At 69.3% G+C, this 53,948-nt stretch carries 57 protein-coding genes and 1 tRNA gene (1 of these 58 running past the window's edge); 29 read left to right on the top strand and 29 right to left on the bottom strand.

Going from position 1 to position 53,948, the window contains the following annotated elements:
• The 5 genes in view from AC2SGK_RS06235 to AC2SGK_RS06215 are tightly spaced (at most 57 nt apart) and all read left to right on the top strand, a layout consistent with a single transcriptional unit that may run on beyond the window.
• Window positions 1-134, top strand: partial view of a sulfatase-like hydrolase/transferase gene (locus tag AC2SGK_RS06235; RefSeq protein WP_488322723.1) — the final stretch only. 1,465 nt of this gene lie to the left of the window's left edge; 134 of the gene's 1,599 nt are visible here — the last part of the coding sequence; its start codon lies beyond the left edge, outside the window; the stop codon is at window positions 132-134.
• Window positions 134-1,093 carry a lysylphosphatidylglycerol synthase transmembrane domain-containing protein gene (locus tag AC2SGK_RS06230; protein WP_488322722.1) on the top strand — a complete coding sequence of 320 codons (960 nt, stop codon included), beginning with the start codon at window positions 134-136 and terminating at the stop codon, window positions 1,091-1,093. The genes AC2SGK_RS06235 and AC2SGK_RS06230 overlap by 1 nt, the downstream gene beginning before the upstream one ends.
• Window positions 1,093-2,145 (top strand): glycosyltransferase family 4 protein, encoded by a 1,053-nt coding sequence (locus AC2SGK_RS06225; protein WP_488322857.1) that lies wholly within the window; start codon window positions 1,093-1,095, stop codon window positions 2,143-2,145. The genes AC2SGK_RS06230 and AC2SGK_RS06225 overlap by 1 nt, the downstream gene beginning before the upstream one ends.
• A 57-nt stretch (window positions 2,146-2,202) precedes the next feature.
• On the top strand, window positions 2,203-2,616 hold the full coding sequence (locus AC2SGK_RS06220; RefSeq protein ID WP_488322721.1) for a VOC family protein: 414 nt from the start codon (window positions 2,203-2,205) through the stop codon (window positions 2,614-2,616).
• Entirely contained in the window at window positions 2,613-3,296 is a 684-nt protein-coding gene (locus AC2SGK_RS06215) for a fumarylacetoacetate hydrolase family protein (protein ID WP_488322720.1), read from the top strand. Before AC2SGK_RS06220 ends, AC2SGK_RS06215 begins: the two co-directional genes overlap by 4 nt.
• 7 nt (window positions 3,297-3,303) lie before the next feature.
• On the opposite strand, the gene AC2SGK_RS06210 is transcribed toward AC2SGK_RS06215, so the two are convergent.
• From AC2SGK_RS06210 to AC2SGK_RS06200, 3 genes are read right to left on the bottom strand one after another with little or no spacing between them, the layout of a single operon-like run.
• Window positions 3,304-4,671, bottom strand: a complete 1,368-nt coding sequence (locus AC2SGK_RS06210; RefSeq protein WP_488322719.1) for a sensor histidine kinase — start codon at window positions 4,669-4,671, stop codon at window positions 3,304-3,306.
• A complete protein-coding gene (locus AC2SGK_RS06205) occupies window positions 4,668-5,330 on the bottom strand; it encodes a response regulator (protein WP_488322718.1) in 663 nt (220 codons plus the stop codon). The genes AC2SGK_RS06210 and AC2SGK_RS06205 overlap by 4 nt, the downstream gene beginning before the upstream one ends.
• A complete protein-coding gene (locus tag AC2SGK_RS06200) occupies window positions 5,330-5,653 on the bottom strand; it encodes a PepSY domain-containing protein (protein ID WP_488322717.1) in 324 nt (107 codons plus the stop codon). The genes AC2SGK_RS06205 and AC2SGK_RS06200 overlap by 1 nt, the downstream gene beginning before the upstream one ends.
• 135 nt (window positions 5,654-5,788) lie before the next feature.
• On the opposite strand from AC2SGK_RS06200, the gene AC2SGK_RS06195 reads away from it, so the two are divergent.
• Complete coding sequence (locus AC2SGK_RS06195; RefSeq protein ID WP_488322716.1) at window positions 5,789-6,505, top strand: calcium-binding protein; 717 nt, start codon at window positions 5,789-5,791, stop codon at window positions 6,503-6,505.
• Between the two features lie 60 nt (window positions 6,506-6,565).
• On the opposite strand, the gene thyX is transcribed toward AC2SGK_RS06195, so the two are convergent.
• Entirely contained in the window at window positions 6,566-7,471 is a 906-nt protein-coding gene (gene thyX / locus AC2SGK_RS06190) for an FAD-dependent thymidylate synthase (protein WP_488322715.1), read from the bottom strand.
• Between the two features lie 139 nt (window positions 7,472-7,610).
• Between thyX and AC2SGK_RS06185 the strand changes: the two genes are divergently transcribed.
• Window positions 7,611-8,039 (top strand): VOC family protein, encoded by a 429-nt coding sequence (locus AC2SGK_RS06185; RefSeq protein ID WP_488322714.1) that lies wholly within the window; start codon window positions 7,611-7,613, stop codon window positions 8,037-8,039.
• A 66-nt stretch (window positions 8,040-8,105) separates the two neighbouring features.
• On the opposite strand, the gene AC2SGK_RS06180 is transcribed toward AC2SGK_RS06185, so the two are convergent.
• The 3 genes from AC2SGK_RS06180 to AC2SGK_RS06170 all read right to left on the bottom strand — a co-directional run bounded on the left by AC2SGK_RS06180 (window position 8,106) and on the right by AC2SGK_RS06170 (window position 9,429).
• Window positions 8,106-8,519: a MarR family winged helix-turn-helix transcriptional regulator gene (locus tag AC2SGK_RS06180; protein WP_488322856.1), complete on the bottom strand. Its 414-nt coding sequence runs from the start codon at window positions 8,517-8,519 to the stop codon at window positions 8,106-8,108.
• Between the two features lie 219 nt (window positions 8,520-8,738).
• Window positions 8,739-9,038 (bottom strand): FAD assembly factor SdhE, encoded by a 300-nt coding sequence (locus AC2SGK_RS06175; protein WP_488322855.1) that lies wholly within the window; start codon window positions 9,036-9,038, stop codon window positions 8,739-8,741.
• A 1-nt stretch (window position 9,039) separates the two neighbouring features.
• Window positions 9,040-9,429 (bottom strand): helix-turn-helix domain-containing protein, encoded by a 390-nt coding sequence (locus AC2SGK_RS06170; RefSeq protein ID WP_488322713.1) that lies wholly within the window; start codon window positions 9,427-9,429, stop codon window positions 9,040-9,042.
• A 39-nt stretch (window positions 9,430-9,468) separates the two neighbouring features.
• Here AC2SGK_RS06170 and AC2SGK_RS06165 point away from each other — a divergent pair, with 39 nt between their 5' ends.
• On the top strand, window positions 9,469-10,671 hold the full coding sequence (locus tag AC2SGK_RS06165) for a pyridoxal phosphate-dependent aminotransferase (protein WP_488322712.1): 1,203 nt from the start codon (window positions 9,469-9,471) through the stop codon (window positions 10,669-10,671).
• Between the two features lie 54 nt (window positions 10,672-10,725).
• Window positions 10,726-11,103 carry a baeRF12 domain-containing protein gene (locus tag AC2SGK_RS06160; RefSeq protein ID WP_488322711.1) on the top strand — a complete coding sequence of 126 codons (378 nt, stop codon included), beginning with the start codon at window positions 10,726-10,728 and terminating at the stop codon, window positions 11,101-11,103.
• A 65-nt stretch (window positions 11,104-11,168) separates the two neighbouring features.
• Here AC2SGK_RS06160 and AC2SGK_RS06155 read toward each other — a convergent pair whose 3' ends face one another.
• Window positions 11,169-11,297, bottom strand: a complete 129-nt coding sequence (locus AC2SGK_RS06155; RefSeq protein ID WP_488322710.1) for a hypothetical protein — start codon at window positions 11,295-11,297, stop codon at window positions 11,169-11,171.
• Window positions 11,275-12,057 (bottom strand): 3-hydroxybutyrate dehydrogenase, encoded by a 783-nt coding sequence (locus AC2SGK_RS06150; protein WP_488322709.1) that lies wholly within the window; start codon window positions 12,055-12,057, stop codon window positions 11,275-11,277. Before AC2SGK_RS06150 ends, AC2SGK_RS06155 begins: the two co-directional genes overlap by 23 nt.
• Before the next feature lie 266 nt (window positions 12,058-12,323).
• Between AC2SGK_RS06150 and AC2SGK_RS06145 the strand changes: the two genes are divergently transcribed.
• Genes AC2SGK_RS06145 through AC2SGK_RS06135 form a run of 3 tightly spaced genes read left to right on the top strand, consistent with a single transcriptional unit; the run spans window position 12,324 to window position 14,643 of the window.
• Window positions 12,324-14,180, top strand: a complete 1,857-nt coding sequence (locus tag AC2SGK_RS06145; protein WP_488322708.1) for an extracellular solute-binding protein — start codon at window positions 12,324-12,326, stop codon at window positions 14,178-14,180.
• Window positions 14,180-14,311, top strand: a complete 132-nt coding sequence (locus tag AC2SGK_RS06140) for a hypothetical protein (RefSeq protein WP_488322707.1) — start codon at window positions 14,180-14,182, stop codon at window positions 14,309-14,311. The genes AC2SGK_RS06145 and AC2SGK_RS06140 overlap by 1 nt, the downstream gene beginning before the upstream one ends.
• Window positions 14,311-14,643, top strand: a complete 333-nt coding sequence (locus AC2SGK_RS06135; RefSeq protein ID WP_488322706.1) for a hypothetical protein — start codon at window positions 14,311-14,313, stop codon at window positions 14,641-14,643. The genes AC2SGK_RS06140 and AC2SGK_RS06135 overlap by 1 nt, the downstream gene beginning before the upstream one ends.
• Window positions 14,644-14,661: 18 nt before the next feature.
• Here AC2SGK_RS06135 and AC2SGK_RS06130 read toward each other — a convergent pair whose 3' ends face one another.
• Window positions 14,662-15,819 carry a BCCT family transporter gene (locus tag AC2SGK_RS06130; protein ID WP_488322705.1) on the bottom strand — a complete coding sequence of 386 codons (1,158 nt, stop codon included), beginning with the start codon at window positions 15,817-15,819 and terminating at the stop codon, window positions 14,662-14,664.
• A gap of 279 nt (window positions 15,820-16,098) precedes the next feature.
• On the opposite strand from AC2SGK_RS06130, the gene AC2SGK_RS06125 reads away from it, so the two are divergent.
• The gene (locus tag AC2SGK_RS06125; protein ID WP_488322704.1) at window positions 16,099-16,986 is read left to right on the top strand and encodes a cation diffusion facilitator family transporter; all 888 of its coding nucleotides are present in this window, start codon (window positions 16,099-16,101) and stop codon (window positions 16,984-16,986) included.
• Window positions 16,987-16,992: 6 nt separating this feature from the next.
• Here AC2SGK_RS06125 and xth read toward each other — a convergent pair whose 3' ends face one another.
• Window positions 16,993-17,778 (bottom strand): exodeoxyribonuclease III, encoded by a 786-nt coding sequence (gene xth / locus AC2SGK_RS06120; protein WP_488322703.1) that lies wholly within the window; start codon window positions 17,776-17,778, stop codon window positions 16,993-16,995.
• An 84-nt stretch (window positions 17,779-17,862) separates the two neighbouring features.
• Here xth and AC2SGK_RS06115 point away from each other — a divergent pair, with 84 nt between their 5' ends.
• Complete coding sequence (locus tag AC2SGK_RS06115) at window positions 17,863-18,396, top strand: hypothetical protein (RefSeq protein ID WP_488322702.1); 534 nt, start codon at window positions 17,863-17,865, stop codon at window positions 18,394-18,396.
• Here the strand turns inward: AC2SGK_RS06115 and AC2SGK_RS06110 are convergent.
• On the bottom strand, window positions 18,393-18,716 hold the full coding sequence (locus AC2SGK_RS06110) for a HesB/IscA family protein (protein ID WP_488322701.1): 324 nt from the start codon (window positions 18,714-18,716) through the stop codon (window positions 18,393-18,395). The two genes, AC2SGK_RS06115 and AC2SGK_RS06110, sit on opposite strands and share 4 nt — an antisense overlap.
• Window positions 18,717-18,787: 71 nt before the next feature.
• Between AC2SGK_RS06110 and AC2SGK_RS06105 the strand changes: the two genes are divergently transcribed.
• The 3 genes from AC2SGK_RS06105 (at window position 18,788) to AC2SGK_RS06095 (ending at window position 21,296) form a co-directional block, all read left to right on the top strand.
• Window positions 18,788-19,948, top strand: a complete 1,161-nt coding sequence (locus AC2SGK_RS06105; protein ID WP_488322700.1) for a deoxyguanosinetriphosphate triphosphohydrolase — start codon at window positions 18,788-18,790, stop codon at window positions 19,946-19,948.
• 65 nt (window positions 19,949-20,013) lie between these two features.
• A complete protein-coding gene (locus tag AC2SGK_RS06100) occupies window positions 20,014-20,436 on the top strand; it encodes an OsmC family protein (protein ID WP_488322699.1) in 423 nt (140 codons plus the stop codon).
• The gene (locus AC2SGK_RS06095; RefSeq protein ID WP_488322698.1) at window positions 20,433-21,296 is read left to right on the top strand and encodes a transglutaminase-like domain-containing protein; all 864 of its coding nucleotides are present in this window, start codon (window positions 20,433-20,435) and stop codon (window positions 21,294-21,296) included. The genes AC2SGK_RS06100 and AC2SGK_RS06095 overlap by 4 nt, the downstream gene beginning before the upstream one ends.
• A 12-nt stretch (window positions 21,297-21,308) precedes the next feature.
• Here AC2SGK_RS06095 and AC2SGK_RS06090 read toward each other — a convergent pair whose 3' ends face one another.
• Window positions 21,309-21,803 carry a hypothetical protein gene (locus tag AC2SGK_RS06090; protein ID WP_488322697.1) on the bottom strand — a complete coding sequence of 165 codons (495 nt, stop codon included), beginning with the start codon at window positions 21,801-21,803 and terminating at the stop codon, window positions 21,309-21,311.
• Window positions 21,804-21,979: 176 nt separating this feature from the next.
• Window positions 21,980-23,575, bottom strand: coding sequence for a peptide chain release factor 3 (locus tag AC2SGK_RS06085; protein ID WP_488322696.1), 1,596 nt, complete (start codon window positions 23,573-23,575; stop codon window positions 21,980-21,982).
• Between the two features lie 134 nt (window positions 23,576-23,709).
• Between AC2SGK_RS06085 and AC2SGK_RS06080 the strand changes: the two genes are divergently transcribed.
• Window positions 23,710-25,125 carry a hypothetical protein gene (locus tag AC2SGK_RS06080; RefSeq protein ID WP_488322695.1) on the top strand — a complete coding sequence of 472 codons (1,416 nt, stop codon included), beginning with the start codon at window positions 23,710-23,712 and terminating at the stop codon, window positions 25,123-25,125.
• Here AC2SGK_RS06080 and AC2SGK_RS06075 read toward each other — a convergent pair.
• A complete protein-coding gene (locus tag AC2SGK_RS06075; protein WP_488322694.1) occupies window positions 25,122-26,786 on the bottom strand; it encodes a formate--tetrahydrofolate ligase in 1,665 nt (554 codons plus the stop codon). The genes AC2SGK_RS06080 and AC2SGK_RS06075 overlap by 4 nt on opposite strands.
• A gap of 99 nt (window positions 26,787-26,885) precedes the next feature.
• Window positions 26,886-27,491, bottom strand: a complete 606-nt coding sequence (locus AC2SGK_RS06070; protein ID WP_488322693.1) for a uracil-DNA glycosylase family protein — start codon at window positions 27,489-27,491, stop codon at window positions 26,886-26,888.
• Between the two features lie 173 nt (window positions 27,492-27,664).
• Between AC2SGK_RS06070 and AC2SGK_RS06065 the strand changes: the two genes are divergently transcribed.
• The 4 genes from AC2SGK_RS06065 to AC2SGK_RS06050 are packed head-to-tail and all read left to right on the top strand — an operon-like array spanning window position 27,665 to window position 32,211.
• Window positions 27,665-28,318, top strand: coding sequence for an ABC transporter ATP-binding protein (locus tag AC2SGK_RS06065; protein WP_411837018.1), 654 nt, complete (start codon window positions 27,665-27,667; stop codon window positions 28,316-28,318).
• Window positions 28,302-30,071, top strand: coding sequence for a KpsE/RkpR family capsule polysaccharide export protein (locus AC2SGK_RS06060; protein ID WP_488322692.1), 1,770 nt, complete (start codon window positions 28,302-28,304; stop codon window positions 30,069-30,071). Before AC2SGK_RS06065 ends, AC2SGK_RS06060 begins: the two co-directional genes overlap by 17 nt.
• Window positions 30,068-30,910 carry a 3-deoxy-8-phosphooctulonate synthase gene (gene kdsA / locus AC2SGK_RS06055; RefSeq protein ID WP_488322691.1) on the top strand — a complete coding sequence of 281 codons (843 nt, stop codon included), beginning with the start codon at window positions 30,068-30,070 and terminating at the stop codon, window positions 30,908-30,910. The genes AC2SGK_RS06060 and kdsA overlap by 4 nt, the downstream gene beginning before the upstream one ends.
• Window positions 30,907-32,211: a mechanosensitive ion channel domain-containing protein gene (locus tag AC2SGK_RS06050; protein ID WP_488322690.1), complete on the top strand. Its 1,305-nt coding sequence runs from the start codon at window positions 30,907-30,909 to the stop codon at window positions 32,209-32,211. Before kdsA ends, AC2SGK_RS06050 begins: the two co-directional genes overlap by 4 nt.
• A gap of 2 nt (window positions 32,212-32,213) precedes the next feature.
• On the opposite strand, the gene AC2SGK_RS06045 is transcribed toward AC2SGK_RS06050, so the two are convergent.
• Window positions 32,214-33,389 carry a BaiN/RdsA family NAD(P)/FAD-dependent oxidoreductase gene (locus tag AC2SGK_RS06045; protein ID WP_488322689.1) on the bottom strand — a complete coding sequence of 392 codons (1,176 nt, stop codon included), beginning with the start codon at window positions 33,387-33,389 and terminating at the stop codon, window positions 32,214-32,216.
• Between the two features lie 95 nt (window positions 33,390-33,484).
• On the opposite strand from AC2SGK_RS06045, the gene AC2SGK_RS06040 reads away from it, so the two are divergent.
• Window positions 33,485-33,559, top strand: a tRNA-Gln gene (locus AC2SGK_RS06040).
• Window positions 33,560-33,665: 106 nt separating this feature from the next.
• Here the strand turns inward: AC2SGK_RS06040 and AC2SGK_RS06035 are convergent.
• Window positions 33,666-33,980, bottom strand: a complete 315-nt coding sequence (locus AC2SGK_RS06035; protein WP_488322688.1) for an ArsR/SmtB family transcription factor — start codon at window positions 33,978-33,980, stop codon at window positions 33,666-33,668.
• An 86-nt stretch (window positions 33,981-34,066) separates the two neighbouring features.
• On the opposite strand from AC2SGK_RS06035, the gene AC2SGK_RS06030 reads away from it, so the two are divergent.
• From AC2SGK_RS06030 to AC2SGK_RS06020, 3 genes are read left to right on the top strand one after another with little or no spacing between them, the layout of a single operon-like run.
• Complete coding sequence (locus AC2SGK_RS06030; RefSeq protein ID WP_488322687.1) at window positions 34,067-34,522, top strand: YeeE/YedE family protein; 456 nt, start codon at window positions 34,067-34,069, stop codon at window positions 34,520-34,522.
• A gap of 3 nt (window positions 34,523-34,525) precedes the next feature.
• Window positions 34,526-34,966, top strand: coding sequence for a DUF6691 family protein (locus AC2SGK_RS06025; protein ID WP_488322686.1), 441 nt, complete (start codon window positions 34,526-34,528; stop codon window positions 34,964-34,966).
• On the top strand, window positions 34,963-35,880 hold the full coding sequence (locus tag AC2SGK_RS06020; protein WP_488322685.1) for an MBL fold metallo-hydrolase: 918 nt from the start codon (window positions 34,963-34,965) through the stop codon (window positions 35,878-35,880). Before AC2SGK_RS06025 ends, AC2SGK_RS06020 begins: the two co-directional genes overlap by 4 nt.
• Window positions 35,881-35,886: 6 nt before the next feature.
• Here AC2SGK_RS06020 and AC2SGK_RS06015 read toward each other — a convergent pair whose 3' ends face one another.
• Entirely contained in the window at window positions 35,887-36,867 is a 981-nt protein-coding gene (locus AC2SGK_RS06015; protein WP_488322684.1) for a GlxA family transcriptional regulator, read from the bottom strand.
• A 150-nt stretch (window positions 36,868-37,017) separates the two neighbouring features.
• Between AC2SGK_RS06015 and AC2SGK_RS06010 the strand changes: the two genes are divergently transcribed.
• Window positions 37,018-38,424 (top strand): class II 3-deoxy-7-phosphoheptulonate synthase, encoded by a 1,407-nt coding sequence (locus AC2SGK_RS06010; protein ID WP_411837043.1) that lies wholly within the window; start codon window positions 37,018-37,020, stop codon window positions 38,422-38,424.
• Window positions 38,425-38,484: 60 nt separating this feature from the next.
• On the opposite strand, the gene AC2SGK_RS06005 is transcribed toward AC2SGK_RS06010, so the two are convergent.
• The 9 genes from AC2SGK_RS06005 to AC2SGK_RS05965 all read right to left on the bottom strand — a co-directional run bounded on the left by AC2SGK_RS06005 (window position 38,485) and on the right by AC2SGK_RS05965 (window position 50,689).
• On the bottom strand, window positions 38,485-41,691 hold the full coding sequence (locus AC2SGK_RS06005) for an error-prone DNA polymerase (protein ID WP_488322683.1): 3,207 nt from the start codon (window positions 41,689-41,691) through the stop codon (window positions 38,485-38,487).
• Window positions 41,688-43,196 carry a Y-family DNA polymerase gene (locus AC2SGK_RS06000; protein WP_488322682.1) on the bottom strand — a complete coding sequence of 503 codons (1,509 nt, stop codon included), beginning with the start codon at window positions 43,194-43,196 and terminating at the stop codon, window positions 41,688-41,690. Before AC2SGK_RS06000 ends, AC2SGK_RS06005 begins: the two co-directional genes overlap by 4 nt.
• Complete coding sequence (locus tag AC2SGK_RS05995; protein WP_488322681.1) at window positions 43,117-43,860, bottom strand: ImuA family protein; 744 nt, start codon at window positions 43,858-43,860, stop codon at window positions 43,117-43,119. The genes AC2SGK_RS06000 and AC2SGK_RS05995 overlap by 80 nt, the downstream gene beginning before the upstream one ends.
• Before the next feature lie 93 nt (window positions 43,861-43,953).
• A complete protein-coding gene (gene ftsY / locus AC2SGK_RS05990; protein WP_488322680.1) occupies window positions 43,954-45,027 on the bottom strand; it encodes a signal recognition particle-docking protein FtsY in 1,074 nt (357 codons plus the stop codon).
• A gap of 105 nt (window positions 45,028-45,132) precedes the next feature.
• A complete protein-coding gene (gene pgi, locus AC2SGK_RS05985; protein ID WP_488322679.1) occupies window positions 45,133-46,731 on the bottom strand; it encodes a glucose-6-phosphate isomerase in 1,599 nt (532 codons plus the stop codon).
• 9 nt (window positions 46,732-46,740) lie between these two features.
• Window positions 46,741-47,412 carry a 6-phosphogluconolactonase gene (gene pgl, locus AC2SGK_RS05980; RefSeq protein WP_488322854.1) on the bottom strand — a complete coding sequence of 224 codons (672 nt, stop codon included), beginning with the start codon at window positions 47,410-47,412 and terminating at the stop codon, window positions 46,741-46,743.
• Between the two features lie 2 nt (window positions 47,413-47,414).
• On the bottom strand, window positions 47,415-48,860 hold the full coding sequence (gene zwf / locus AC2SGK_RS05975; protein WP_488322678.1) for a glucose-6-phosphate dehydrogenase: 1,446 nt from the start codon (window positions 48,858-48,860) through the stop codon (window positions 47,415-47,417).
• A gap of 60 nt (window positions 48,861-48,920) precedes the next feature.
• Window positions 48,921-49,460, bottom strand: a complete 540-nt coding sequence (locus AC2SGK_RS05970) for an RSP_2648 family PIN domain-containing protein (protein WP_488322677.1) — start codon at window positions 49,458-49,460, stop codon at window positions 48,921-48,923.
• Window positions 49,460-50,689 (bottom strand): RSP_2647 family RNA methyltransferase, encoded by a 1,230-nt coding sequence (locus AC2SGK_RS05965; protein WP_488322676.1) that lies wholly within the window; start codon window positions 50,687-50,689, stop codon window positions 49,460-49,462. Before AC2SGK_RS05965 ends, AC2SGK_RS05970 begins: the two co-directional genes overlap by 1 nt.
• A gap of 122 nt (window positions 50,690-50,811) precedes the next feature.
• Between AC2SGK_RS05965 and edd the strand changes: the two genes are divergently transcribed.
• The gene (gene edd / locus AC2SGK_RS05960; RefSeq protein WP_488322675.1) at window positions 50,812-52,614 is read left to right on the top strand and encodes a phosphogluconate dehydratase; all 1,803 of its coding nucleotides are present in this window, start codon (window positions 50,812-50,814) and stop codon (window positions 52,612-52,614) included.
• Between the two features lie 4 nt (window positions 52,615-52,618).
• Here edd and AC2SGK_RS05955 read toward each other — a convergent pair whose 3' ends face one another.
• Window positions 52,619-53,482: a LysR family transcriptional regulator gene (locus AC2SGK_RS05955; protein WP_488322674.1), complete on the bottom strand. Its 864-nt coding sequence runs from the start codon at window positions 53,480-53,482 to the stop codon at window positions 52,619-52,621.
• A 137-nt stretch (window positions 53,483-53,619) separates the two neighbouring features.
• Here AC2SGK_RS05955 and AC2SGK_RS05950 point away from each other — a divergent pair, with 137 nt between their 5' ends.
• Complete coding sequence (locus AC2SGK_RS05950) at window positions 53,620-53,862, top strand: DUF1127 domain-containing protein (protein ID WP_488322673.1); 243 nt, start codon at window positions 53,620-53,622, stop codon at window positions 53,860-53,862.
• The last annotated feature ends 86 nt before the right edge of the window (window positions 53,863-53,948 follow it).

Raw genomic sequence — 53,948 nt, 5'->3', positions numbered from 1 at the left:
TCGCCCGGACGCTGGACTGGGGCCTCAGGCCGGGGCTGATCCCGCCCGCGGGACTGCCCGCGATTCCGATGGATCGAATTCGTGATGATTTTCTGCGAAACTTTTCCGGGGTCTCGGACGTGCCTCCTGCATGATGACCGTGACACGACCCTTGCAGATTCTGGTGGCCCTCGGGGTGATGGCGCTCTTGTGGTTCGGGCTGGACGGCCCGCAGGCGCTGCGCCTGCTGGCGCAGGCCGATCCCGGCTGGCTGGGCGCGGCGATGCTGGCGCTGACCGCGCAGACGGTCCTCTCGGCGCTGCGCTGGCGGGTCACGGCACGGCAGCTGGACCAGAGCATCCCGATGACGCGGGCCGTCGGCGAATATTATCTGGCACAGGTGGTGAACCAGTCGCTGCCGGGCGGCGTGCTGGGCGATGCGGGACGCGCGGTGCGCGCCCGTCATCAGGCCGGGCTGCGCCGGGCCGGAGCGGCGGTCGCGATCGAGCGGCTGGCTGGACAGGTCTCGCTGTTCCTGGTGCTGGCGGTGGGGGCGCTGACCGTCACGGTGATGCCCGGCGGGCTGACGCTGCCCTCCTGGGTCATGGGTCTCATCGGCACGCTGATGGCGGGTGCGGTCGCGCTGGTCGTGGTGCTGGCCGGGGTCGGGCAGTTGGGCGGGCGCGCGGGCGGCATGGCGCGCGACCTGCGCCGCGCGCTGCGGGTGACGTTGCTGGCGCCGGGCGCGCTGCCGCGCCAGCTGGCGCTGAACTTGTCGATCACGGTCGTGAACCTGGCGGCCTTCGCCTTCTGCGCGCGGGCCACCGGTACCGTCCTCTCCCCCTCCGAGGCCGCGGTCCTGGTGCCATTGATCCTGCTGACCATGATCCTGCCGCTGAGCGTCAGCGGTTGGGGCCTGCGCGAAGGCGCGGCCGCCGCTCTGTTCCCGCTGGTGGGCGCCTCGGCCCAGGCCGGGCTGGCGGCCAGCCTGGCCTTCGGCCTGGTCTTCCTGGCCAGCAGCCTGCCGGGCGTGCTGGTGCTTCTGGCGCAGCGCCGCGGTGCCGCCCCCCTGCCTACCCCCGCCCCCGCAGCAACCATCCAGGCCGAACCGTGATCCAGACCCGAACGCTGACCTTCGCCCTGCCCGGCGACATCACCACGCTGACCGGCGGCTATGTCTATGACCGCCGTCTGGTCGAGGGCCTTCGTGCCCAAGGCCGCGATGTCGGGGTCCTGTCGCTGTCCGACGCCTTTCCGACCCCCGATGCGGGCCAGATGGCCGATGCCGTCGCCCGGCTGCAGGCGCTGCCCGCCGACCGGCCGGTGATCATCGACGGGCTTGCCTTCGGCGCGCTGGACCCCGATGGCGTGGCCGGGATCATGGCGCCCATCGTCGCGATGATCCACCACCCGCTGGCGCAGGAGAGCGCCCTGCCCGCCGATCTGGCCGACCACCTGTGGCAGACCGAGCGTGCCAACCTGGCCCATGCCCGGCACATCCTGGTGCCCAGCCCGCATACCTGCCAGATGCTGATCGACCGCTACGACGTGCCGGCCGAGCGCATCACCGTCGCACGCCCCGGCACCGACCTGGTGCCGCAGGCGGAGGGCTCCCACCCCGTGGACCCGCCGCTGATCCTGTCGGTGGGCATCCTGCATCCGCGCAAGGGGCATGACGTGCTGATCGACGCGCTGGCCGCGCTGCGCGACCTGGACTGGCAGGCGGTGATCGTGGGCAACCCCTGGGACGCGGAGCACGTCGCGGCCCTGCAGGCGCGGATCGCGCGGAGGGGACTGGGCGACCGCCTGACGTTGGCGGGACGGGTCGATGACGACCGGCTGTGCGCCCTCTATCGACAGGCGTCGGTCTTTGCGCTGGCGACGCGCTACGAGGGCTATGGCATCGTCTTCGACGAGGCGCTGTCCCACGGCCTGCCCATCGTCAGCACCCGCACCGGCGCGGTGCCCGACACGGTGCCGGGCGATGCGGGCCTGCTGGTCGAACCCGACGACGCCACCGCGCTGGCCGACGCGCTGCGCGCGCTGCTGGCCGATCCGGACCGCCGCGCGGCCTGCGCGGGGGCCGCGGCGCGGGCCGGGGCGGCGCTGCCGGGATGGGACGACACCGCGCGGCAGGTGGGCCGGGTGCTGGACGCGCTGCGCTGATCTTGCGCCGCGATTGCAGGACGTGCATCACTGACGCCTGACCTGTCGGAGGCCGCGATGAGATCCCTGTTCCACCTTGCCATCCATGTGACCGATCTGGACGCCGCCCGCGCCTTCTACGGCGGCGTGCTGGGCTGCGCCGAGGGACGCTCGACCGACAGCTGGGTGGATTTCGACTTCTTCGGCCATCAGCTGTCGCTGCATCTGGGCACTCCCTTCCCGACCACCCGCACGGGCCGGGTCGGCGATCACATGGTGATGATGCCGCATCTGGGCGTGGTGCTGCCGCTGGCGGACTGGCTGGATCTGGCCGCGCGGCTGGAGGAGGCGGGCATCGCCTTCGACATCCCCCCGCAGATCCGGTTCGAGGGGCGGCCCGGCGAACAGCGCACGATGTTCCTCTTCGACCCCTCGGACAACCCGATCGAGGTCAAGGGATTCGCCGATTTCGACGGGCTGTTCGCGGCATGAGCGGCTTCGTCCTGCCCCCCGCCCCGACCCCCTCGGTCCCCGTGGCCGGGGAGGCGGCGCGCTTTCCGGTACGCCGCATCTTCTGCGTGGGGCGCAACTATGCCGACCACGCGCGCGAGATGGGCCATGATCCCGACCGCGAGCCGCCCTTCTTCTTCACCAAGCCCGCCGATGCGCTGCTGACCGGGGATGCCGACCTGCCCTATCCCGCCGCCACGGCGGATCTGCATTTCGAAGGCGAGCTGGTCGTGGCCCTGGGCGCGGGCGGGTCCGACCTGTCGCCCGATCAGGCCGCGGGCCTGGTCTGGGGCCATGCGGCGGGCAACGACCTGACGCGTCGCGACCTTCAGGCGCAGGCCAAGGCGGCGGGCCGGCCATGGGACATGGCCAAGGGCTTCGACCGATCGGCCGTCTGCGGCCCGATCCGCCGCGCCGATGGGCCGATGCAGCGCGGGCGGCTGACGCTCAGCGTCAACGGGCAGGTCCGGCAAGACAGCGACCTGTCGGCGATGATCTGGCCCGTCGCGGACATCATCGCGCATCTGTCGCGGCTGGTGACGCTGGCGCCGGGGGACCTGATCTATACCGGCACGCCCGCGGGGGTCGGCGCCCTGCGGCGCGGCGATGTCGCGACGGTCGCCATCGAAGGGCTGGACCCGGTCACCACCCGCATCGTCTGAGACCGCCTCAGCCGTCCTTCGCGCCGCCATGCCGGGGCAGCAGCAGCCCGACCGCCAGCCCCGGACGGGCATTGGACAGGGTCAGCCTGCCGCCCGCGGCCTCGGCGATGTCGGCGGCGATGGCCAGACCGATCCCCTGCCCGTCGCCCCCCTCGTCCAGCCGGACACCGCGCTTGGTCAGCCGGGCCAGCGCGGGCTCGGGCACGCCCGGCCCGTCGTCGCGCACGACGATCGCGGTCAGCGCGCCCTCGGCGCGGGCGGTGACGGTGACGCGGTCGCGGGCGTGGCGGGCGGCGTTCTCCATGACGGCGCCCAGGGCCTCGGTCAGGTCGTCGGGCTGGATGCGCAGCGCCAGCCCGTCCGGCAGTTCGATCCGCCAGTCGATGCCCGCGCCCTGCGGCGTCCGGCGCAGCACCTGCACCAGCCGCGCGACGACGGTGGCGGGTTCGGCCCGCGCCCCGGCGGCGTCGGTGCGGATGCGCGCGCGCGCCAGTTCGCGGTCCACATGGCGGCGCATGACGGTCACCACATGCTCGATGCTGTCGGCGGCCTGATCGCGGCCCTGATCGCGCAGGCGCCGCGCCTCTCCCAGAAGGGCCTGCAGCGGCGTCTTGAAACCGTGGGCCAGATCGCCCGCCCGGTGGCGCGCGCGGTCCAGCTCGCGGTCGCGGTCGTCCAGCAGGCGGTCCAGCTGCGCGGCCAGGGGCGCCACCTCGCGCGGCAGGTCCGCCCCAAGCCGCAGCCGCCGCCCATCGGTCAGCGCGCGCAGCAGGTCGCCGATCTGGGCCAGCGGTCGCAGGCCCACCGTCACCTGCAGGAAGGACGCCGCCAGCAGGACCGCCGCCAGCCCGCCCAGCCACGGCATCAGGTCGCGCAGGAAGGCGCCGCGGGCCTGGGTCGCGTCGTCCATGTCCTCGGCCACCAGCACCCGGACGGGGGCGGTGCGGTCCGCGCTTCCGACCATCACCTGCTGATCGACTGCCAGAAGCCGCTGCCCGGAGGGGCCGTCCAGCTCCAGGATGCGCGCGGTCCCCACGGGCGGCGGCACCTCCGGCACCGGCAGCGTCACGTCCCAGAGCGAGCGCGACCGCAGCAGGTCGTCCTCCAACCAGACCTGCCAGTAATGCCCCGAGAAGGGCCGCTGCCACGAGGGGTTGCGGGGCTGATCGCTCATCACCGGCGCGCCGCCGGGTGCCGAGGGCGGCTCGATCACCGACAGCAGCAACAGGGCGCGGTCGCGCAGGTCCGACACGCCCACCCGCTGGACATGGCGGTCGAACAGCACCGCCAGCATGGTCAGCGACAGCGCCAGCACCAGAAGGATCGTCCCGCCACCGATCAGCATCAGCCGCCAGCGCAGCGACAGCGGCCTCAATCGGCAGCGTCCAGCAGATAGCCGAAGCCGCGCCGCGTCGCCACGATCCCGGGTCCCAGCTTGCGGCGCAGCCGCGTCACGACCGCCTCCAGCGCATTGGCCTCGCGCGCGTCGTCATCGCCGTAGAGATGCTCCAGCAGTTCCGTCGGGGCGACGACGCGGTCGCGGTGCAGGGCCAGATAGGCGATGAGGCGGAACTCCAGCGGCGTCAGCGCGGCCGGTACCCCGTCGACCAGCGCGGTCATGCGGTTCAGGTCGACGCTGAGGCGGCCGGCCTCGATGCGCGGATCGGCCCGCCCCCCCGCACGGCGCACCAGCGCGCGGGCGCGGGCGACCAGCTCCTCCATGCGGAAGGGTTTGGGCAGATAGTCGTCGGCCCCCGCCTCGATCCCCTCGACCCGCTCGGTCCAGGCGCCGCGCGCGGTCAGGATCAGCACCGGCGCATCGCAGCCCTCGGACCGCCAGCGCTTCAGCAAGGTCAGGCCGTCCAGGTCGGGCAGGCCCAGATCCAGCACGATCAGGTCGAAACTCTCGGTGCCGCCGCGGAACCATGCATCGCGCCCCGATGCGGTGGCCTCGACCCGGAAACCCGCTGCCGACAGCGCCCGGTCCAGATCGGCGGCGATCCGGGCATCATCCTCGACCACAAGCGCGCGCATCAGTCCTCGTCTTCCCCAAATCCCAGGATGGCGCCGGTCTCGGCGTCCAGCTCGATCTCGATCAGGCGGCCGTCGGGCGTCAGGATCTCGACCTCATAGAGCCACACTCCACGCTCCTCTTCCAGTTCAACCTCGACGACCTGGCCCGGATGACGCGCCTCGACCCCCGCCAGGATCGTCTCCAGCGGCAGCATGTCGCCACGCCCGACGGCGATGCGCGCGGTCTCGTAGTCGGAGGCGTCGGGCGACTGCGCGGGCATCGGGCTGGGCCACGGGATCAGCAGGGCCAGCGCGGCCGGAAGGATCGGGGAACGGGTGCTCATGGCTGCATCTATAGCGGCACGGTCCTGACAGTCCGCTGACGGATGGCGTCAGGCTGCTGTCAGGACCGCCCTGCTAGATCGATTCGCACAGGGGCCGCGATATGGTCGGCCCGAGACACGCGAAAGGATCATCTCATGGCACGCTACAATGGAACCTCGGGCGCGGATCGCATCACCGGCAGCCCGGTCGCCGACCTGATCTATGCGGGCGCTGGCAACGACACGGCCTTCGGCCTGAACGGCGCGGACCGGATCTGGGGCGAGGCGGGCGCCGACCGCCTCTATGGCGGGACGGGCAACGATTCGATCTGGGGCGGCAGCGGCAATGACCTGCTGCAGGGCGGCGACGGGTTCGACGACCTCTATGGCGGCGACGGAGACGACCGGCTGTTCGGCAACAAGGGCAACGACGAGCTGGAGGGCGGTCGCGGCAACGACACGCTGAACGGCCAGCTGGGCGACGATGAGCTGGAGGGCGACGACGGCGACGACCTGCTGTCGGGTCAGGAAGGCCGCGACGATCTGGACGGCGAGAACGGCAACGACCGCCTGTTCGGGGGCTTGGGCAACGACACGCTGGACGGCGGGCGCGGCAACGACATCCTGTCGGGGGGCCTCGGCGCCGACGAGTTCGAGTTCGAGCGCGGCGACGGACGCGACCGCGTCCTGGACTTCCAGAACGGCGTGGACCGGCTGGACATCGACGACCTGGACCGCGCCTCGGTCCAGCGCGCGATCAACGGGGCGACCCAGAACGGCGACGACACGATCCTGCGCATCGACGCCGCGACCGTGATCGTGCTGGAGGATTTTGCGCGGTCGAACCTCGACATCAACGACTTCACGTTCTGAGGCCCTGACGATCACGGATCGGGGCGCGGCATCGGTCGCGCCCCTTTGGCATGGCGGGGCTCAGCCCCAGTCCTGCACAAATTCGCGCCATTCGCGCGCGCCCATGCCCGACTGTTCCTGGGTCACGACCTCTCCGGCCAGACGCCGGCGCAGCACCGCGGCCGCCTGCGCGGACAGGTTGACCGCATTCATGCGATAGTCGCGGAAGGCCGCAAAGGCCGCAGGAACCCAGTCCTGCGTGATGCCGCACATCAGGTCGGCATAGGCGCGGATCTCGTACTGCGCATGGGCATCCGCGCGCAGGCGCAGGAAATGCAGCAGGTTGTGCAGGTCCACCTTCCAGTACCACTGGGTATAGATGTTGGCGGGCAGGTTCATCCGCGCCAGCTCGCGCGCCAGGCCCTGCTGGCCATCGGTGCCTAGCATCGCCTCGTAATGGTCATAGCTGCGCATCGCGTCCTCGCGCAGCAGGTCCAGCACGCGCTGCGCCTCCTCGCCCTGCAGGACCTCGCCGCGGCCCTGGTTGTTCTGCGCCGATTGCGCGGCCAGATGCTCGGGCGCGGGGATGTAGAATTCGCGGTCCAGGATGGAGTAGCGGGCCGAATACTCGTTCACGTTGGCGGTGCGGTGCCGAATCCACTGGCGCGCGACGAAGACCGGCAGCTTGACGTGGAACTTGACCTCGCACATCTCGAACGGCGTCGAATGCCAGTGGCGCATCAGATAGCGGATCAGCCCCTCGTCGTTCTGGACCGACTTGGTGCCCTTGCCATAGCTGACGCGCGCGGCCTGACAGATCGCCGCGTCGTCGCCCATGTAGTCGATGACCCGGACCAGCCCGTGATCCAGCACCGGATGCGCGACATAGAGATGCCGCTCCATCCCCTCGGACACGGCGCGCAGGGTCTGGCGGGGGGCCGCGCGGAGGCTGTCGATCTCGGCCTGCTGGTCTGGCGTTACGGGCATGGCGGACGGTCCTCTCAGGCGGTGCGGTGGCCTCCGTCCTATGTCAAGACGACGGTCCGGGCAACCGGGCGCAGGGACATGCGTTGCACTCGCGGCGCTGCCGTGACAGCCTGCATCCCCACCCCCGAAAGGACACCCCATGAGCATCCGCTATCTGCACACCATGGTCCGCGTGAAGGACCTCGACAAAACCATGGCCTTCTTCCGCCTGCTGGGCCTGGAGGAGACGCGCCGCATCGACAATGACAAGGGCCGCTTCAGCCTGGTCTTCATGGCCCCCCCGGGCCAGCCCGAATGCCCGGTCGAGCTGACCTACAACTGGGGCGGCGACGACGGTCTGCCCTCCGACAGCCGCCATTTTGGCCATCTCGCCTATCGCGTCGGCAACATTTACGAGATGTGCCAGAGACTGCAGGATGCCGGCGTGACGATCAACCGCCCGCCGCGGGACGGGCACATGGCTTTCGTGCGCAGCCCCGACAACATCTCGATCGAACTGCTGCAGGAGGGCGACGCCCTGCCCCCGCAGGAACCCTGGGCCAGCATGGAGAACACGGGCCACTGGTAAGGCCGCCCGCCCTGCGGCGGCTCGGCAGGAACAGGCACGCCCGGCCCCCGCGGGGCCGGGTTCAATTCAGTAGATGTAGCGGATCTGCTCTGTCCAGAAGCGTTCGATCCGGCGGCTCTGCAGGTTGACGCTGTCCAGCGGCGGGTCCTCCAGCACGCCGGACATGGCCAGCCCCTCGGCATGGCGCATGAACAGCCGCCGGACCATGTCGCGCACGGCCTGGCCCTCGGCGGTCAGGCGCACGCGGACCGACCTGCGGTCCATGTCGCAGCGCTCGTGATGGACATAGCCCATCGCCACCAGCTTCTTGAGATTGTAGCTGACGTTCGACCCCTGATACATCCCGCGCGAGCGCAGCTCTCCCGCCGAGACCTCGGCCTCGCCCAGGTTGTAGAGGATCATGGCCTGCACCGGGGTCAGATCGCCCCGGTGCAGGCGTTCGAATTCGTCCTTGACCAGATCCAGCATCAGCCGGTGCATCCGCTCCAGCAGCTGAAGCGATTCCAGATAGGCGTCTGTCAGCTCCGACAGGGCGACGTCCAGGGATTGCGGCTCGGCCGTCGGGCGCTGATCGCGGGGTGCAGGGGCAAGCATGGGTTCGGGTTGTCCTGTCCTGTTCGTCATGCCCCTATTGATGACAGGAAAAAGACAATCTTCGGTTAATCGCAGCCCGTTCCCGCGCCAGGAATGCCGAAAATTTTAGCGATCCGCCCGGAAACGGTCCGCAGCATGGGCGGCGATTCGATCTAGGATCGGCTCCAGCAGCGCGGGCCCGCCCCGGCCTTCCGGCACACCCTCGCCGATGCGGCCGGTCACCCACAGGTACAGGTCCTGGTCGTTCTCGCCGAGGAGCCGCTCATAGAGGTCCAGCTCGGCCGCGCTCAGCCCGGCCAGGCGGTCATCGGCGAAATGCCCCAGGATCAGGTCCATCTCCTTCATGCCGCGCCGCCAGCTGCGCATGTGCAGCCGCTTCAGGCGGTGCTCGGGGGTTTCGGTCATCTCAGCCATGCGACAATGCCTCCTCAAGACGCGCGACGCGGTCGGCGGCCTCGCGCAGCAACCGGCCCAGATCGGCCAGCTCGGCGCGGAGGGCATCCTCCGCGCCTGCGTCTTTCGGCCCCGGACCATGCCCCGTCAACAGCCAGATCGGCGAAACCCCGGTCAGCGTGGCAATGCGTCCCATCAGGCTGGCCGACGGCTCGGCCTGATCGGCCTCCCACCCGGCCAGGGTCTCGGGGCGCAGGCCCAGGGCCTCGGCCAGGGTCCCGACCTCCAGGCCCGCAGCTTCGCGGGCGGCGGTCAGGCGGTCGCCCAGTGTCGCCACCGGATCGGCATAGCTGTCCATCGCGTCTCTCTTGCTTGTGAGGGCCTGCGGGGAAGCGTATGCCATGCGGGCCGACAGTTCAAACCGACAGCAGCAAGGTGACCCATGGCGTTCATTTCCGACCGGTTGGCCCGGATCAAGCCCTCGCCCACCATCGCCATGACGACCCGCGCGGCCGAACTGCGCGCGGCGGGACGCGACATCATCAGCCTGTCGGCCGGAGAGCCGGATTTCGACACGCCGCAGAATGTCAGCGACGCCGCCAAGGCCGCGATCGACGCGGGCCACACGCGCTATACGGCGGTGGACGGCACGCCGTCGCTGAAGCGCGCCATCGCCGCCAAGTTCGCGCGCGAGAACGGGCTGGACTATACCCCCGCCCAGATCACCGTCGGCACGGGCGGCAAGCAAATCCTGTTCAACGCCCTGATGGCCACGCTGAACGCGGGCGACGAGGTCATCGTGCCCGCGCCCTACTGGGTCAGCTATCCCGACATGGTGCTGCTGGCGGGGGGCCGTCCGGTCATCGTCGAATGCACGCAGGACCAGGGGTTCCGCCTGACGCCGGAGGCGCTGGAGGCCGCGATCACACCCCGGACCAAGTGGCTGATCCTGAACTCGCCCTCCAACCCCTCGGGCGCGGGCTATGACCGCGAGCAGATGGCGGCGCTGTGCGACGTGCTGCTGCGCCATCCGCAGGTCTGGGTCCTGGCCGACGACATCTACGAGCATCTGGTCTTCGACGGGTTCGAATTCTGCACCCCAGCCCAGGTCGAGCCGCGCCTCAAGGACCGCGTGCTGACCATGAACGGGGTCAGCAAGTCCTATGCCATGACCGGCTGGCGGATCGGTTACGGCGCGGCGCCCGAGGCCCTGATCCGCGCCATGGCCAAGCTGCAGTCGCAATCGACCAGCAACCCCAGCTCGATCAGCCAATATGCCGCCGAGGCCGCGCTGAACGGGCCGCAGGATTACATCACCGACAGCCGCGCCGTGTTCCAGCGCCGCCGCGACCTGGTGGTGGCGGGTCTGAACGACTGTCCGGGACTGGACTGCCCGGTGCCGCAGGGCGCCTTCTACGTCTATCCCAGCATGGCGGGGCTGATCGGGCGCACCAGCCCCGGCGGCACCCTGATCGACAGCGACGAGGCCTTTGCCAACGCCCTGCTGGACGAGGAGGGCGTGGCGGTCGTCTTTGGCGCGGCCTTCGGCCTCAGCCCGCATTTCCGCATCTCCTACGCGGCGGCGGACGGGGTGCTGCGCGAGGCGCTGACCCGCATCCGCCGCTTCTGCGACGGCTGCAACTAGACCGGTCCTGCGGCGTTGACGATCAGCGAAAGCGAACGCAAGAAGGAGCTGATCATGCTGCCCCACAACGCCGTGGTCGTCGTCGCCGACGGTCACACCGCGACCCTGTTCCGCAACACGGCCAAGTCCGGCCTGGAGCTGTCCGAAACGCAGAAGGTGACCCAGGACAGCCTGTCGGACGACGGCGCCCAGATCGACGAAGGTTCTCCGCGCGATGACGAGGAGGCGACCTTCGCCGCCCAGTTGGCCCGGCACCTGAACGGCATGGTGCTGAAGAATAAGGTGGACGACATCGCGATCATCGCCGACCCGTCCACCTTGGGCGTGATGCGCAAGCACTATCACAAGGAGCTGCAGATGCGGCTGCGCAAGGAGGTGGCCAAGACGCTGACCAACTCCGATCTCAAGACCATCGAGAACGCGCTCGGCTGACCTGACCGCCCTTTCCCGTCCACCGCAAAGCCCCGCCGACCCGGCGGGGCGTTCGCTTTTCTGGCTCAGGACAGGCGCAGCGCGGCCAGAAGCAGGATCACCGCAGCGGGCACGCCAAGCGCCCAGAACGCGATCCCGCGCAGGGCGCCGCCGCGACGGCGCCCGCGCCGGTCACAGCGCCGTCCAGCCGCCATCGACGCTGATCGTGGTGCCGGTGATCTGAGCGGCCGCGTCGCTGCACAGGAAGACCGCCGTGTCGCCCAGCTGGTCGGTGGTGGCGAATTCCTTGGAGGGCTGACGCTCCAGCAGGACCTTTTCGATGACCTCGTCGCGGTCCATGTCGTATTTCTTCATCGTGTCGGGGATCTGCGCCTCGACTAGGGGCGTCAGCACATAGCCCGGACAGATGGCGTTGGCGGTGATCGCCTCGCGCGCTGTCTCCAGCCCGGTGACCTTGGTCAGACCGACGATGCCGTGCTTGGCCGCGACATAGGCGGACTTGTAGGCGCTGGCGGTCAGCCCGTGGGCCGAGGCGATGTTGATGACCCGTCCCCAGCCCGCCTCGCGCATCAGGGGCAGCGCCGCCGCCGTGGTGTGGAAGGCCGATGTCAGGTTGATCGCGATGATCGCGTCCCATTTCTCGGCCGGGAAATCGGGGATCGCGGCGACGTGCTGGATGCCCGCGTTGTTCACCAGGATGTCGCAGGCGCCGGCCTTCTGGATCAGCGCGCGGCATTGATCGCCCTTCGACATGTCCGCCTGGACATAGCGGACCGAGACGCCGTGCTCCTCGGCCAGCCGGCGGGCCAAAGCATGGTCGTCCTCGGTGTCGGTGAAGCTGTTCAGCACCACATCCGCGCCCGCGCGGGCCAGGCGCGTGGCCACGCCCAGGCCGATGCCGGAATTGGACCCGGTGACGACCGCGGTCTTGCCCTTCAGGAATTTCTCGAACATCGGCTGCTCCTCGACTTGCCCCGTGCCGTCAACGCCGGTCGCACGGAGCGGTTTCGCAGCCGCAGCATGGGCAAAAAAAAGCGCCCGCACAAGGCGGGCGCAAGTCATGAGGCAGGTTTCATACAGGCAAGAAACCTATCGAGCAGTGCCCTATTTATACGCGAGGAACCGCCCGAGTCCAACAGCGATCTTCCCGGCTTGGTTGACGCACCCCCGCCAAGCCTGTTGATAATGCGGCCAAACAAGAAACGGCGGGGCGGCGGGCGATGCGAATCTTCGAAAACCTTAGGGAATGTGCGGTCGGGCGGGTCGCCCCCGCGCTGGTGGCGCTGTGCTGCGGTGTTGCAGCAATGCCGCTGGCAACCCTCGCCGAACCGGCCCATGGCATTGCAATCTATGGAGAACCTGCGCTGCCCGAGGGCTTTGCCCATCTGCCCTATGCCAATCCCGATGCGCCCAAGGGCGGCACGATTCGGCTGGCCGAGCCGGGCGGCTTCGACAGCCTGAAGCCTTGGATCCTGAAGGGCAACGCGGCCTGGGGCGTGGGGGTGCATGTCACCGAATCGCTGATGATGCGGTCGATCGACGAACCCTTCACGCTCTACGGCCTGCTGGCCGAGTCGGTCGAGGTCGCGCCCGACCGGACCTGGGTCGAGTTCACCCTGCGCCCCGAGGCCCGGTTCTCGGACGGCAGCCCGGTCACGGTCGAGGACGTGATCTGGTCCTATGAGACATTGGGCACCCAGGGGCATCCACGCTATCACGCCGCCTGGTCGCGGGTCGCCGCGATCGAGCCGGTGGGCGCGCGCGGCGTCCGTCTGACCTTCGAGGAGCCCGACCGCGAGCTGCCCATGCTGATGGGCCTGCGCCCGATCCTGAAGAAGGCCCAGTGGGAGGGAAAGGACTTCACCGCCTCCTCCCTGGAGGTGCCCATCGGCAGCGGGCCCTATGTGGTGGATCAGGTCGATCCGGGGCGCTCGATCACCTTCCGCCGCAATCCCGACCACTGGGCGAAGGGCCTGCCGCTGATGCGGGGGCTGAACAATCTGGATGTGATCCGCTATGACTATTTCGCCGATGCGAACGCGATGTTCGAGGCCTTCAAGGCCGGCGAGGTCACCGTCTGGCGCGAGCTGTCGGCGCAGAAATGGGCCTCGGAATTCGGCTTTCCGCTGATGACCGAGGGCCGTGCGGTCAAGTCCGAGATCCCGAACCAGCGTCCGTCCGGCATCGTCGGGCTGGTCATGAACACCCGCAACCCGATCTTTGCGGACTGGCGCGTGCGCCAGGCGATGATCGAGATGTTCAACTTCCGCTTCATCAACCAGACGCTGAACGGCGGGGCCGATCCGCGGATCGCGTCCTATTTCTCGAACTCGGCCCTGGCAATGGGGGACGGTCCCGCGACGGGCGCGGTGGCGGACCTGCTGGCGCCCTTCGCGGGCGAGCTGCCCCCCGGCGCCATCGAGGGCTATGCCCTGCCCGAGGGGTCCGAGCGGTCGATGGACCGGGCGGGCGTGCGCCGCGCGATGGCGCTGATGGAGGAGGCGGGCTGGACCGTGCAGGACGGGCAGCTGCGCGACGCGCAGGGCCGCCCCTTCGCCTTCGAGATCCTGCTGAACCAGAACGGCACCGCGATGCGCGCGGGCTCGGAGGTGCAGCAGATCGTGAACATCTATGTCGAGGCGCTGCGCCCCCTGGGCATCACGCCGCGGGTCACGCTGATCGATTCGGCGCAATATGTCGAACGCACCAATGCCTACGCCTTCGACATGACCTGGTACGAACGCGGGCTGTCGCTGTCGCCGGGCAGCGAGCAGCGCCTCTACTGGGGCCGTGACGGGGTGACGACGCCCGGCACGCGCAACTGGATGGGCATGGACAGCCCCGCCGCCGAGGCGATGATCGACGCGATGGTCACCGCCGAGACGGCCGAGGACTTCACCGCCGCCGTGCAGGCGCTGGACCGGGTGCTGACCACGGGACGCTACGTGATCCCGGTCAGCTTCTCTCCGGTGTCGCGTCTGGCGCATGCGGCGGATCTGAAATACCCCGAGACGATTCCGGTCTACGGGGACTGGCCGGGCTTCTTGCCCGAAACATGGTGGCAGGAGACGAACTGATGCAGATGTTCTGGGTTACGGTTCTGGCATGCGGCCTGCTGGCCGGGTGCAACACGGTCGCCGGAGTCGGCGAGGACATCACGGGGACGGCGCGCTGGTTCCAAGGCAGCCTGCCCACTGGAGGTTACTGATGAAATGGCACCATGTTCAGGAAAACTGGGCGGCCTTCTACGAGGCGATCATCGACAAGTGGCATGAGGTCGATGAGAGCGAACTGGACGAGATCGACGGCGACCAGCGCGCCTTCATCGCCTATCTGGTCGAAGTGACAGGCCAGGAGCCGGACGAGATCCGCGAGGAGCTGCGCGAGTGGCTGGTGGGCGAGATTCCGTCGGACGTGGTCATGGACCCCGGCCATGACAATCACTCCATCGCTCTGTCGTCCAAGTTCGTGGGCGAGGGCGAGGATGAATACGCCGACGACCAGCGTTTCGGCGACGACGGGGACCAGCGCGAGGACTGATCCCCGATCGGACGGCGGTCAGGCGGCCTTCGCGTCGCCGATCCCGTCTAGGCGCGCGATGTGGCGCGCCATCATCACGTAGATCGCCCCGTAGAGAGACGCCACGATCAGGCCGACCCACTGGATCTCGAACGGGGTGAAGACATAGGCGAAGACCAGCGCCAGCTGCAGCAGGAAATGCAGCGGATAATAGCGGCGGTCGCCCAGGGTCTCGCGCGACCAGCCCAGATTGGCGGAATAGAGCCGGATCAGGCTGTCCAGCGAATTGACCACGAAGATCACGCCGACCGCGATCATGAACCAGTTCAGCCAGACCGGGATCACGATGCCGCCCTGGTGATAGACGAACAGCACGCTGAACCACAGGCCCAGGGGGATTGCGGGCAGCGCGACCATGGCCAGCGCCAGCTGCCAGACCTGCAGCCCGCCCACGAAGCGCGCGACGAACTGGCCGATCATGATCGACCATGCGAACCACCAGAACAGGTAGAATTCGTGATAGTCGCCGATGGGCACCGCAAAGCGCGGCAGATGCGCGAAGTAGCCGCCCAGCAGGCCCAGATTGGCGACGAAGTCCGACAGGCCCACCCGGCTGTAGACGAAGGCAATCATCGCCAGCGCGGTGAAGGCCAGCATCCCGAAGCCCCAGCTGGACATGATGGCCAGCCATTTCATGATCGCCATGTTGCCGCTGGAGATCACCGCCGTGGCGATCACCACCAGCACCAGCGCCCAGACCGACCATTGCGGCAGGCCGGGGGCATAGCTGGGCAGGTTCGACATGAACAGGTAGCAGGTGAAGGAGCAGGTGGCGATGACCGTCAGGTTGTAGACCCACTTGACGACCGGGATCTCGAACAGCTTCAGGCGCGGCTCGATCGCCAGAAAGTAGAAGGTCGCGACGAAGTACATCAGCCAGACCAGCGGTCCCCACATGCCGAACTCGACCGCCAGGGCGTTGGTGAAGCCGAAGGCGGCGTCCTGCTCGTAGATCGGGAATTCAGTCAGGGGCAGCATGACCAGCCCCATGTCCAGGCCCGCCGTGAACAGCAGGGCGATCAGCGTGAACAAGCCGACGGGCTCTTCGCCCTGCAGCCGCAGGCGGGGCCAGCGGATCAGGACGAACAGCGCGCAGGCCAGCACGCTGAGATAGGCGACAGTGATGATGGACGTCATGCGCCATCCTCCTTTGGTCGTTTGAACGATAACCATTATGACCCGAAAGCGTTTCACGCAGATGTGCGGACACTTCGGGTGAATGTGACTGATGTTATTTCGATGACCTAACGATAACGTACGTTGATCGGGCAGTCAATCAACTGTCCGGTCCTGTGGCATCTCGGTGCTGAACGCAGATCGCCGCCGACGGGATGCATCCTTGGCTTGAGATTGCGTGCGGCATCTGCGACATGCTGCGCGAAATTGCCGCGCGCGCCGTCACGAGGGACGACCCAGATGTCCGCGACCCTGAAAATCGCCGCCGGCAGCATCCTCGTCGGCCTGATCGTCCTGGCGCTCAAGACCTTCGCCTGGTGGGTGACGGGTTCGGTGGCGCTGCTGTCGGATGCGTTGGAGAGCATCGTCAACGTGGCGACCGCGCTGGCCGCGCTGATCGCGATCAAGGTCGCGCAGCGCCCGGCCGATCCGGGCCACCCCTACGGCCACCACAAGGCCGAGTTCTTCAGTGCCGTGCTGGAGGGGGTGCTGATCATCGTCGCGGCGCTGCTGATCCTGTCGGAGGCCTGGTCCGCCTTCCAGGACCCGCAGCCGATCGAGGCGGCGGGCCTCGGCATGACCATCAACGCGGGCGCGGGCCTGCTGAACGCAGCCTGGTGCTGGGTGCTGATCCGTCAGGGCCGTCGGCTGCGTTCGCCGGCGCTGGTGGCGGATGGCAAGCATCTGCTGTCGGACGTGATCTCGTCGGGCGGTGTGCTGATCGGGGTGGGGCTGGCCTCGGCCACGGGCTGGGCGGTGCTGGACCCGGCGTTGGCCATGCTGGTGGGCGTCAACATCCTGTGGTCGGGCTGGAAGGTGATGACCTCGTCCCTGTCCGGCCTGATGGACGAGGCCGTGCCGGAGCGCACCCTGTCCACGATCCGCGAGATCATCTCGGACAAGGCCAGCGGCGCGCTGGAGGCGCATGACCTGCGCACGCGCCATGCCGGTGCCGTGACCTTCATCGACTTTCACCTGGTCGTGGACGGGCAGACCACCGTGTCGGACGCCCATGACATCTGCGACCGGGTCGAGGCCAGCCTGAAGGCCAAGCTGCCCGACGCGCAGATCACCATCCATGTCGAACCGGAACACAAGGCTAAGCATTCCGGCGTGCTGGTGATCTGAGCCCCCTCAGGCCGCCAGGCGCACCCAGACCGGAACGTGATCGCTCGGCTTCTCTTGGGCGCGGGCGTCGCGGTCCACCCCGGTCTCGATCATCAGGTCGGCCGCCTGCGGCGACAGCAGCAGATGGTCGATGCGGATGCCGTTGTCGCGTTCCCACGAACTGCCCTGATAGTCCCAGAAGGTGAACGGCCCGCGCGTGGCCCAGGGGTCGCGGATGCGCACCGCATCGGTCCAGCCCTGGTTCACGATGGCACGGAAGGCCGCGCGGCTTTCGGGCAGGAACAGCGCGTCCTCGACCCAAGCCTTGGGGTTGGCCGCGTCGCGCGGTTCGGGGATGATGTTGTAGTCGCCCAGCATCACCACCGGCATCTCGCTGGCCAGCAGCGCGGCGGCGCGATGGCGCAGCCGCTCCATCCAAGCCAGCTTGTAGTCGTATTTCGGCCCCGGCGCGGGGTTGCCGTTGGGCAGGTACAGCCCCGCGATGCGCACCGCGCGGCTGCCAACCACCGTCGCCTCGATGTAGCGGGCCTGCTCGTCGCCGTCGTCGCCGGGCAGGCCGCGCGTCACGTCCTCCAGCGGCAGGCGCGACAGGATCGCGACCCCGTTGAAGCCCTTCTGGCCATGCGTCTCGACCTGCCAGCCCAGATCCTGGAAATGCTCGCGGGGGAAACCTTCGTCGACCGACTTGATCTCCTGCAGGACGACCAGATCGGCATCGGTGCCACCCAGCCAGTCGGTCAGCGCCTGGATGCGGGCCTTGACGCCGTTGATGTTGAAGCTTGCTATTTTCATGCCGCGCATCTTTAGCGGCGCGGCGGCGTTTGGCAACCTGAACCGCCTGCTCCTCGACCCGACCAGACCCGACCGGAGGCCCCGATGATCCGCGCCCTGATCCTGACGCTGGCGATGGCCCTGCCCGCCGCCGCGCGTCCGCCGACCGGCCTGCTGGAGAAGCCGTCGCCCCTGCCCGCGACGATTCCCCTGCAGGTCGCGGCGCCCGGGGGCTCCGATCACGCCGTTCTTCTCAGCGATGCGGACGGCGGCGGGGTCATCAGCGCCTATCTGCGCGGCGGCGAGGTGCTGCGCCTGCTGGTTCCACCGGGCGATCACCGCCTGTCGGTGGCCAGCGGTCGGCCCGAGGACTGGCGCGGATCGGCGGCGCTGTTCGGCGGGGATGCCGTGGCTGTGCCGGGCACCTTGCCCTTCCGCATCGACGGCGCACGGCGCGAGGGTCAGTCGATCACCCTGATCGAGGAAGACGGCACTCTGCGCATCGCCGACCGGCGCAACCGGGTCATCTGCCAGATCGCCGAATGGGAGGTGGAGCGCGTGGAGGAAACCGCGCCGGCCGGCACCACCTTGCGCTATCTGGACCCCGTGCTGCGCACCCGCAGCCGCGTCTGCGACTAGATCGAGAAGCTGGTGCCGCAGCCGCAGCTGGCCGTGGCGTTCGGATTGTCGATCACGAAGCGCGCCCCGATCAGCTCATCAGTGAAGTCGATCACCGCGCCCGCCAGATAGGGCAGCGACACCGGATCAACCAAGACCCTCTGCCCGTCGCGTTCCAGGACCAGATCGTCGGCCTCCGGCGCGTCCAGCCGGATGTCGTACTGGAACCCCGAACAGCCGCCGCCCGACACGGCCACGCGCAGGGGCTGCGGGCTTTTCCCCGCATTGATCTGGGACAGGCGGTCAAAGGCCCGGTCGGTCACTTTCGGCGGCAGGTTCATGGGGCGTTCCCGTTTTCGTCTGGTGGCTTCAAATATAGGGTCCGCGGGCACCAGCCGCAAGGAATGCCCCCGTGACCGCTCTTGCCCCCTATGCCTGCCATCCGGCCGAGAGCCGCGGTCGCCTGCATGACGAAAGCCTGTCCACCTTCCGTTCGCCCTGGCAGCGCGACCGCGACCGGATCATCCATTCCAGCGCCTTCCGCCGCCTGAAGCACAAGACGCAGGTCTTTGTCGAGCATGACGGCGAGGGCTGGCGCGGCGACTATTTCCGCACCCGCCTGACCCACACGATCGAGGTGGCGCAGGTCGCCCGCACCATCGCCGGCGCGCTGAACCTGAATGCCGACCTGGCCGAGACGGTGGCTTTGGCCCATGACCTGGGCCACCCGCCCTTCGGCCATACCGGAGAGGATGCGCTGGCCGCGCTGATGGCGCCTTACGGCGGGTTCGACCACAACGCCCAGGCCTTGCGCATCGTCACCCGGCTGGAGCGGCACTATGCCGATTTCGACGGGCTGAACCTGACCTGGGAGAGCCTGGAGGGCATCGCCAAGCATAACGGTCCGGTGACCGGCCCCCTGCCCTATGCCTTGGCCGAGGTCAACGCGCTGTGGGACCTGGAGCTGCATACCAATGCCAGCGCCGAGGCGCAGGTGGCGGCGGTGGCCGACGACGTGGCCTACAACCACCACGACCTGCATGACGGGCTGCGCGCGGGCCTGTTCACCGAGGCCGATCTGGCCGAGCTGCCGGTGATCGGGCCGGCCTTCGCCGAGGTCGACCGCCGCTATCCGGGCCTGGACCCCACGCGGCGGCGCTACGAGGCGCTGCGCCGCGTCTTCGGCGTCATGGTCGAGGACGTGATCGCCGTCGCCCAGAACCGCCTGACCGGCCTGCAGCCCCGCTCCGCCGACGAGATCCGGGCCATGGAGGGACCGATCATCCGCTTCTCCAAGCCGCTCTATCAGAACATCAAGGCGATCAAAGCCTTCCTGTTCCAGCGCATGTACCGCGCCCCGTCCGTCGTGGTCGAACGCACCCATGCCACGCGGATGCTGAACGACCTGTTCCCGCTGTTCCTGTCCGAACCCGACCGCCTGCCCGACCAGTGGCGCGACGTGGCAGTGGGGCTGAACGACCCGGTCGAACGCGCGCGTCTGGTCCTCGACTATGTCGCGGGCATGACCGACCGCTATGCGATTGCGGAACATCAGCGCCTGATCGGGGGGTGAACCGGAAACCTGCCGGGTCCGGCCGCGTTGAGCGGCAGCGATTCACAGTAGGAAAGGTTCACCCCATGATCACGCGCACCGGTTCGGCCCAGTGGGAAGGCGGCCTAAAGGGCGGCACGGGCACCGTCTCGACCAAGTCCGGCGCCCTGTCGGACCAGCCCTACGGCTTCAACACGCGCTTCGAGGACAAGCCCGGCACCAACCCCGAGGAACTGATCGGGGCGGCCCATGCCTCGTGCTTCTCGATGGCGCTGGCGATGATGCTGGAGCAGGAGGGCGTCGGCGGCGTCACCGTCAAGACCAGCTCGGATATCATGATGGACAAGGAGGGCGACGGTTTCGCCGTCAAGAAGGCCCATCTGACCACCACCATCACCGGCGACGCCGATGAGGCCAAGATCCTGGAGATCGCCGAGAAGGCCAAGGCCGGCTGCCCGATCAGCAAGCTGCTGAACGCGGAGATCACCATGGACGCCACGGTGGCATGATGCGCGTCCGGATCGGTTACGAGTTCGACATCCGGGTCCCGCGGGATACCCCGCTGATCCTGATGGTCACGCCCGAAAAGGCCCGGCACCGCGATTTCGTGGCGCCGGAACAGGTGGTGACCGATCCGACAGTCCCGATCCGTCGGTTCCGCGACCGCTACGGCAACATCTGCCAGCGTCTCGTGGCACCCGCGGGAGACTTCACCCTTGGTGCCCATGTGACCGTCCGCGACCATGGTGAGTGGGACGAGGTCGATCCCGACGCCCGCGAGATGCCCATCGAGGAGCTGCCCGACGAGGTCATGACCTTCCTCGCCGCCTCGCGCTACGTCGAGAGCGACGTGATGGCGCCCGAGGCATGGCGCCTGTTCGGCGACGTCACCCCGGGCTGGAGCCGCGTGCAGGCGGTGCTGGACCACGGCCACAAGGTCCTGCGCTTCGACTATGGCACCGCGTCCTCGTCGCGCACTGCGCTGGACGCCAGCAAGGGCGGCACCGGCGTCTGCCGCGACTTCGCGCATCTGGCGCTGGCCTATCTGCGCGGGCTGAACATCCCGGCGCGCTATGTGAACGGCTATGTCGGCGATATCGGCGTGCCTGCCGTGGACGCGCCGATGGATTTCGCCGCCTGGATCGAGGTTTGGCTGTCCGACCGTTGGTGGACGCTGGACCCGCGCAACAACGAACGTCGCCTCGGGCGGGTGGTCATCGCACGCGGCCATGATGCGGCGGACGTGCCCATGCTGAGCAGCTTCGGCCCGCACGACCTGACCCGCTTTCAGGTCTGGTGCCACCCGGTCGATGAACATGGGCAGGAGATCGACGGCATGGCCTTCGGCCCGCAGCCGCCACGCCTCTAATTGTCCTGTCAGTTACGCAAAGCGTTTGGAGTACAGCCGCCGGTGCGACAGGACATGGATCGCAGCAAAAGCCGCGCCAGCCATTATCATAAGATCGTTCTGCGCAAGAAGAAGTCGCCATGTGCGTTCCGGGTCGGCACAGCCACCTACTTCATCATTGATCAGCAGATGCAGATTACGGCGGTCGCTATATCCGGATGACTTGGAACATTTTCCCACGATGACCCGGCCCACGACCTGCAACCAGTGTCGCTCCGGTTCGTCACCTATCCACGGCTCGGCGTTTCGTGGATCAATCCGGCTCATTATCTCTTTGTGCGTCGTGGATTTGCGCTCAGACTGGAGATGCCGAAACGACAAGACATCGGGGAGAGGTTCACCGGCTTTGACCGCGGCGTTAACCACCGCGCAAGCATGTGCAAGTTGTCTAGGTATCGCCTCGACAATCTCCACGCCGACCGACCCGGTCGAATAATCGAGGCGAAAATCCGGACATTCCTGCTTCACGATCTTTATAGGATACGGCCCCCCGAAAACGTACTGGTCCGCGCGCAGTGCGTGGCCGAGTGTCCAGCGCTCCCTCAGTTCGCTGATCTGATCGGACCCGCGCCCGGGGATGGGCTGACACAGTTCGTCAAGAACTGCATCAAACTCCCCCGGCGTGCGTATCTCCCACGCGGTCCTCAGACCATCATCTCCTTGGTCGCGGTCAGCTTGAGGTCGGGATGGTCGCGGCCGATCCGGTCGATGTCCCATTGCAGGCGCGTCAGATAGACCAGGTCCCCGTCATGGTCATGCGCCAGGTGACCCTTGTTGGCCTCGGCAAAGGCCGACACCTTGTCCTTGGGGCCGCTGACCCAGCGCGCGCTGGTGAACTGGCTGCCCTCGAAGCGGACGGGGATGCCGTATTCCAGCTCGATCCGGCTGGCCAGAACCTCGAACTGCAGCGCGCCGACGACGCCCACGATGAAGCCCGACCCGATGGCGGGCTTGAAGACCTTGGCGGCGCCCTCTTCGGCGAATTGCATCAGCGCCTTTTCCAGGTGCTTGGCCTTCATCGGATCGGTCGCGCGGACCGATTGCAGCAGTTCGGGCGCGAAGGACGGGATGCCGGTGAAGCGCAGCGCCTCGCCCTCGGTCAGCGCGTCGCCGATGCGCAGCTGGCCGTGGTTGGGGATGCCGATGATGTCGCCCGCCCAGGCCTCCTCGGCCAGCTCGCGGTCGGCGGCCAGGAACAGGACCGGGTTCGACACAGCCATGGGCTTCTTCGTGCGCACATGGACCATCTTCATCCCGCGTTCGAAATGTCCCGATGCCAGGCGGACGAAAGCCACGCGGTCGCGGTGCTTGGGGTCCATGTTGGCCTGCACCTTGAAGACGAAGCCGGTGACGGGCGTCTCCTCGGGGGCGATCTCGCGGTCGGCGCTGTTCTGGGGCTGGGGCGGCGGGCCATAGGCCGCGATGCCCTTCATCAGCTCCTGCACGCCGAAGCTGTTGATCGCGCTGCCGAACCAGATGGGAGTCATGTGCCCCTCCAGGAAGGACCGGCGGTCGAAGGCGGGCAGCAGCTCGCGCGCCATCTCGACCTCCTCGCGCAGCTTGGACAGCAGGTCCGCGGGGACATGATCGGCCAGGCGCGGGTCCTCCAGACCGTCGATCTTGATCGATTCCGCGACCTTGTTGCGGTCGGCGCGGTCCATCAGCTCCAGCCGGTCGTGCAGCATGTCGTAGCAGCCGATGAAGTCGCGCCCGACCCCGATGGGCCAAGATGCGGGTGCCACGTCGATGGCCAGATTCTCCTGGATCTCGTCGATGATCTCGAACGTGTCGCGGGATTCGCGGTCCATCTTGTTGCAGAAGGTCAGGATCGGCAGGTCGCGCAGCCGGCAGACCTCGAACAGCTTGCGGGTCTGCGATTCGACGCCCTTGGCACCGTCGATGACCATGATCGCCGCATCCACCGCCGTCAGCGTGCGATAGGTGTCCTCCGAGAAGTCGCTGTGACCCGGCGTGTCCACCAGATTGAAGCGATGTCCGTCAAAATCGAACGACATGGCCGATGCGCTGACCGAGATGCCGCGGTCCTGCTCCATCTTCATGAAGTCCGACCGCGTCCGCCGTGCCTCGCCCTTGGCGCGCACCTGTCCCGCCATCTGGATGGCGCCGCCATACAGAAGGAATTTCTCGGTCAGCGTGGTCTTGCCGGCGTCGGGATGCGAGATGATCGCGAAGGTCCGGCGGCGGGCGATCTCGGGGGGAAGGTCGGGGCGGTTGCTCATGGCCGGGCTTTACCGCGACCGGGCGTCCGGTGCAATTCCCGCCGTCGCGCGTCCGGTCGCTTGAATTGTCTGCATCCGCTTCTTGCGAACGGGCGTCCCCCGGACATGATCGCGCAGATCGGACGGGGTGGCGGATGGACGGATCACTGGATCAACTGTTGCGGTTGCTGTCGAACCGCGGGCTGGAATGGCTGCGCCGCCACATCATGGCGCTGCCCGACCCCGTGCCGCCGGATCACCCCGATCTGGGCGCGCTGGCGATGGTGGGACAGGTGGCGCCGGTGCTGACCGGGCTGCGCGGCCGCATCTCTCCGATCGAGGTCATCGTGACGCGCCGGCTGACCGCCGATCTGGTCCGCGCGGGGGCGGTCCGCGTGCTGGAGGGGGCGCGCGACGACGCGCTGGTGCGCCTGATGCTGGCAGGCGGGCTGGTGGCGCGGGACGAGCCGCTGTGGCAGCTGGCCTGCGACGCGCTGGCGGACGATCCCGCCCTGCCGCTGGCGCAGCGGCTGGCCCTGTCCGACGACCCTTCCCTGTCGGCACGGGCCGAGGCGGTGCTGACCGCCCAGCCCGACCATCCCAGCGCAGAGGACGTGGCGATCCGCTGCGAGGTGCTGATGCAGCTGTGCCATCACGGCGCGCGGCGTCCGCGCCTGTCGGGTCCGCGCGTCTTCGCGGTCGTCTTCGACAACCTGCGGGCGCTGTCCCTCTGGGCGCAGACGCGCGGCTGCACGACGTCGGTCGCGCGGATGGCCTTCTGCCTCAGGCTTCTGGACCCCGATTATCCCGTCGCCGACATGATGGCCGACATGATGCAGGCGCAGCGGCCCGACGGATCGTTTCCCGCAAGGCTCGGCTTCGGGACGGCGGATCAGGCCCTGTCCGACGCGGTCGTGCCGACCCTGAGCGTGGCGATGGCCCTGCATCTGGGCGCGTGGCGGCGCTGGCGGGGGCCGGCGCCGGAATGGCTGCAGCCGCGCCCGCTGCACGCGGCGCTGCGCGGGCTGGCCGACCAGATCGCGGCGCGCCCGGTGCCGCCAGACCTAGCGCTCTGGGCCGCGGCCAGCCTGACGCGGGCGCAAGGGCGCGACTGGTTCGCCCGGCTTGACGCGCCGCGGCATGCCGGGCCGGACCAGCTGGCCCATCTGGCACGGCTGTGCTTTCGCGACGCGGTAGCCGCGCATCATCTGCGCGGCTGGTTGCGGATCGGTCGCGGCCCCGGCTCAGGCGCCGACCCCGCCGCGACGGAGGCCGCCTGGCTGCGCGGCAATCCGGTGACGATCCGTTCTGATCCGCCGGCGGCGCTTCTGTCGCTGTGGCAGCGCGCGGCGCTGAGGGACGACGCGGCGGCCTTCCTGGCCTGCGCACGCATCGCCCGCCATCACGCGAATGCGCCCCTGACGCCACCGATCCGCGCCATGGCGCGCCGGATGGCCGTGGCAGCGATGCAGCCCGCGCCCGATCTGGCCGAGGCGCTGGAGCGGCTGGACCGGCTGACCCTGCTCGCCCAGCTTCTGGAGCCGGAGCTGCAGGCGGCCGCCGCGGCCTAGAACAGCCCCTCGACCTGGCCCAGATCGTCCAGGCGGATCGTCTCGGCGGCGGGATGGCGCGGCAGGCCGGGCATGGTCATGATCTGCCCGCAGATCGCCACGATGAAGCCCGCGCCGGCGTTCAGCCGCACCTCGCGCACCGGGATGACATGCCCGGTCGGCGCCCCCCGCAGCGTCGGGTCGGTGGAGAAGCTGTACTGCGTCTTGCCGATGCAGATGGGCATGCGCCCATGCCCCGCCGCCTGCCACGCGGCAAGCTGCTCGCGCACGCCGGGCGCGGCCTCCACGCGGGCGGCATGGTGGATGCGGGTGCAGATCGTCTGGATCTTGTCCCACAGGTCCATGTCGTCGGGATAGAGCGGCGTCATCGCCGCGCCCCGGTCGGCCAGGGCCACGACCGCGCGCGCCAGATCCTCGGCCCCCGCGCCGCCCTCGGCCCAGTGACGCGCGACAACGGCCTGAACGCCGCGCGAGGCGCAGTAGTCCTGCAGGGCCGCGATCTCGGCGGGCGTGTCGCCCGCGAAATGGTTCAGCGCAACCACGACCGGGAGGCCGAAGCCGCGCAGGTTGTCGATATGGCGACCCAGATTGGCGCAACCCGCCGTGACCGCCGCGACATCCTCGGCCGCAAGGTCGGCCTTGGCCACGCCGCCGTTCATCTTCAGCGCCCGCACGGTCGCCACCAGCACCACGGCGGCGGGCGACAGCCCGGCCAGGCGGCACTTGATGTTCAGGAACTTCTCGGCCCCCAGATCGGCGCCGAACCCGGCCTCGGTCACGACATAGTCGGACAGGCGCAGCGCCGCCCGCGTCGCGATGACGCTGTTGCAGCCATGCGCGATGTTGGCGAAGGGGCCGCCATGGACCAGCGCGGGGTTGTTCTCCAGCGTCTGGACCAGGTTCGGCTGCAGCGCGTCCTTCAGCAGCACGGTCATGGCGCCGTCGGCCTGAAGATCGCGCGCGGTGACGGGGCGGCGGTCGCGGGTCTCGGCCACGATGATGCGGCCAAGCCGCTCCTGCAGGTCGGCCAGATCGCGCGCCAGGCACAGGATCGCCATGACCTCGGAGGCGACGGTGATGTCGAACCCCGTCTGCCGCGAGAAGCCGTTGGCAGGCCCGCCCAGACCCACCACCACCTCGCGCAGCGCCCGGTCGTTCATGTCCATGACCCGCCGCCAGCTGATCCGGCGGGTGTCGATCTCCAGCGCGTTGCCCCAGTGGACATGGTTGTCGATCATCGCCGCCAGCAGGTTGTGCGCCGAGGTGATGGCGTGGAAATCGCCGGTGAAGTGCAGGTTGATCTCCTCCATCGGCACGATCTGGGCATGTCCGCCGCCGGCGGCCCCGCCCTTCATGCCGAAATTCGGCCCCAGGCTCGCCTCGCGGATGCAGATGGTGGCGCGGTGACCGATCCGGTTCAACGCGTCGCCCAGACCCACGGTGGTGGTCGTCTTGCCCTCTCCGGCGGGGGTCGGGTTGATGGCGGTGACCAGGATCAGCCGCCCCTGCGGCCCGTCCAGCCCGGCCAGTGCCTCGTGGGTGATCTTGGCCTTGTCATGGCCGTAGGGCAGGATCTGGGTCGGCGTCAGGCCAAGCCGCGCGGCGATCTCGGCGATGGGGCGCTTGGCGGCGGCGCGGGCAATCTGAAGGTCGGTCTGCATCGTCTGCGGCATCCTTGGACGGGGTCGAACCAGGCGCCGGTCAGGCGCGTCGGTCGGAACTATCGCAGGTCGCGGCGCCGCTCGCCAGCCCGTCCCGCCCTACAGGACCGCCGCCACCGCCGCCCGCAGGTCCGGCAGCAGGTCGAGCTCGAACCACGGATTGGCCTTGAGCCAGCCGGTGTTGCGCCAGCTGGGATGGGGCAGCGGCACGATGCCGGGCGCGTGGTCGCGCCAGGATCTGACGGCCTCGGTCACGTTGCGCGCGCCCAGATGCCAGCGGATCGCGTGACCGCCCACCAGGAGCGTCAGGCGCGGGCGCAGCTGCGCCATGACCGCGTCGCGCCAGGTCGCCGCGCAGATCGGCGGCGGCGGCAGGTCCGCGCCCCGCGCATCATAGCCCGGAAAGCAGAAGGCCATCGGCACGATCGCCACCCGGTCGCGGTCGTAGAAGGTGTCGGCGTCCACCCCCATCCAATCGCGCAGCCGTTGGCCCGAGCGGTCCGTGAAGGGCCGCCCGCTGGCATGGACCCGCGCGCCGGGCGCCTGCCCCACGATCAGCAACCTTGCGCCCGGACGGAACCAGACGACGGGCCGCGGGGCATGCGCGGTCGCCGTCAGCGCGAAGCGCTCGCGGCACAGGCGGCAGGCAGCGATGCGGTCGGGCAGGTCGGACGCGTCGAGCGGAGGTGGCGGTTCTGTGAACATCCGTCGAACTTATGGCAAAATGGCCGTGATATAAGGCTGGTCAGATCACGTTTTCTGGGGCGGAATGCGAAGGGTGGACAGGCTGCCGCCGCATCCGTAAGGTCAAAGGGGGAAGCCCGGGGCCCGCGGCATGGCACGCCTCGTGCCGTCTTTTTATCTGGTATCGCAAGGCCATGCTTGAGTTCGACACGGTTTCCAAGTCCTTCTGGACCGGCAAACAGCACAAGATCATCCTGGACCAGGCCTCGTTCCGGGTCGAGCTGGGCAATTCCCTGGGCATCCTGGCGCCGAACGGCACGGGCAAGACCACGATCATCAACATGATGTGCGGCCTCGAGAAGCCGGACGAGGGCAAGATCCGTCGCGACTGCCGCATCTCGTTTCCGTTGGGCTTCATGGGCGGGCTGATTACCCGCCATACCGGCAACGAGAACGCGCGCTACATCGCGCGGATCTACGGTCTGGACCCGGATTACGTCTCGGCCTTCACGCGCTGGCTCTGCGACATCCACGAATATTTCGACATGCCCGTCGGCACCTATTCCAGCGGGATGCGGCAGCGGTTCAACTTCTCGCTGCTGCTGGCGCTGGACTTCGACATCTACCTGATCGACGAGGGCATGCCCCAGACCACGGATGTCGAATTCAACCGCAAGGCCGGGCGGGTGCTGTTCGACCGGCTGAAGGTCTCGACCACGGTGATCGTGTCGCACCAGCCCAGCACCATTGAAAAGTTCTGCAATCGCGCCGCGATCCTGCGCGACGGCAGATTGTACATGTTCGAGACCCTCGACGAGGCAAAGCAATACTATGACTACACCGCCTAAGGCCCGCCGCTATCACGTGTCGGACGAGGACGCGATCACGCCCGGCACGCCGGCCCCCGCGGCGTCCGGTCCCGTCCGGGTCGAGGTGACGCGGCGCCCCGACGCGCCGCCCCGGCCGGTCGTGCCGGAGCCCGCCCCCGGCGGCCCGGGCCGTGCACGCCCCGACGCGCCCGAGGGCGAGGACGCGGCACTGGAGCGGTTCCTGGCCAGCGGTCCCGTCGATGACGGCTTCGGCGACTTCAGCCTGAACAAGGACAAGCCCGAGCCTGAGCCGAACCCCGACCTGGAGGCCCGCCTGGCCGCCATCCGCGCCGAGAAGCTGAACGAGCGGCAGCTGCGCATCGCGCGCCGTATCGCGGCCCTGCACCAGATCGAGGTGGCCTCGGGCGAGGAGGCCGTCTTGCGGCTGCGCGAACGCGGGATCGACCCGTCCCACCGCAATGCCGTGGGCAGCATCCTGTCGTCCGAGGGCAGCCGCGCGCAGGCCAGCCCCGCGCCGAACGCCCCTGCCCTGCGGCCCGTGCCGGTTCCCTCGATCCTGCCCGACCGTGCGCCCGGCAGCCGCCCCGCCCTGCCCTCGCGCGAGGAGCTGACCGAGGAGAAGCGCGCGGCCGAGATATTCCGCATTCAGCGCGACCTGGCCCGCCGCCGCCGCCGCCGCATGGCGATGCTGGCATTCCGCCTGCTCTTCTTCGTCATCCTGCCGACCGCGCTGGTCGGCTGGTACTATTTCCGCATGGCCTCGCCGCTCTATGCGACGATCTCGCAGTTCCAGATCCAGTCGGCGGAATCGTCATCCTCGGGCGGCGGGCTCGGGGCGATGCTGGGCGGGTCGGGCATGGGCACGAACCAGGATGCGGTCGCGGTCCAGAGCTATCTGACCTCACGCGACGCGATGCTGCGCCTGGACGAAGAGCAGGGCTTCCGGCGCGCCTATCAGGACCCCTCGGTCGACGTCGTCAAGCGCCTGCCGGCGGACGCGACCAACGAGGCGACCTACGGGCTCTACCAGGATTCGATCAAGATCGGCTACGACCCGACCGAGGGCGTGCTGAACATGGAGGTCATCGCCCCCGATCCGCAGCTGAGCCAGCAGTTCTCGCTGGCCCTCATTTCCTATGCCGAGGAGTTGGTCGACCGGCTGACCGCGCGGATGCGCGAGGACCAGATGGAGGGCGCGCGCGAGACCTACGAGGATGCCGAGGCCAAGATGCTGGCCGCCCAGATGCGCGTGCAGGAACTGCAGGAGCGTCTCGGCGTCCTGGACCCGGCGGCCGAGAGCGGCGTCGTGATGAGCCAAGTCGGCGCGCTGGAGGGCCAGCTGACCCAGAAGCAGCTTGAGCTGGGCCAGCTTCTGGCGAACCCGCGCCCGCTGCAGAGCCGCGTCGACGCACTGCGCGGCGACATCCAGCGCCTGCGCGAGCTTGTCGCCGAGACTCGCCTGCAGCTGACCCAGAGCAGCGATTCGCGCAATTCGCTGGCCGCCATCGGCGGAGAGCTGCGCGTGGCCGAGGCCGAGATGCTGACGCGCCAGGAAATGCTGGGCGCGGCCGCCGCCCAGATGGAGGCCGCGCGCATCGAGGCCAACAAGCAGGTGCGCTATCTGTCGCTGTCCATCGCCCCCATTCCGCCGGACGAGGCCACCTATCCCAAGGCGTTCCAGAACACCCTGGTGGCATTCCTTATCTTTTCGGGTATCTATCTGATGCTGTCGCTGACGGCCTCCATCCTACGCGAACAGGTATCGACATGACCACGCCCAAGCACGTTTCCATCGGCCCGATCACCTGCGGCAACGACCTGCCCCTGACGGTGATCGCGGGGCCCTGCCAGCTGGAAAGCCTGGATCACGCCCTGATGATCGCCGAGACCATGGCCGGGGCCTGCGCCGATGCGGGCGCCTCCTTCGTCTTCAAGGCAAGCTACGACAAGGCGAACCGCACCTCGCTGTCGGGTCGGCGGGGCCTGGGCATCGACGAGGGGCTGGCGATCCTGGCCGCGGTGCGCGACCGCTTCGGCTGTCCGGTGCTGACGGACGTGCATGACGCCGAGCAGGCGGTCCGGGCGGCGGAGGTCGTGGACGTGATCCAGATCCCCGCCTTCCTGTGCCGGCAGACCGACCTGCTGCTGACCGCCGGCCGCACGGGCGCGGTGGTGAACATCAAGAAGGGCCAGTTCCTGGCCCCTTGGGACATGCCGAACGTGGCCGAGAAGGTCGCCTCGACCGGCAACGGGAACATCCTGCTGACCGAACGCGGGGCCAGCTTCGGCTATAACACGCTGGTCGCGGACATGCGGTCGCTGCCGATCATGGCGCGCACCGGCTATCCGGTCATCATGGACGCGACCCATTCCGTCCAGCAGCCCGGCGGACAGGGCGGCAGTTCGGGCGGACAGCGCGAATTCGCGCCGGTCATGGCGCGCGCCGCCGTGGCCCTGGGCGTGGCCGGGGTCTTCATCGAGACGCATGAGGCCCCCGACACCGCGCCCTCGGACGGGCCGAACATGATCCCGCTGGACCGGATGCCCGCGCTGGTCGCGTCGCTGATGGCCTTCGACCGGCTGGCAAAGGCCGACCCCCTGCCGGCATGATCCGGGTCCTGCTGCTCCTGCTGGCGCTGGCGGCCCCGGCCGCAGCCCAGGCCCCAGCCGCGGTGCCCCCGCAGGTTCCGAGCGGCGCCATCTCGACCGGGGACGACCGCGCGACCGACCTGGCGATCCTGTCGCGGATCACCGGCATCCTGGCGCAGGTGCCCGAGTTCGACGGCATCCGCGTCCGGGTCGATGCCGGGATCGTCACCCTGTCCGGAGAGGTCGCCGAACAGCAGACGATCGCCCGCGTCGAGGGTCTTCTGGCGCGGGTCGAGGGCGTCGTCGCCATCCAGGATCAGCTGACCCTGTCCACGGATCTGGGCACGCGGCTGGTCTCGGTCCGCGACCGGTTCCAGTCGCGCCTGACCCAGGTGGTCGCGGGCCTGCCCTTCATGGCGCTTGGCCTGGCCGTGGGGGCGCTGATCGTGCTGGCGGGCGGCTGGCTGTCGCGGCGCGAACGGACGCTGGCCAACATCGCGCCGAACCCGTTCATCGCAGGCTTTCTGGCGCAGACCATCCGGCTGACGGCCTGGATCGTGGCGCTGGTGGTGGCGCTGGACCTGATGGGGGCGCGGGCGCTGCTGGGCACGCTGCTGGGGGCGGCGGGCATCTTCGGCCTGTCGCTGTCCTTCGCGGCCCGCGACACGATCGAGGGGTTCGTGGCCACGATGCTGCTGTCGCTGCGCCAGCCCTTCAACCCCAACGACCTGATCGAGGTGAACGGCCTGCGCGGCCGGGTGATCCGCCTGACCAGCCGCGGCACGACGCTGCTGACGCTGGACGGCAACCATATCCGCATCCCGAACCAGATCATCTACAAGGCGGTGCTGACCAACTACACACGCAACCCGGAACGGCGCTTCATGGTCGATCTGACGGTCGATCCCGGCGCTGATCTGGGCCGGGCGCGCGATCTGGTCATCAGGACGCTTGCGGGGATGGACTTCGTGCTGAAGCGGCCCGAACCCGTCGCGTGGCTGGATGCCGACGGGCCCGAGCATGTGGTGATCCGCGCCGGCGGATGGGTGTCCCAGGACGGCACCGATTTCGACCTGGCGCGCGGCGAGGCGTTCCGCCTGCTGCGCCACGCGCTGGACGCCAAGGGCTTCGGCATTCCCGAACCGGTCCACCGCCTGCGGCTGGAACAGCCCGAAAGCGCGGCCGCCACGCGCAGCGCGCCGCAGCGCCCCGCCGACCGCCGCCTGACCGAGCTTGGCCCCGACGCCGCCTTCGAGGAGATGGTGGAACGCGGCCGCGTCGATGACGGCCGCGACCTGCTGAGCCCCGCGACCCCGCGTTGAGATCAGACGGCGCGCCCCGCCGCATCCGCCGAGGCCCAGGCCCACTGGAAGTTGTAGCCGCCCAGCCAGCCCGTGACATCGACGCATTCGCCGATGAAGGCCAGCCCCGGCACCGCCCGCGCCTGCATCGTGCGCGCGTCCAGATCGCGCGTGTCGACCCCGCCCAGGGTGACTTCGGCGGTGCGATAGCCTTCGGTGCCCACGGGCCGCACCTGCCAGCGGTTCACCCGCGCGCCAAGCGCCTCAAGCCGCGGGTTCGGCTGATCGGCCAGGCGCCTGCCCTCCATCCCGGCATCCGCGGCGATGGCTTGTGCCAGCCGTTCGGGCATCATCTGGGCCAGCGCGGTGGCGACCTGGATCTTGCCGCTGCGCCCGCGCGCGGCCTTCAGTTCGGCGGCGATGTCGCGGTCGGGTGCCAGATCGACGGTCAGCGTCTCACCGGGCTGCCAGAAGCTGGAGATCTGAAGGATCACCGGCCCGGAAAGGCCGCGATGCGTGAACAGCATCGCGTCGCGGAAGCGGCCGCCGCCGTGGTCGATGCGCGCCTCGACCGACAGCCCGGCCAGCGGTCGGCACAGCGCGAGGTCCTGCTCGGCGAAGGTCAGTGGCACCAGGGCAGGGCGTGGCTCGACCAGACGCAGCCCGAACTGCCGCGCCAGATCATAGGCCAGCCCCGTCGCCCCGATCTTGGGGATCGACTTGCCGCCCGTCGCCACCACGACGCGGCCGGCGCGGATCGGACCGCCCGACGTGTCGATGCGGAATCCGTCCGCGTCGCACGTCACCGCATCGATTCGCGTCTGCAGCCGCAGCTCCGCACCCGTCATGCGCTCCAGCAGCATGGCGGTGATCTGCGTGGCCTTGCCGTCGCAGAACAGCTGTCCCTGCGTCTTTTCGTGCCAGGCGATCTGCGCCCGATCCACCAGATCGACGAAGGCCTGCGGGCGATAGCGGGCCAGCGCGCTGGCGGCAAAGCGCGGATTGCCCGACAGGAATCGATCCGGCGCCGTCGCCAGATTGGTGAAGTTACACCGCCCGCCGCCCGAGATGCGGATCTTCTCCGCCGGCGTCGCGGCATGATCCAGCACGACGACGCGCCTGCCCTGCGCCAGCGCCGAGCCCGCGCAGAACAGCCCCGCAGCCCCGGCCCCCAGAATGACAAGATCCGCCTGTTCCATGGCGCGTCGATATCGGGGCTTTCGGGCGGAGGCAAGATTTCTGCATTTTACGTCTTGCACCTCTCCGACGGCTTGGGTAATCACCCTCCCACAGTTGGGGCGTGGCCAAGTGGTAAGGCATCGGTTTTTGGTACCGTGTACCGTAGGTTCGAATCCTACCGCCCCAGCCAAAATCATCCAAGACATTGTAAGATAAGCGAATCATAGGCCACCGGCCCGTGGGTCCGGAGACTGTCTGGCATCGCGGATGGCCCTGTTTCGCATCCCTCTGCCCAGTCAGAGGTCCTTGCAGAACGCGTCGTAGAGCGCGATCATGATCACCTGCACGTCGGGATCGTCGATCCGGTAGTGGATCGTCTGGCTTTCGCGGCGCGTCGCGACCATGCCTGCCTCGCGCAGCTTCGACAGATGCTGGCTCAGGGCCGACTGGCCGAGGCCCACGGCCTGCTGCAAGGCGCCGACGGACCGTTCGCCCTTGGCCAGTTCGCACAGGATCAGCAGACGCTTGGCATTCGCCAGAAGCGACAGGCGCGCCGCGACGTGGTCCGCACGCGCCTGGAGGGCAAGGGACGCATCGGAGTCGATCTGCATTACATCAGCATTTACTTATTTAGTAATCACTAATATTATCGCACATGCAGCGGCCACGGCAAGCGCCCTGTGATCGGAGGCATCGGATGGACATGCAGGTCGCGACGGATTTCACGCCTTGGAGCGCGCTTGGCGGCGGCGTTCTGATCGGGCTCAGCGCGGTGATGGTCATGGCCCTCTTCGGCCGGATCGCGGGCATCGCCGGGATCACGCAGGGGGCACTCGGCGCGCTGGTGCCGATGGCCGGGGCGGCGACGGATCGCGACTGGAGGTGGGCCTTCATTGCGGGGCTCCTGGCGGCGCCGGTGGCGGTCCTGCTGATCGGCGGCGCGGTCTCGCAGAGCGTGCCGCAGAACCTGCCGGCGATGGCGCTCTCTGGGCTGCTGGTCGGGATCGGCACGGCGCTTGGTTCGGGCTGCACCTCGGGGCACGGGGTCTGCGGGCTGGCGCGTCTGTCGCGGCGGTCGCTTGCGGCGGTGGCGACCTTCATGGCCGCGGGCTTTGCCACCGTCTTTGTTTTGCGCCACGTCATCGGAGGCTGATCCATGCGCATCATCGCGGGCTTTTTCAGCGGTCTGGTCTTCGGTCTGGGCCTGATCGTGTCGGGCATGGCCGATCCGGCCAAGGTGCTGAACTTTCTGGACATCGCCGGGCGGTGGGATCCCAGCCTGGCCTTCGTCATGGGTGGTGCGACGGTGACCGCCTTTCTGGGCTACCGCCTGGTGTGGCGGCGTCCGGCGCCCCTGATCGGGGACCGTTTCGACGTTCCGTCGGGGCGGCAGATCGACCGTCCGCTGCTGACCGGCGCCGCGCTGTTCGGGATTGGATGGGGCATCGGAGGCTTCTGTCCGGGGCCGGCGCTGACGGCGCTGCCGCTGCTGGCGCCCGGGACGCTGGTCTTTGTTCCGACGATGCTGACGGGGCTGTGGATCGGGGCCCGGATGAAGCGCGCCGCCACGACCCGTCCCGCGGGGGCATCCTCATGACGCGCATCATCCGCCATTCGCCCTCCACCGGTCCGGGCAGCCCGGATGTCTGGGGTCTCTACGAGCCCGATACGGGGTCGGTGCAATATGTCTGCGCCGATCCGGCGACCCGACGGGCCGCGCTGATCGACGTGGTCTGGAACCTGGACGTGCAGCACTACCGCCTGACGACGGAAAGCGTCGATCAGGTCCTGGACCTGGTCCGGCGCGAGGGGCTGACGGTGGAATGGGTGCTGGACACCCATCCGCATGCCGATCACGTCATGGCCTCGGCGCTGCTGCGCGAGCGGACGGGGGCGCCCAACGCCATCGGCGCGCGTGTTCCCGAGATCGCCGAAATCTGGGGCCAGCTCTATAACCTGCCCCATGCCTTCGATCCGGCACGCGCCTTTGACCGGCTGTTCGCGGAGGGAGAGACCTTCCGCATCGGCACGCTGGAGGTGCGGGTGATGCTGTCGCCGGGCCATACGCTCGGCTCGATCACCTTCGTCTGCGGGGATGCGGCCTTCGTGCACGACACGCTGATGCAGCCCGATGTCGGCACCGCGCGGGCCGATTTTCCCGGTGGCGATGCCGAGGCCCTGTGGGAGTCGATCCAGGCGATCCTGGCGCTGCCGCCGCAGACGCGTCTGTTCGTGGGTCACGACTATGGTGCCAAGGGCCGCGACGGTCCGGCATGGGAGGCCACGGTCGCCCGCCACCGGGCCGAGAACCGCCATGTCCGCGACGGCACCGCGCGCGCGGACTGGATCGCGCTGCGCCAGGCGCGCGACGCGACGCTGCCCCTACCCGACCGCATCCTGGCCGCGTTGCAGATCAACCTGCGCGGCGGACGCCTGCCCGAGCCGGAGGATGACGGGCATCGCTATCTGAAGATCCCGGTGAACCGCTTCGACGCCCCGCGGGCGGACTGACGCGCCTCAGTCCGCGCGCGGAGCGGTGGTGCCGCGTTCGCGATAGGGCGTGCTGCCATATTGCGCCCGGTAACATTTGGAGAAATGCGACGGGCTGGAGAAGCCCGAGGCCAGCGCGATCTCGATGATCGACATCTCGGTCTGCATCAGCAGGTTGCGCGCCCGCGACAGGCGGGTCTCCATGTAGTAGCGCTTTGGGCTGCGGTTCAGGTAGCGGCGGAACAGCCGCTCCAGCTGGCGGGTGGACATGCCCGCATCCAGGGCCAGCTGGGCGGGGCTGATCGGGTCCTCCAGATTGGCCTCCATCCGCGCGATGACGGCGGCCAGGCGCGGATGGCGCACGCCGATCCGCATGGGGATCGACAGGCGCTGGCTGTCCTGGCCGGTGCGGATCGCGGTGTGCAGCATCTGGTCGGCCACGTCGGCGGCCAGCGCGTCGCCATGCGCCAGCGCGATCAGGTGCAGCATCAGGTCGATGGAGCTGGTGCCGCCCGCCGCCGTCAGCCGGTTGCCGTCATGCACGAAGACCGACCGGAACAGGTCCACCTCGGGAAAGGCCTCGGCCAGCCCGTCGTGGTTCTCCCAGTGGATGGTGGCGCGGCGGCCGTCCAGCAGCCCGGCGTCGGCCAGGACCCAGGTGCCGGTGCAGACCGCCCCCATCGCCGCGCCGCCCCGCGCCTGCCTGCGCAGCCAGGCCAGCACCGGGCGGGTGGCCTCGCGCGCGATCTCGGTGCCGCCGCAGACGATCACGACCTCGTCGCGACCGGGCGGCGGAGCCTCGGGGTCGAGGCCCCCGTCCAGCATCACCCGCGTGCCGTTCGAGCAGGTGGCGACCTCGCCCCCCGGCCCAACCAGCCGCCAGTCGAACAGCGCCTGCCCCGAGGCCCGGTTGGCCAGGCGCAGAGGCTCGATCGCGGCCGCGAAGGGCAGCATGGTGAAGCGGTCCAGCAGGAGAAAGGTGAAGCGGCGCGGTTTGTCGGCTGGCATGGGGCGATCTTTGCGAGCGGGTTGCGCCCGGCACCCAAACAGCCTTTTGACGCCGCGGCAAGGGGGCTTTCCGGCGGGCGGCGGCAGACCCTTTCCCTGCCGCCTGTTAGCGTTTATACCGACGCCACATTTTTCCAAGGAGCGCAGGACATGACGCAGCAGATCCGCAAGACCGCCACCCAGACCTGGGACAAGGCCGGCTGGCGCGCCTATCCGCGCGTCCAGATGCCCGACTATACCGACGCGGCCGCCCTGGAGGCGGTGGAGTCGCAGCTGCGCCGCTATCCGCCGCTGGTCTTTGCCGGAGAGGCGCGCCGCCTGCGCGCCCAGTTGGCCGATGCCGCCGCGGGCCGGGCCTTCCTGCTGCAGGGCGGTGACTGCGCCGAAAGTTTCAGCGAATTTAGCGCCGACAACCTGCGCGACACCTTCAAGGTGCTGCTGCAGATGGCCGTGGTGCTGACCTGGGGCGCGCAGATGCCCGTCATCAAGGTCGGCCGCATGGCGGGCCAGTTCGCCAAGCCCCGCAGCGCGCCGACCGAGGTCATCGGCGGGGTCGAGCTGCCCAGCTATCGCGGCGACATCATCAACGGCTTCGACTTCACCCCCGAGGCGCGCATTCCCGACCCGCAGCGGATGCTGGCGGCCTATACGCAGGCGGCCGCGTCGCTGAACCTGCTGCGCGCCTTCTCGACCGGCGGGTTCGCGGACATGCACCGCGTGCAGAGCTGGATTGCCGATTTCGTGGGCGGTGCCGAGGCCGCGCGCTATCGCGACATCGCGGGCCGGATCAGCGACGCGATGGCCTTCATGCAGGCGGCGGGCGTCAATTCCGACACCGCGCATCAGCTGTCCAAGGTCGATTTCTACACCAGCCACGAGGCGCTGCTGCTGGAATACGAGGAGGCCCTGGCCCGCATCGACAGCACCACGGGCCTGCCGGTGGCGGGATCGGGCCACATGATCTGGATCGGCGACCGCACGCGCCAGCCCGACGGCGCGCATGTCGAGTTCTGCCGCGGTGTGCAGAACCCGATCGGCCTGAAATGCGGCCCCAGCACCACGGCGGACGACCTGAAGGTGCTGATGGAGAAGCTGAACCCCGAGAACGAGGCGGGCCGCCTGACGCTGATCGCGCGCTTCGGCGCGGGCAAGGTGGGCGACCACCTGCCCCGCCTGATCCGCGCGGTGCAGGAGGAGGGCGCGAACGTCGTCTGGTCCTGCGACCCGATGCACGGCAACGTCATCAAGTCGTCGACCGGCTACAAGACGCGGGCCTTCGATTCGATCCTGCGCGAGGTCCGCGAGTTCTTCGCCGTCCACAAGGCCGAGGGCACGATCCCCGGCGGCGTGCATTTCGAGATGACCGGCAAGGACGTGACCGAATGCACCGGCGGCGTGCGTGCCGTCACCGACGAGGATCTGTCGGACCGCTATCACACCGCCTGCGATCCGCGCCTGAACGCCAGCCAGTCGCTGGAGCTGGCCTTCCTGGTGGCCGAGGAGCTGCGCGCCCGCCGCGAGGCCGCGGCCCCGCAGCGCAACGCCGCCGCCGGCTAAGGCGGCCATCGACCCAATGCATGGGGGCCGTCCGCAGGGGCGGCCCCTTTCGCATGCGCCTCAGCGGAAGTTGCGGCCGGTCACGGTGATGCCGGGTCCGGGCAGGTCGCGGATCAGGATGTCGCGGGGTCGCGGGGTCTTGGCGCGCGGATCGGGCGGCGGGGCGCCGCGGTGGAATTCGTCGCCGCGCCCGTGGGGCAGCGGAAAGGCGCCCTGCCGGCCGACGCCTGCCAGCAGGTCCGACAGGTCGGTCAGGCGGTGGGCGACCAGATGGACCACCTCTCCGGAGCGCTGGACGCGGCCCTCGACCCCGATCATGCCCGCGCCCAGGACGATGCGGCGATGCCGGTCGAAGACCTTGGGCCACAGCACCAGATTGGCGATGCCGGTCTCGTCCTCCAGGGTGATGAACATCACCCCCTTGGCCGAACCGGGCCGCTGACGCACCAGAACCAGCCCCGCCACCTGCATCCAGCGACGGTCGGCGCCCGCCATCGCCTCGGCGCAGGGGCGGATGCCGCGCCGGGCCAAGCCTTCGCGCAGGAAGGACAGCGGGTGGCGGCGCAGCGTCAGGCCGGTATGGGCGTAATCCTCGACCACCTCGCGGCCGGCGGGCATGGGGGTCAGGCGGACGGCGGGTTCACCCGCAGGCTGGGCCGCGAACAGCGGCAGGTCCGGCTGATGGCCACGGATCGCCCAGATCGCTTCGCGCCGCGTCAGCGCGAAGGCCGGGCGAAAGCCATCGGCCTCGGCGATGCGGGTCAGGGCGGCGGCGGGCACGCCGGCGCTGCGGCACAGATCCTCCGCCGTGGCGGCCGGGCGGGCGGCGATGATCGCGCGGGCATGGATTTCCGCCAGCCCCTTGACCATGCGCAGGCCAAGGCGCACGGCATGGCCCTGCCCCGCCCGCTCCAGCGTGCAGTCCCAGTCCGAGCGGGCGATGCAGACCGGGCGGATCTCGACCCCGTGGTCGCGCGCGTCGCGCACGATCTGGGCGGGGGCATAGAAGCCCATCGGCTGGCTGTTCAGCAGCGCCGCGCAGAACACGTCGGGGTGCCAGCATTTCAGCCAGGCCGAGGCATAGGCGATCAGCGCAAAGCTGGCCGCGTGGCTTTCGGGAAAGCCGTAGCTGCCGAAGCCCTCCAGCTGACGGAAGATCTGTTCCGCGAAGGCCGCCTCATAGCCGTTGGCGACCATGCCATCCACCACGCGGTCGCGAAAGGCCGAGACGCCGCCCGTCAGCTTGAAGGTCGCCATCGACTTGCGCAGCAGGTCCGCCTGACCTGGCGTGAAGCCCGCACAGTCGATGGCAACGCGCATGGCCTGTTCCTGAAACAGCGGCACGCCATAGGTCCGGCCCAGCACCCGTTCCAGTTCGGGCTTGGGATAGACCACCGTCTCCTGCCGCGCGCGGCGGCGCAGATAGGGATGGACCATGTCGCCCTGGATCGGGCCGGGGCGGACGATGGCGACCTGGATGGTCAGATCCTCGAGGCTGCGCGGCCTGAGGCGCGGCAGCATCGACATCTGGGCGCGGCTCTCGATCTGGAAGGTGCCCAGGGTGTCGGCGCGGCAGATCATGTCGAAGGTCGGCGTATCATCGGACGGGATCGAGGCCAGGTCCATCGACAGTCCCTTATGCGCGCGCAGCAGGCGAAGGCAGCGCGCGATGCAGGTCAGCATCCCCAAGGCGAGCACGTCCAGCTTCATGAAGCGCAGCGTGTCGATGTCGTCCTTGTCCCATTCGATGATCTGGCGGTCCTGCATGGCGGCGGGCTCGATGGGCACCAGCCCGTCCAGCCGGTCGCGGGTCAGCACGAAGCCGCCGGGATGCTGGGACAGGTGGCGCGGCGTGCCGCGCAGCTGGGCCGCCAGGTCCAGCGTCAGGCGCAGGCGACGGTCGGCCGGGTTCAGGTTCAGCGCGCGGAGCAGGCTGTCCGGCACACCCTCCTCGGACCAGGCCCAGACCTGGCCCGAGATGGTGCGGATCACGTCCTCGGGCAGGCCCAGGGCCTTGCCCACGTCGCGCAGCGCGCCCTTGGTGCGATAGCGGATGACGACCGCCGTCAGCGCGGCCCGGTCACGCCCATAGGTGCGGTAGATCCACTGGATCACCTCCTCGCGCCGCTCATGCTCGAAATCGACGTCGATGTCGGGGGGTTCGTGGCGATTCTCGCTGATGAACCGCTCGAACAGCAGGGTGCCGCCCTGAGGGTCGATGGCGGTGATGCCCAGGACATAGCAGACGGCGGAATTGGCTGCCGACCCGCGGCCCTGGCACAGGATGCCCTGGTCGCGCGCATGGCGCACGATGTTGTTCACCGTCAGGAAATAGGGCGCGTATTTCAAATGCGCGATCAGGCCCAGCTCATGGCGCAGCGTTTCGGCGACCTGGGGCGGGACGCCCTGCGGATAGCGTTCGGCCGCCCCCTGCCAGGTCAGCGCCTCCAGCGTCTGCTGCGGGCTGATGCTGGGGTCCGGGCGTTCCTCAGGATACTGGTATTCCAGATCGTCCAGCGTGAAACGGCAGCGGTCGGCGATCTCGGCGCTGCGGGCCAGGGCGTCGGGATGGCGGGCGAACAGGCGCGCCATCTCGGCCGGGGGCTTCAGGTGCCGGTCGGCATGGCGTTCGCGGCGCAGGCCCAGGGCGTCGACGGTGGTGTTCAGGCGGATCGCGGTCACCACGTCCTGAAGGATGCGGCGGTCGGGATGGTGATAGAGGACGTCGTTGGTGACGACCGTGGCCACCCCCGCCCGCGCGCCCAGCGCGGACAGCTGATGCAGGCGCAGCGCATCGTTCGGGCGCCGCCGCAGCGTCAGCGCCAGAGAGGCACGCTCGCCGAAGACGGTGCGCATCCGGCGCAGGCGCAGTGCGCATTCCTCATCGGCCATGTCGGGCAGCAGCACGGCCATCAACCCGTCGGCATGATCGGCCAGATCGGCCCAGTCCAGATGGCACGCCCCCTTGCCGGCCCGCGCCTTGCCCAAGGACAGCAGGCGGCAGAGCCCGCCATAGCCCGCGCGGTCGATGGGATAGACCAGCACCGACATGCCGCAGCGCAGGTCCAGACGGCAGCCGACGATCAGCCGGACGCCGGTCTCCTTCGCGGCCTCATGCGCACGCACGATTCCGGCCAGGCTGTTGCGGTCGGTGACCGCCAGCGCCCGCATCCCCATCGCTGCGGCCGTCGCGAACAGCTCCTGCGCGGAGGACGCGCCGCGCAGGAACGAGAAATTCGTGGTCACCTGGAGTTCGACAGGGCTCATCCGAAGACCCCGTGCAGGAACCAGCGATGCGAGCCGGTGGCCGTGTCCTCTCCGTCGCCTTGGCGGAAGATCCACAGGCGGCGGCCGTCCTGGTCCTCGATGCGGAAATAGTCGCGCACGGCGCGCATCTCGGCGTCGCGCTTCCACCATTCGCCGAAGATGCGCTCCGGCCCGTCGGCATGGCGGACCCGGTGGCGGGTGCCGCGCCAGACGATCCAGTGCGGCGGCTGGTCGGGCAGCAGGGCCAGGGTGGTGATCGGTTCGGGCCGGGGCAGCAGGCGCGCCGGGCGGGGCCAGTGGTCCGGCCAGGAGGCGGTGACCGCCGAGAGCGGCGCCACCCGCGCGACCGAGCGTTCGGGCACGTCGCTGGCCACCGGGGCCAGCCGGAAGACGCCCCGCGCGCCGACGCGGTTCGTCAGGCTGTCGATGAGCCCGGCGATGTCGGGCGCGGCGGGTTCCAGCAGGCCGCCCACCTGGCGCGGCATCAGCGGTTCGGCCAGGGTGGCGGTCAGGGACATGATCTCGATCCCGAAACCGGGGTCGATGGTGGCGATGCGGTCCGACAGCAGCCGCGTCAGCCGCGCCGGGTCGCGCTGCGGGGCGGCCAGGCCCACGCGCACGGGCTGGGCGTGGCTGTCCACCCGCCAGCAGATCAGGTCCAGCCGCCGCGCGCCCAGGGACCGCGCCTCCAGCTGACGGCAGAGGTCGCGGGTCAGCCGGTCGATCTGGCGGGCGATGGTCTCGGCCGCGGCGATGGGTTCGGCAAAGACGCGCCGCGCGGTCACCAGATCGGCCGGGCGCAGCGGGTCGATGGGTTCGGCCGCCGCGCCCAGGGCCTGATCCAGGCGGCGGATGACCTGGGGGCCGAAGCGGCGGGTCAGCGGCGCGCGCGGCATCGCGGCCAGCTCTCCGATGCTGGCCACGCCCAGATCGCGCAGGCCGGACAGCGCCGCGTCGGGCAGGCGCAGCGCCTGAAGCGGCAGCGGCGCCAGCGCGGCCGCCGCACCGCCCGGCGGCACGATGGCGGGGCTGTCCCCGTGCCGCGCCATGGCATGGGCCGCGCCCCAGCTGTCGGCCATGGCCAGCCGCGCGGTCACGCCCGACAGGGTCAGCCGGCCCAGGATCGCGTCCAGCATCGCGGCCTCTCCGCCATGCAGGTGGTTGGTGCCGGTGGCGTCGATGACGATCCCGTCGGGCGGATCGACCGCCACGATGGGCGCGAACCGCTGCATCAGCCACAGGGCCAGCCGCTCCAGCCCGGCCAGATCGGCGGCGGGATCGGCGGGCTGGACGCGCAGGTCCGGCACCATCGCCTGCGCCTTGGCGACCGGCATGCCGGGCCGCAGGCCAAGCGCCATCGCGCCGTCGCAGGCGGCGGTCACCAGGCGGCGGCTGCCCACGCGCCCGGACAGGATCAGCGGCGCGTCAGCCGAAGGCGTGTCGTCCTGCCGCCGCAGCCGGTCGATCGGCCACATCGGCAGGCAGACCGAGATGACCCGTGCCATCGCAAGCCTCCAGTTCCAGATCGAAGGATTCGCCGCCCCGCACCCGCAGCAGTTCCACCCGCCAGCGCGCCCGGCCAAGGCCCGGCACCGGCAGCGGCGCGGACCCGCGTTCGGATATGCGCCAGCGCGTCATCGAGGCCGTGGGCTGGCCGAAATCGGCCGCCTCGGCCTGCTGACGCCAGCGGCGCAGCGCGATGCCGGTGGTGCCGCTGCCCTTGGCGGCCAGGTGCAGGCGGCGCGAGGCGGTCATGGACAGCCGCCCGATCTCGGCCACGACGGCGGAGAGGCCGCCGTGGCGCAGCCCCTCCTCCATGCAGGCCAGGACGGCGGTCTCGTCCCCAGCCTCGACATGGATCACCCGTTCGGGCGGCAGGCCGGCCTGGGCCAGACCCGGCGCAAAGAGGTCCGCCCGGACCACGCACCACAGGACCTGACCCGGCAGACGCGCGGCGATGCCCGCGGCAAAGCAGGCCGCCGCCGCGCCGTCCACCGCCCCCTCGGCCCCGCCCGCGACCTCGTGCAGGCAGCCCAGGGACAGCCCCCCCTGCGGCAGGCGGCGGTCCAGGTCGGGGATGCCGAAGGGCAGCACCTCATGCCCCTGCCCCTCGCCCTCCAGATGGGCGATGCGCGATCTCAGCGTGGACAGGGTGGCGGCAGACGGCATGGGATGAACCGGGATGGGATTCTCAGTTCATGTTTTGTTCTTATCGGCGACGGAGTCAACCTCCGTTCCGCCCGGCGTCGTGCGGAGCGGAGGTCAGGCGGTGCCGCCGTCCAGCCCGACCAGGGCGCGGGCAAAGTCGTCGGCATCGAAGGCGTCCAGATCGTCGATCTGCTCGCCCACCCCGATCGCGTGGATGGGCAGGCCGAACCGGTCGGCCAGCGCGACCAGCACGCCGCCCCGCGCCGTGCCGTCCAGCTTGGTCATCACCAGACCCGAGATGTCGGCCAGCTTGCGGAAGGTCTCGACCTGGCTCAGCGCGTTCTGGCCGGTCGTGGCGTCCAGCACCAACAGGGTGTTGTGGGGCGCCTCGGGGTCCTTCTTGCGGATCACGCGGACGATCTTGGCCAGCTCCTCCATCAGGTCCTGGCGGTTCTGCAGGCGGCCGGCGGTGTCGATCATCAGCAGGTCCGCGCCCTCGGCCTCGGCCCGCGCCATCGCGTCCCAGGCCAGGCTGGCCGGGTCGCTGCCCTGCGGCGCGACCATCACCGGCACGCCCGCCCGCTGACCCCAGACCTGCAGCTGCTCGACCGCCGCCGCGCGGAACGTGTCGCCTGCGGCGATCACGACCGACTTGCCCGCGGCACGGAACTGGCTGGCCAGCTTGCCGATGGTGGTGGTCTTGCCCGCGCCGTTCACGCCCACGACCAGCACCACCTGCGGCTTTTTCGGATAGATCGGCAGCGGGCGCGCGACCGGGGCCATGATGCGGCCGATCTCGGTCGCCAGAAGCTCCTTCAGCTCGCGCGAGGAGACGCGCCGGCCCATCCGCCCTTCGGCGATGTTGGCGGTGACGCGCAGCGCGGTGTCCACGCCCAGATCGGCCTGGACCAGCATGTCCTCCAGCTCCTCCAGCATGTCGTCGTCCAACGCGCGCCGGGGTTCCTCGGGCTGCGCCGCGCCGCGACCGAACAGGCGGCCGACCAGACCCGGCTGGACGGGTTGCGGATGGGGGGTGGCGACGGGGGCGGGCAGTTCGGCCGCGGGGGCCGGTGCCTGGGGCGCGGGTGCCGCGGCCTCGGGGGCGTCCGCCACGATGTCGTCCAGGCCCGAGCCGATCTTGGTCGACGACCGCGTCAGCCGTTCGCGCAGTTTCGAGAAGAATGCCATGATCAGACCTTTCCGTGCTGGCGCGGACCCTACAATCTTGCGCCGCCAAGGAAAAGCCGCCCCGGACGGCCGGAGCGGCTTTCCTGTCGTGCCGGGCGGGGGCGGTCAGCCGCGCATGTCGCGGATCAGCGCCGCCAGCGCCTCGGTCGAGGGATCGTGGCCGGGGGCGGCTTCGCCCTTCAGCAGCGGCTCGACCTTGAGGGCCAGTTCCTTGCCCAGCTCGACGCCCCATTGGTCATAGCTGTTGATGCCCAGGATCACGCCCTCCACGAACACCCGGTGTTCATACAGCGCCACGATCTGGCCCAAGGCGAAGGGCGTCAGCTGCTCCATCAGCAGCGTGGTCGACGGGCGGTTGCCGGGGAAAACGCGGTGGCGGGCCTGACGGTCCAGCTCGGCCCCCTCCAGGCCCTTGGCGGCCATCAGGGCGCGCGCCTCGTCCAGGGTGCGGCCGCGCATCAGCGCCTCGGACTGCGCCAGACAGTTCGCGGCCAGCAGGATGTGGTGATGCGCCAGGTCCGGCTCATGCCCGCGCGCGGCCAGGATGAACTCGCACGGCACCGGCATCGTGCCTTGGTGGATCAGCTGATAGAAGGCGTGCTGGCCGTTGGTGCCGGGTTCGCCCCAGACCACCGGGCCCGAGACGATCTCCAGGTCGCTTCCGTCCATCGCCACGCGCTTGCCGTTCGATTCCATCTCCAGCTGCTGCAGATAGGCGGGCAGGCGCATCAGGCGGTTGTCATAGGGCAGCACCGCGCGGGTCGGATAGCCGCAGATCTGGTGGTGCCAGATGCCGGTCAGGGCCAGCATCACGGGCAGGTTCCGCGCGGGCTCCACCGTGCGGAAATGCGCGTCCATCGCGGCGCCGCCGGCCAGGAACTGATCGAACGCTTCCGGCCCCACGGCCAGCATCAGGGACAGCCCGATCGGCCCCCAGACCGAATAGCGCCCGCCGACCCAGTCCTCGAAGCCGAAGACGCGGTCCTCGGCGATGCCGAAATCGGCGGCCTTGGCGGCGGCGGTGGACAGGGCCACGAACTGCGCGCCCGGATCGGCGACCGAGGCCGCCATCCAGTCGCGGGCGGTCTGGGCGTTGGTCATCGTCTCGATGGTGGTGAAGGTCTTGGAGGCCACGATCACCAGCGTCGTGGCCGGGTCCAGCCCCTTGAGCGTGTCGGCGATGTCGGCCCCGTCCACGTTGCTGACGAAATGCGTGCGCGGCCCGTCGTGCCAAGGCGCCAGCGCCAGCACCGCCATGGCCGGACCAAGGTCGGACCCGCCGATGCCGATGTTCACCACATCGGTGATGCGCCCGCCCTGCCCCGCAAAGCCGCCGTCGCGGACCTGGCGCGCGAAGTCCGACATCCAGGCATGGGTGTCGCGCACCGCGGGCATCACGTCCTGTCCGTCGACGATCACGCTGCTCGAGAGGTTGCGCAGCGCGGTGTGCAGGACGGCGCGGCCTTCGGTCTCGTTGATCCTCTCGCCCGCGAACATCGCGTCGCGGCGGGCGGCAACAGGGGCCGCCAGCTCCAGCAGCAGATCGCGGGCGCGCGCGTCGATCATCGTCTTGGAATAGTCGAAGGTCAGCCCGTCCGCCTGCACCCGGTAGTCGGTGGCGCGTTGGGCGTCGAACAGCGCCTCGATCCGGGCCTGTCCTTGGGCCTTGCGGTGATCCTTGAGGCGGTTCCAGATTGCGGTCATGTCAGTTCCTCATTCGGCCCAATGGACGGTGGCCTGGTCAAGAAAGGCGCGGATCGGGGCGTCCATCGGGTCCGATTTCTGCGCGCGCTCCAGCGCCTCGCGCTTTTCGGGGCCCATGATCAGGACATGGATGTTCAGCGCATCGGCCAGCACGGGCCGCGTCAGGGTGATGCGCGGCTCCTCCGCACCCTCGGCGCGGATCGCCATGACGGGGGCGGCGTCGGGGGCCATCGCGGCCTCCAGATGGTCGGCGCCGGGGAACAGGCTGGCCGTGTGCATGTCGTTGCCCATGCCCAAGAGAACCACCGTCAGCGGCAGATGCGGTGCCAGCCGCTCGGCCAGCCCGTCGGTCGCCAGATCGGGCGAGGCGTCGCCGGTATAGAGGTCGATGTAATCCGCCGCCGCCGCCTTGTCCTTCAGCAGATGCCGCCGCAGCAGGCGCGAGTTCGACCGCTTGTGCTCGCCATCCACCCACCGCTCGTCGCCCAGGACGACGGTGACGCGGGACCAGTCCAGATCGGCCCCCGACAGCGTCTCGAAGACCGGCGCCGGAGAGGTTCCACCCGGCACGCAGAGCGTCGCCCGGTCATGGCCGCGCAGATGCTGGGCCAGCTGCGAGGCGATGCGGTCCGCGACGGACAAGGCCAGCATCTCGCGGTCGGGATAGTCCTTGAAATCCATGCTCATGCCCTGATCTCCCTCCAGCGACGGTTGTCGCGATGCATCAGGCGCAACGCCTCCTCGGGGCCCGAGGATCCGCTGTCATAGGGCTCCGGGCGCCGCTTGCCCTCCTCCCAGGACTTGATGATCGGGTCGGTCCAGGCCCAGGCCGCCTCGACCTCGTCGCCGCGCATGAACAGCGTCTGGTTGCCGCGCATCACGTCCATGATCAGGCGTTCATAGGCGTCGGGCATGTCCGCGCCCTCGGCCCCCAGGGCGTCGGCAAAGGACATGTCCAGCGGCACCTGCACCAGGCGCATGCCGCCCGGCCCCGGCTCCTTGATCATCACCTTGAGGTTCATGCCCTCGTTCGGCTGCAGGCGGATGACCAGCTCGTTGGCCTTGGGATGGCCGCTGTCGTCGAAGATCGAATGCGGCGGCTCCTTGAAGACGATGGCGATCTCGCTGGTCCGCGCGCGCAGCTTCTTGCCGGTGCGCAGGTAGAAGGGCGTGCCCTGCCAGCGCCAGTTGGAGATGCGCACCTTCATCGCGACATAGCTCTCGGTGCGCGAATCGGGGTCCTCGGCATCGGTCAGATAGTCGCTGCCCTCGCCCTGATACTGGCCGCGGACGATGTCGTTGGGCTCCAGCGGCTCCAGCGCGCGGATCACCTTCAGCTTCTCGTCGCGCACGGCATCGGGGTCGAAGTGATAGGGCGGCTCCATCGCGATCAGGCACAGAAGCTGCATCATGTGGTTCTGGACCATGTCCCGGATCGCGCCGGACTTGTCGTAATAGCTGCCGCGCCCGGCCACGCCCACGGTCTCGGCCACGGTGATCTGGACGTGGTCCACGTATTGCGCGTTCCACAGCGGCTCGAACAGGATGTTGGCAAAGCGCACCGCCATCAGGTTCTGGACGGTCTCCTTGCCCAGATAATGGTCGATCCGGTAGATCTGCTGTTCGTTGAAATGCTGCGCCAGCGTGGCGTTCAGCGCGCGGGCCGAGGCCAGGTCGCGGCCGAAGGGCTTTTCGACGACGATGCGGCTGTCCTCATCGGCGATGCCGTGGCCCGCCAGACGCTCTGCGATGTCGCCGAACAGCGCCGGCGCGACCGAGAAATAGAAGGCATGGACCGCGCCCTTGCGCATCCGGTCCTTCAGCGCCTGCCAGCCGCCCTCGCCCTTGGCGTCGATGGGGACATAGCCCAGCAGGCCCAGGAACTCGGTCAGCTGCGGATCGTCCCGCTTGGCGCCTGCGAATTCGCAGATGGCCTTGGAGGCCTCGGCGCGGAAAGCGTCGTCGTCCTGGTCGGTGCGCGCGGCGCCGATGATCTGGCTGGTGGCCGGGAACTGTCCCGCCTTGAAGCGCCGGTAGAGACCGGGCAGGATCTTGCGATGGGCCAGATCGCCCGTGGCGCCAAAGATCACGAGGTCGAAGTCATCGACCGGAATGACACGAGAGACCATGCTGTCCTCCTGTTGGGTGGCGTCCGCCTTATCCCTTGTTAGCGATAACAGCAATGCCGTTCAACCTTTCACTGCACGCGCCAGCCGCGGAAGGCGACAGCGTTTCAGCATCTCGTCCATGCTCATGGCACCGCCCGCCGCCTCCGCACGGTCGCGGGCGGCCCGCAAAGCGGACAGGACCGCGGGCCGGTCGCGCGCCAGTAGATCCAGCAAAAACGCATCGGGGTGGATGGCGCGCAGGCCCAGCCCGGCCATCATCCGCTGCGGGAAGTCGCGCAGGTTGGCGGTGACGATCAGGGACGCGCCCCCGGCCAGCGCGGCCTCGACCACATGGCGGTCGGCGGGGTCCGGAAAGTCCAAGTCGATCGCCGCCTGCCCGTCATCGGCCTGCGCGGCCTGCGGAAAGCGCAGGCGCAGCAGCGCGATCTGGGCCCCCGCGACGCTTTCGGCATCGGGACCGACGCGGGCAGCGGCGCGGCGCCATTCCTCCAGGATGCGGTCCGACCACAGCGCGTCGTAAAGCCCCGCCTGCGGCAGATCGGTCAGGATCTCGCGCAGGATGGTGGGGAACAGCACATTGGCGTCCAGGACGGCGCGCATCAGTCCAGCCGGAAGAACAGCGCCTTGAGATAGCCCGTCTCGGCCAGCTGCGGCAGGGTCGGATGGTCGGGACCGGCCTGACCGGTATGGATCAGCACCCCGCGCCGCCCGCCGCGCCCGATGCCGCGCGCGCTGACATTGCGGAAGGCGGTCAGGTCGGCCGCGTGCGAGCAGCTGCACAGCACCAGATAGCCCCCCGGCGCGACCAGCGGCGCGGCCATCTTGGCCACCCGCTCATAGGCGCGCAGGCCCTTTTCCAGCGCGGGCTTCGACGGTGCGAAGGCCGGCGGGTCGCAGACCACCACGTCGAAGGTCCGGCCCTGTTCCGCCAGCGCCTCCAGCGCGTCGAAGGCATCCGACTGCTGCGTCTCAAGCCGGTCCGCGGCGCCCATGGCCACCGCCCCGCCCCGCGCCAGCTCCAGCGCGGGCGCGCTGCCGTCGATGCAGAGCGCGCTGTCGGCCCCCGCCGCCAGCGCCGCCAGGCCGAAACCGCCCACATGGCTGAACACGTCCAGGACCGATCCGCCATCCACCAGCCGCTGCGCAAAGGCGTGGTTCGGGCGCTGGTCGAAGAACAGACCCGTCTTCTGCCCGCCCAGCAGGTCGGCCAGATAGGTCGCGCCGTTCATGCGCACCTGGACCGGACCGGCGGGGGCCGCGCCACGGATGACCTCCAGCCGCTCGGCCAGACCTTCCAGGCCGCGCGACCGGCCCTGCCCGTTCAGGACGACCGTGGAGACGCCCGCGACCGCGATCAGCGCATCGGCAATGTCCTCGGCCATGCCGTCGGCCCAGGCCGCGTTGGGCTGGATCACGGCCGCATCGCCGAAGCGGTCGATGACCAGGCCCGGCAGGCCGTCGGCCTCGGCATGGACCAGGCGATAGAAGGGCTCGTCATAGATCCGCTCGCGCATCTGCAGGGCGCGGGTCAGGCGCGCGCGCAGCCAGGCGCCGTCGATCACCGCATCCGGGTCGCTGTCCATCACGCGGGCGATGATCTTGCTGATCGGGTTCACGGTCACCAGGGCCAGCGGCTGACGCTCGGCATCCTCCAGCACCGCGAGGCCGCCGGGGGGCAGCGCCCTGGTGCGGCGGTCCAAGACCGCCTCATCGGCAAAGACCCAGGGGAAGCCGTGGCGGATCGCCTGCGGCTTGGATTTCGGGCGCAGCCGGATCACGGCGCGATCGTTGGGATGGGTGACCGGCTGGTCGTCCTGCAGTTCGCTCACGGCAAAACTCCTTTTGCGGTCGATCTGACATTTCCCACCCCCGCGCACAAGGCTGGCCACCGCCGACGGTTGCCCCGTTATCGCTAACGGCGTATAGTGCCGCAAAGCCAGAGGAGGCCCCCATGACCCTTCACGCCATGATCGACCGCGTCACCGACCGCATCCGCGAACGCTCTCATGACAGCCGCAGCGCCTATCTGGCCAAGATCGCGCGCGCGGCGCAGGACGGCCCGGCCCGTGCGCACCTGTCCTGCGGCAACCAGGCCCATGCCTATGCCGCGATGGAGGACAAGGTCGACATGGCGACGACGCGAAAGCCCAATATCGGGACCGTGACGGCCTATAACGACATGCTGTCGGCGCATCAGCCCTTCGAACGCTATCCCGACGTGATCCGGGCCGCGGGCCGCGCGGCGGGGGCCACGGTGCAGGTCGCGGGCGGCGTGCCCGCCATGTGCGACGGGGTGACGCAAGGCCGCCCGGGGATGGAGCTGTCGCTCTTCTCGCGCGATGTGATCGCGCTGGCCGCCGGGGTGGCGCTGTCGCATGACTGCTTTGATTCGGCGCTTTATCTGGGGGTCTGCGACAAGATCGTGCCGGGGCTGATCATCGCGGCCGCAACCTTTGGGCACATCCCGGCGGTCTTCGTGCCCGCCGGTCCGATGCCCTCGGGCCTGCCCAATGACGAGAAATCCAAGGTCCGCCAGCAATTCGCCACCGGCGAGGTCGGCCGCGACGCGCTGATGGCGGCCGAGATGGCCAGCTATCATTCGGCGGGCACTTGCACCTTCTACGGCACCGCGAACACCAACCAGATGCTGATGGAGTTCATGGGCCTGCACCTGCCCGGCTCAAGCTTCGTGAACCCGAACACGCCCCTGCGCGAGGCGCTGACCGTGGCCGCCGTCCAGCGCGCGGCACAGATCACCAATCTAGGCAACGAATACACCCCCGCCGGTCAGGTGCTGGACGAACGCGCCTTCGTGAACGGCATCGTGGGCCTGATGGCCACGGGCGGATCCACGAACCTGGTCCTGCACCTGCCCGCCATGGCGCGGGCGGCGGGCGTGCTGATCGACCTGCAGGACTTCCACGACCTGTCCGAGACCGTGCCGCTGATGGCGCGCGTCTATCCCAACGGTCTGGCGGACGTGAACCATTTCCACGCGGCCGGGGGCCTGGGCTACATGATCGGGCAACTGCTGGAGGCGGGCCTGCTGCATGCGGATGTCAAGACGATCACGGGGTCGGGGCTGGACGGCTATGTTCGCGAGCCCAAGCTGGACGGCGAGGCGATCCGGTGGGAGGACGGCGCGCGCAGCACGCTGAACGACCGCATCCTGCGCCCCGCCCGCGATCCCTTCGCGCCGACGGGCGGGCTGAAGCAGCTGCAGGGCAATCTGGGCCGCGGCGTCATCAAGATCAGCGCCGTCGCCCCCGAACGCCACCTGATCGAGGCGCGCGCCCGCGTCTTCAGCGATCAGGATGCGGTCAAGACCGCCTTCCGCAATGGAGAGTTCACCGAGGATACGATCGTGGTCGTCCGGTTCCAGGGACCGCGCGCCAATGGCATGCCGGAACTGCATTCGCTGACGCCCACCTTGGCGGTGCTGCAGGACCGGGGGCTGAAGGTCGCGCTGGTCACCGACGGGCGCATGTCGGGCGCGTCGGGCAAGGTGCCCGCGGCGATCCACGTCTCGCCCGAGGCGGCCATGGGCGGGCCCTTGGCCAGGCTGCGCGACGGCGACATGGTGCGGCTGGATGCGGCGAACGGCACGCTGGAATGCCTGGAGGCCGATTTCGACAGCCGCGAGGCCGCCGTCTTCGACCCCAAGGACAGCCACGAGGGCCTGGGACGCGAGTTGTTCGCGGCCTTCCGCGCCAATGCGGGGCCCGCGACCGAAGGCGCGGGCGTGGTGGTCTGATCCGTCAGGCGGCGGCGGCGACCTCGCAGACGACGCGGCGCAGGTAGCCCGCGAAATCCGAGGCCGTCCGCCGCGCCGGACCGTCCGCCACATATACGTTCAGCCAGGTCGGCGGGAGCGGCGGCAGCGCGCCGCCATGTTCGATATCCTCCAGCCCCGCCTGCGGAATGCCGCGGGGGCGCACCGTCACGCCCAGATCGGCGGCGGCCAGGATGTGCCAGTTCTCGTCCCCGCCCTCGCCGGCCGGATGGGTCCAGGCGATCCCGGCCGCGTCCAGCGCCGCGATGGCCGCCGGGTAATAGGCGCAATGCGACGAGGTCGCCAGCGCCAGCGGCCGGTCCTGCCACGCGGCACCCCCGACGGCCCCCACCCAGGCCAGATCGACCTTGGCCAGATGGATCGCGCCGGGCGGGGTCTCGAATTCGGTGGTCAGGATGATGTCATGCTCGCCCCGGCGCATCTGCGCGCGCAGGTCCTTGGTGCGGGCGTCGCGCATGAACAGCTCGATGCGCGGAAAGTCGGTGCGGAACGCGCGCACCGTCTGCGCCACCTTGGCGAACAGCCAGTCACTGCTGAGCCCGACGCGCAGCTTCTGTTCCGGCTGAAGCCCGGTGAAGCGCGACAGGATGGCGTCGTTCAGCGCCACCAGCTTGCGGCTCTCGCCCAGCAGGTCCTGCGCGAAATCCGACAGGATCACGCCCCGCCCGGCCTTGGCCAGCATCGGGCGGCCGAACACCTCCTCCAGGCGCTTCATCTGCATCGACAGCGCACTCTGCGTCATGTTCAGCGCCTCGGCCGCGCGGGTCACCGCCCCGTATTCGGCCACCGCCTGCAGCGATCGCAACGTGCCGACATCCAGATTGCGCATCGTCCAGTTTCCCTGATGAGTCGCATCAAAACCATTCGTTTCACAAATACCGCGCCCGCCCCTATTCATCAACATGAAAGATGACACGACCGCCATTCATCTATCATGTTGATGATAAAGATCACGGAGCCTGAACCATGTCGCCCAAGACCGCCCTGCTGAACGTCGTGACCGGTCACGGAATTCTGCCCCGCCCGTGGTGGCTGGAGCGGGCGCTGACCATGTGCGACGTCCGCCGCACCCGCATCGACCTGTCGCGCCTGACGGACGACCAGCTGCACGACATCGGCCTGACCCGCGACGAGGTCATGGCCGAGATGGCCCGCCCCCTGTGGGACGTGCCCGCGCATTGGCGCCGGACGGGCGAAGCGCGGCCCTAGTACTACAGTTGCATTTGCCTTGCGTTTCTGGTTCATCTTTCTCTGGGATTGGGAGGGATTGTCATGTCTGTTGCGGATTGGTCGGG

The organism is Paracoccus sp. NIOT.M2S5SZ12 (assembly GCF_057748165.1).
The sequence above is the reverse complement of the archived record's forward strand: the minus strand, read 5'-3'. Positions and strand labels throughout refer to the sequence as shown.

Coding starts and splice junctions, on each gene's coding strand:
- AC2SGK_RS06165 (WP_488322712.1), top strand. CDS start 9,469: ATGGCGTTCATTTCCGACCGGTTGGCCCGGATCAAGCCCTCGCCCACC.
- AC2SGK_RS06095 (WP_488322698.1), top strand. CDS start 20,433: ATGATGCGCGTCCGGATCGGTTACGAGTTCGACATCCGGGTCCCGCGG.
- AC2SGK_RS06085 (WP_488322696.1), bottom strand. CDS start 23,575: ATGAGCAACCGCCCCGACCTTCCCCCCGAGATCGCCCGCCGCCGGACC.
- AC2SGK_RS06155 (WP_488322710.1), bottom strand. CDS start 11,297: ATGGCGGCTGGACGGCGCTGTGACCGGCGCGGGCGCCGTCGCGGCGGC.
- AC2SGK_RS06215 (WP_488322720.1), top strand. CDS start 2,613: ATGAGCGGCTTCGTCCTGCCCCCCGCCCCGACCCCCTCGGTCCCCGTG.
- thyX (WP_488322715.1), bottom strand. CDS start 7,471: ATGCCCGTAACGCCAGACCAGCAGGCCGAGATCGACAGCCTCCGCGCG.
- AC2SGK_RS06005 (WP_488322683.1), bottom strand. CDS start 41,691: ATGAGCCCTGTCGAACTCCAGGTGACCACGAATTTCTCGTTCCTGCGC.
- AC2SGK_RS06230 (WP_488322722.1), top strand. CDS start 134: ATGACCGTGACACGACCCTTGCAGATTCTGGTGGCCCTCGGGGTGATG.
- AC2SGK_RS05970 (WP_488322677.1), bottom strand. CDS start 49,460: ATGCGCGCCGTCCTGGACGCCAATGTGCTGTTCCCCACCATCCTGCGC.
- AC2SGK_RS06170 (WP_488322713.1), bottom strand. CDS start 9,429: ATGGCATACGCTTCCCCGCAGGCCCTCACAAGCAAGAGAGACGCGATG.
- kdsA (WP_488322691.1), top strand. CDS start 30,068: ATGACCACGCCCAAGCACGTTTCCATCGGCCCGATCACCTGCGGCAAC.
- AC2SGK_RS06020 (WP_488322685.1), top strand. CDS start 34,963: ATGACGCGCATCATCCGCCATTCGCCCTCCACCGGTCCGGGCAGCCCG.
- AC2SGK_RS06110 (WP_488322701.1), bottom strand. CDS start 18,716: ATGAACCTGCCGCCGAAAGTGACCGACCGGGCCTTTGACCGCCTGTCC.
- AC2SGK_RS06015 (WP_488322684.1), bottom strand. CDS start 36,867: ATGCCAGCCGACAAACCGCGCCGCTTCACCTTTCTCCTGCTGGACCGC.
- AC2SGK_RS06160 (WP_488322711.1), top strand. CDS start 10,726: ATGCTGCCCCACAACGCCGTGGTCGTCGTCGCCGACGGTCACACCGCG.
- AC2SGK_RS06060 (WP_488322692.1), top strand. CDS start 28,302: ATGACTACACCGCCTAAGGCCCGCCGCTATCACGTGTCGGACGAGGAC.
- AC2SGK_RS06195 (WP_488322716.1), top strand. CDS start 5,789: ATGGCACGCTACAATGGAACCTCGGGCGCGGATCGCATCACCGGCAGC.
- AC2SGK_RS06145 (WP_488322708.1), top strand. CDS start 12,324: ATGCGAATCTTCGAAAACCTTAGGGAATGTGCGGTCGGGCGGGTCGCC.
- AC2SGK_RS06150 (WP_488322709.1), bottom strand. CDS start 12,057: ATGTTCGAGAAATTCCTGAAGGGCAAGACCGCGGTCGTCACCGGGTCC.
- AC2SGK_RS06125 (WP_488322704.1), top strand. CDS start 16,099: ATGTCCGCGACCCTGAAAATCGCCGCCGGCAGCATCCTCGTCGGCCTG.
- AC2SGK_RS05955 (WP_488322674.1), bottom strand. CDS start 53,482: ATGCGCAATCTGGATGTCGGCACGTTGCGATCGCTGCAGGCGGTGGCC.
- AC2SGK_RS06065 (WP_411837018.1), top strand. CDS start 27,665: ATGCTTGAGTTCGACACGGTTTCCAAGTCCTTCTGGACCGGCAAACAG.
- xth (WP_488322703.1), bottom strand. CDS start 17,778: ATGAAAATAGCAAGCTTCAACATCAACGGCGTCAAGGCCCGCATCCAG.
- AC2SGK_RS06045 (WP_488322689.1), bottom strand. CDS start 33,389: ATGGAACAGGCGGATCTTGTCATTCTGGGGGCCGGGGCTGCGGGGCTG.
- zwf (WP_488322678.1), bottom strand. CDS start 48,860: ATGGTCTCTCGTGTCATTCCGGTCGATGACTTCGACCTCGTGATCTTT.
- AC2SGK_RS06080 (WP_488322695.1), top strand. CDS start 23,710: ATGGACGGATCACTGGATCAACTGTTGCGGTTGCTGTCGAACCGCGGG.
- AC2SGK_RS06130 (WP_488322705.1), bottom strand. CDS start 15,819: ATGACGTCCATCATCACTGTCGCCTATCTCAGCGTGCTGGCCTGCGCG.
- AC2SGK_RS06050 (WP_488322690.1), top strand. CDS start 30,907: ATGATCCGGGTCCTGCTGCTCCTGCTGGCGCTGGCGGCCCCGGCCGCA.
- AC2SGK_RS06070 (WP_488322693.1), bottom strand. CDS start 27,491: ATGTTCACAGAACCGCCACCTCCGCTCGACGCGTCCGACCTGCCCGAC.
- AC2SGK_RS06220 (WP_488322721.1), top strand. CDS start 2,203: ATGAGATCCCTGTTCCACCTTGCCATCCATGTGACCGATCTGGACGCC.
- AC2SGK_RS06175 (WP_488322855.1), bottom strand. CDS start 9,038: ATGACCGAAACCCCCGAGCACCGCCTGAAGCGGCTGCACATGCGCAGC.
- AC2SGK_RS06000 (WP_488322682.1), bottom strand. CDS start 43,196: ATGGCACGGGTCATCTCGGTCTGCCTGCCGATGTGGCCGATCGACCGG.
- AC2SGK_RS06025 (WP_488322686.1), top strand. CDS start 34,526: ATGCGCATCATCGCGGGCTTTTTCAGCGGTCTGGTCTTCGGTCTGGGC.
- AC2SGK_RS06010 (WP_411837043.1), top strand. CDS start 37,018: ATGACGCAGCAGATCCGCAAGACCGCCACCCAGACCTGGGACAAGGCC.
- AC2SGK_RS06135 (WP_488322706.1), top strand. CDS start 14,311: ATGAAATGGCACCATGTTCAGGAAAACTGGGCGGCCTTCTACGAGGCG.
- AC2SGK_RS06100 (WP_488322699.1), top strand. CDS start 20,014: ATGATCACGCGCACCGGTTCGGCCCAGTGGGAAGGCGGCCTAAAGGGC.
- AC2SGK_RS06115 (WP_488322702.1), top strand. CDS start 17,863: ATGATCCGCGCCCTGATCCTGACGCTGGCGATGGCCCTGCCCGCCGCC.
- edd (WP_488322675.1), top strand. CDS start 50,812: ATGACCCTTCACGCCATGATCGACCGCGTCACCGACCGCATCCGCGAA.
- AC2SGK_RS06030 (WP_488322687.1), top strand. CDS start 34,067: ATGGACATGCAGGTCGCGACGGATTTCACGCCTTGGAGCGCGCTTGGC.
- AC2SGK_RS06075 (WP_488322694.1), bottom strand. CDS start 26,786: ATGCAGACCGACCTTCAGATTGCCCGCGCCGCCGCCAAGCGCCCCATC.
- AC2SGK_RS06185 (WP_488322714.1), top strand. CDS start 7,611: ATGAGCATCCGCTATCTGCACACCATGGTCCGCGTGAAGGACCTCGAC.
- AC2SGK_RS06180 (WP_488322856.1), bottom strand. CDS start 8,519: ATGCACCGGCTGATGCTGGATCTGGTCAAGGACGAATTCGAACGCCTG.
- pgi (WP_488322679.1), bottom strand. CDS start 46,731: ATGACCGCAATCTGGAACCGCCTCAAGGATCACCGCAAGGCCCAAGGA.
- AC2SGK_RS05950 (WP_488322673.1), top strand. CDS start 53,620: ATGTCGCCCAAGACCGCCCTGCTGAACGTCGTGACCGGTCACGGAATT.
- AC2SGK_RS06035 (WP_488322688.1), bottom strand. CDS start 33,980: ATGCAGATCGACTCCGATGCGTCCCTTGCCCTCCAGGCGCGTGCGGAC.
- pgl (WP_488322854.1), bottom strand. CDS start 47,412: ATGGATTTCAAGGACTATCCCGACCGCGAGATGCTGGCCTTGTCCGTC.
- AC2SGK_RS06140 (WP_488322707.1), top strand. CDS start 14,180: ATGCAGATGTTCTGGGTTACGGTTCTGGCATGCGGCCTGCTGGCCGGG.
- ftsY (WP_488322680.1), bottom strand. CDS start 45,027: ATGGCATTCTTCTCGAAACTGCGCGAACGGCTGACGCGGTCGTCGACC.
- AC2SGK_RS06205 (WP_488322718.1), bottom strand. CDS start 5,330: ATGCGCGCGCTTGTGGTCGAGGATGATGCCCGGATCGCCGCCGATCTG.
- AC2SGK_RS06200 (WP_488322717.1), bottom strand. CDS start 5,653: ATGAGCACCCGTTCCCCGATCCTTCCGGCCGCGCTGGCCCTGCTGATC.
- AC2SGK_RS05995 (WP_488322681.1), bottom strand. CDS start 43,860: ATGCCGTCTGCCGCCACCCTGTCCACGCTGAGATCGCGCATCGCCCAT.